Origin of the sequence: Roseibium aggregatum (genome assembly GCF_017309185.1) — a bacterium.
Classification (GTDB): Bacteria; Pseudomonadota; Alphaproteobacteria; order Rhizobiales; family Stappiaceae; genus Roseibium; species Roseibium aggregatum_B.
This window is the reverse complement of record NZ_JAEKJZ010000001.1, coordinates 227469-284918: the sequence shown is the minus strand read 5'-3', so window position 1 is coordinate 284918 and position 57450 is coordinate 227469. Positions and strand designations below refer to the sequence as shown.

The following is a 57450-nucleotide window of genomic DNA, read 5'->3' as shown; positions in this document are numbered from 1 at the left end:
GGGCGTCGTGGCCGAACAGGCGGCCAAAGAAATCGATGTTCTCGGAGACGGAGAGCGTGGGATAGAGGTTCTTGCCCAGCCCCTGCGGCATGAAGGCGATCCTGGGGCAGACCCGGCGGCGGTGCCCGGCGTCGGAAATATCCCCGCCAAGGACATCGATGCGGCCTGTCTGGAGCGCGCGCGCACCTGAAATCAACGACAGCAGACTTGATTTTCCAACCCCGTCCGGACCGATCAGGCCCGCCATGCAACCGGCGGGAACATCGAGGCTTACATCGGAGAGAACCTGCGTTTTACCGTAGCGCAGACCGACCCCGCTCAACCGGGCAACCGGTGCCCGGTCAACCGGGTTTCCGCTGTTTCCGTCGCCTCCGCCGATCATTCTGGCAAGTGGGGTTGAAGGTCTGCCGGCCAGGGAAGGGACGGGTTCAGCCGGACGTAAGCCATGCCGGGCAGACCTGTTTTGACATGCTCTATGTGATCTTTCAAAACGTCCTGATTGACCCGCGCCTTGATCCTGAACATCAGCTTCTGCCGCTCCACGGCGGTTTCGACTGTCTTCGGCGTGAATTGGGCAACGTCGGAAACAAGCGAAACCCGGGCCGGGATCACATATTGGGGCGCCGCATCGAGAACGATGCGGGCTTCGGACCCGATGGCGACCTGCCCGGCTTCCTCCGTCGGCAGGAAGAAGGTCATGTAGACGTCCTTGAGGTCCACCATATTCAGCACGACACCACCAGCCGTCAGCACCTCGCCGGGTTGCGCGACCCGGTACTGGACCCGCCCGTCGCGCGGCGATTTCAGGACACTGTCGTCGATATCCGCCTCGATGCGCTGGAGCGTTGCCCGGGCGGCCTCCACACTCGATTCCGCCGCCACCACCTGGGACTCGGCGTAACCGATGGCCGCTTCGGCACCGGCAACCTGTGCTTCGGCCGCGCTGACGGCTGCCTTGGCGCCCTCGTAGCGGGCGATATCCTCGTCAAGCGTTTGTTGCGACGTCGTGCCCTTGTCGACCAGTTCTCTCGTGCGTTCGGCCTGTTTTTGCGCGGCGTCAAGCTCGGCCTTTCGTTGAAGGACCACCGCCTTGGCGGCATCCAGTTCCGCCAAACGCTGCTTGACCTGCGCCTTGGCCGTATCCACTCCGATCACCGCCCGGTCGAGTTGCGCCGTCGCCTCCCTGAACTGGGCATCCAGCACCGCGGTATCCATGCGCGCGAGAATTTCTCCGGCGGTGATGAAATCGCCTTCATTGACCAGGATTTCGGAAATCCGTCCCGCCGTCTTGGCCGCGATGTTGATTTCGGAAGACTCCACCCGGCCATTCCCTCCGGCAAATCCCTGCGGAAGACCGTTCTGCTTGTAGGTCTGCCAAAAGAACCAGGCCGCGATTCCGGCGGCGGCGATCGCGGCCAGTTGAAACAGTCGATTTCGGACGGAAATTTTCATGGTTTCCCGGATACCTTCCAAAGGTCGATGCGTTCCCGGTGAACGGAAAAAGGCAAGAAGAAGCGGGGCATCCCCCGTGTCGGACGGCCCCGTCGCCGGACGGCTTGAGACGGCCGATGGTATTGCCCCTCGCAAGTGCGGACAAGTCTGGCGGACTACATACGCCCCTCCCCTGAACGACCTCGAAAGGAACGTCACCCGCACCGCCAGATTTGCGCAAAATCTGCACGAAGCCTGACTGAAGTCTGCAAGCCCGGCAGGCAGACTGTTTTTCGTTATCCCAACTTTCCTCCCAAGGCGGTTGCGTCGGGAGGCTCAAAGGAGAACTCGAAATGCTCTCAGGTCTTGCGGTCCGTCTGCGTCCCATCGTTCGCCCGCTTTTTCGGAAAAGCCGAAAAAGGCACACGTTTCTTTTCCCGCATCTCGTTACCCTGCAGCCTCCGGAAACCGACACCTCCCTGCCGCGCAGTCTGCGCCGGGACGGCTGGTGGCTGGAAGCGTAATTCCGCCCTGGCTGTCCTTCAGAGTCACGGCGTGCTTAAATTCACTTTTACCGGTTGCCGCACAATCTCGCGGGAAGGCATTCATCGGGACCAAGGTTATTGCAGAAGAAAACCATTCTTGTCGTCGACGACGACCCGCATATTCGCGACGTGATCTGTTTCGCGCTTCAGAAGGCCTCCTATACCTATGAACAGGCGGCCGACGGCAAGGAGGCGCTGGACAAGGCGTCCCTGTGCGATCCCGCCCTGATCGTGCTCGATATCGGATTGCCGGAAATGGATGGCCTCGATGTCTGCCGGGTTTTGCGGAAATCGTCGGAGGTGCCGATCCTGTTTCTGTCCGCTCGAGACGACGAGATCGACCGGATCGTCGGCCTTGAACTCGGCGCCGACGACTATGTTACCAAACCCTTCAGCCCACGCGAGCTGATCGCCCGGGTGGGGGCGATCCTGAAACGCTACGGTGCGCCGCGCGAGGTGCCGGACGACGAAACCGTGCTGAGCCATGGGTCTCTGCGGCTGGACAGGGCGCAAAGACAGGCATCCATAGGAGAGACACCGGTCTCCCTCACCGCCATTGAATTCGACATCCTCGCCGCTCTCCTGAACCGGCCGAAGATCGTCTTCACGCGGGACCGGATCCTGGACACGGCCTATCGCGACAACATCCACGTCTCCGACCGCACTATCGACAGCCACATCCGCAACATCCGGGCCAAACTCTCCGCCGCGGGCTGCAGCACCGCGGTTGAAACGGTCCACGGCGTCGGCTTCCGCCTCGGATCTTGCGAACCGGCGGGCGCGGAGCCATAGGCATTCATGGCGCTCTCCCGTTCCTTCCGCGACCGATACCGTCCGCCACTCAGCCTCGTTGTGGCCGTGGTGCTTTGCATCATGCTTCTGGTGCCGCTCGCCGGGGTCGCCTTCTTCCGGATCTATGAGAACCAGCTCATTCAGACAACGGAAGCCGAACTGATCGCCCAATCCGCCGCGATCGCCGCCGTCGCGGCGCAGAGACTTTCGGACATCGGCGGTCCGGATCTCCCCGTCGGCTCCCGCACCGCGGACCTCACGCAAGGGCTTTACGATCTGTCGGAAGGAGTTGTCATCGGGTATCTGGGCGGCTGGACGCCCCTGCAACCTCGGCTGGATCTGAACAAGACGCGGGTCCTGCCTGCCCGACCCGATCCCACGAGATCCCGCGCGACACCGAATGCCGCTTATGTCCGGGCCGGGAAAGACCTCGACCCAATTCTGAAAGACACCCAAAAGCTCACCCTCGCCGGATTTCGCATTCTCGATTTCAATGGTGTCGTTATCGCCGGAAGCGGCGACATCGGCCTGTCCTTCGCCCATGTGAAGGAGGTTCAAAAAGCCCTGAACGGACGTTACGCCAGCGTCCTGCGCGAGCGTATCGTCGCCAATCCGAGACCGATTTATTCGATCAGCCGGGGCACCAGCGTGCGTGTGTTTACCGCCCTGCCCATCGTCATCGGCAACAAGGTGGCGGGTGTCGTCTACGCTTCGCGCACGCCGAGCAACATCTTGAAGGAACTCTACCTGAAACGGGACAGCCTGCTCTGGATGGTCCTTTTCGTGCTCGGCGCAACCTTTGTCGTCGGTTTCATCTTCGCCCGCGCCATCTCCGGTCCGATCAAGGCACTGACCGCGCGCTCGCTGAAGATCGGCGCGGGCGACCGCAGCGCGCTAAAGCCGCTTGCAATCCACGGCAACCGGGAAATTCACGCCCTGTCGACTTCGATGCTCGACATGTCCCGCAAGCTTTTCGAACGCAACGACTACATCAACACCTTCGCCAATCATGTCACTCATGAGCTGAAGTCGCCGCTGACCGCGATCCAGGGAGCCGCGGAACTGCTGCTCGACGGCGGCAACGCGCTCAGCGAGCAGGAACGGGCACGGTTTCTGGACAACATCCTGAAAGACACGGGCCGGGCGTCCGCCTTGCTGAACCGGCTGCGCGATCTTGCCCGCGCGGACAGCGCCGCGACCGGCGGCGCCTGCCGGCTCTCCGACATCCTAAAAGATATCCAGTGCCGGTTCGACGGGATTTCGCTCAGAGCCCCGGAAGACTGCCTGCTCCCCCTGTCGGCGGAAAACGCCCGCATCGTTTTTGGCAACCTGATCGACAATTCCGCTCAACACGGTGCAACCAACGTCCTGATCGCGTGCGAAGAAACAGACGGATCCCTGCGTGTTCTGGTGAGCGACGACGGTCAGGGCATTTCGACAGGAAACGCCGATCAGGTGTTCGATCTGTTTTTCACAACCCGTCGCGAAACAGGCGGTACCGGCATGGGGCTCGGCATCACCCGGGCACTGTTGAATGCTCACAATGCAACGATCCGACATGTCCCGGGCGGCGATGGCGCCTGCTTTGAAATTCTGTTCGAGAACAAGGACTGGGGCACGACCGCAGGCTGAGGCCGACTGATTTTCTTTCGTGAGATTTCCCCAACCAGCGTCGCGCTTAACTCGTAAATACTACTTAGCTTTTACCGTCAACATCGCCTCGATGCGTTTGAGACACCAATTTTAAAATATTCCTTTGAATTTTATTGCAAGAACTACGCTATACTGTTTCGAGTTCCGGAATAAATCGGGAAAGCGTTTCATGTTCAGGCAGGCAATTCTTATCTCAGGTCTTTTGTGGGCGGCGACGGCGCCCGCTGTTGCTGCCGGCAGCCCGGACACGACGATCCAGATCACTCTCGGCGGCCAGGAAGACAGTCCCAGACAGATAACCGTGGCCGAAGTCGAATCCGCAGGGCTCCAGCAAGTCAACGCCTATAATCCGTATGACCGGAACACAGACGCCTATACCGGCGTCTGGATGAAGGATTTCGTGGCAAAATTCGGTTCCGCCGAAACGACCTCGATGACGATCCGGGCGATCGACGACTACGAAATCGACTTCGACAAGATGGAATGGCAGACCATGCGTATCCTGATCGCAACCCGGGTCGACGGCGCCTATATCGATTTCGACAAAAAAGGCCCGATGCGCATCATTTTTCCGGACTTTGACGAAACTCTGGAGGAGTACCAGACCAAGCTGCCCAAATGGATCTGGATGATCACGGAAATCTCCATGGACTGATACCAAGGGACATTGACTATGACTCATCTGACCGGCTTTTCAGGCCTTTCGCCCAGAAGCCCTTCGCAAGACGGCACACTTCGCCGACAAACGACCCGGATCCATCGTGAGGGTCGTCGTCAACGTCCCCAGGTATAGCTCTTGGTTACAAGAACCGCCGCACTTGTCTCCGGGCTGCTCGCACCGATAGCCGTATTAACCGGGGTCTATCTATACCGCGCTGCAGAGCGCCCTCCCGCGCATACCACCGAGGCGACCACCACGATGAGGATGGCGGATTCCATGCGCCTGACCATGAAGGTTCCCCTGCTGACAATGCGCGGTTATCAGGCCTATCTGCTTGCTATCAAGGATCAGGACGCGAGCAGATTTCAAACGGCCCTGAATTTCACCAAAGCGTCCCTCGGTTTCATCTTCAGCAACTACATCGACAAGGAACAACTGGTCGAACAGGTCGCTCCGCTGATCCGCCAAAACATCGCGGTCATGGAACGGGCGGGACTTGATCCCGCAGAAGGTGACCTGCGTCTCCTGACTGCCAACAACCGGGAGATCTATCGCTTCACGGAGCAGATCGAAAAGGACATCTGGATCACCTTCCAGTCCGGTTTCGTCGAATTTCAAACGAGCGAAACAAAGCTGCTGTTTCAGTATCAGATCATGATCCTAAGCGCCTTCGTTGCGTCCCTGGTCCTGCTCGCCGTTTTTGTCCGCCAGCGCACGCTAAACCGGGAACTGATCAAGACCGAAGCCGGGCTCAGGGAAAGCGAACAGCTCCTGCGAGAAGCCCAGTCCATGGCCGGGATCGGGAACTGGGATGTCGATCTGAAGACCCGCCAGGTGCGGTGGTCCGAGGAGTATTTCCGGCTTCTCGGCTATGAGACCGGCGAAGTGGAACCGAGCCGCGAAGCCTATTTGGCTGCGCTCCCCTCCGAAGACCGGCAGGCGACGCTGGAAGAGGTCGAGCGGCTGTTAACGCCGAGAGCGAGTGGGTTAAGCCATTTCGTTCACCGTGTGATGACACCCGATGGCGAGCGCTACCTGGAACAGCGGGGCCAGGTCGCGTTCGGCGAAGACAACACGCCGTTGCGCATGTTCGGCACGGCGACCGACATCACGGAGCGCAGACGCAACCAGCTGGAACTCGAGCGCTATCGGGACCACCTTGAGGAAATCGTGAAGGAGCGGACCCACGATCTGGAAAAGGAAATTCGCGACCGCAGGAAAATCCAGGAGGAACTTTACCGGAGCGAAACGCGGCTGAAACAGATCCTGGACAGTTCCACGGCCGGGATCTCGATCTTGCGGATGAACCCTGTCAAACGAATCTACGCAAACCAGTGCTTTCTGGAGTTTTTCCGTGCGGACTCTGTGGAGCAACTCGACGCTTACGGCTTCAAGAATACGTTCGCCTCCGAAGAGGACCACGACAAGGCAACACGAAGTGTCGATGGAGGCACTGGTTTCAGCCGTTTTGTCATGGAACGCCGCCGGATGGACGGCGGCACGTGGTGGGGTCTGCACGACGCTATTCCGATCGAGTACGAAGGCGCTCCAGCCGTCATTGTCTGGCACTATGACATTACCGATCAGAAGCTGGCGGAAAAGGAACTCGTGCAGACGGAAAAGCTGGCCTCGCTCGGTTCCCTTGTGGCTGGGCTTGCGCATGAGGTCAACACGCCGATCGGCGTCGGCCTGACCGCCGCAACCTTCCTTGAGGAAAAGATCGAAGAGGTTTCCAGACAGGTTACGGAAGAACGCCTGACGCGGAGCGGACTGGACGACTTCCTCAAACAGTCCAACCAGTCCTCAAGGATCATCGTATCCAACCTGCACAGAGCATCCGACCTGGTGCGCAGCTTCAAACAGGTCGCTGTCGATCAGTCCAGCGACGAGCGACGAACTTTCAAACTGGTCGACTATATCGAAGAGATCGTGCTCAGCCTTCAGCCCCAGACACGAAAAACCCCGCATGCAATTTCGGTAACCGGAGACCGGGACATCGTCATGGCCAGCTTTCCCGGAGCCCTGTCGCAAATCATCACCAACCTGGTGATGAACTCGCTCACGCACGCGTTCAACGACGGCGAGACCGGCGAGATCCGGATCACCGCAAGGCATTCAGGCCCAAACGCGCATATCCACTACAGTGACAACGGCAAAGGCGTTACACCCGAGGTCCTCAACCGGATTTTCGACCCGTTCTTTACAACCATGCGCGGCAGCGGAGGCAGTGGCCTCGGTATGCATATTGTGTACAATCTAGCCACCAGGAAGCTCGGCGGCACCGTGGTCTGCGACAGCGCGCCGGGACACGGAATATCGGTCCACCTTACGGTTCCGCTCACAGCGGCAACAGGCCAGGGTTCGCAATGACCAGTCAGAACGAAAGAATCAGGTTCTCGGAAGAGACGGAAATTGCGGGCGAAACCGGGCACCCCTGGAAAATCATGCTGGTTGACGACGAACCGGCCATCCACGACGTGACCCGCCTTGCCCTGTCCGGTTTTTCCTTCGAGGACCGGCCGCTCGAATTCGTGTCCGTTCATTCCGGACGGGAGGCCCGCCAAGCCATCCTGGAGCATCCCGACACGGCCCTGATCCTTCTGGACGTGGTGATGGAAAGTGAAACGGCGGGACTGGAAGTGGCGCAATTCATCCGCGAAGACGTCGGCAATTCCGCGGTCCGGATCGTGTTGCGGACCGGTCAGCCCGGCCAGGCGCCGGAGCGGGACGTGATCGCGCGGTACGACATCAACGACTACAAGGAAAAGACCGAGCTGACGTCCCGCAAGCTGTCGACGCTGATATATGCGTCGTTGCGTTCCTACCGCGATATCGTCGCCCTGGAGAGAAGCAAACGCGGGCTTGAGGCCGTGATCGAGGCATCCGCGAAGATCTTCGAAGTGAAGTCGCGGGAGCAGTTCAGCAAGAGTGTCCTGGAACAGTTGAGCTATCTGATCCAGGAGCAGTGCCGGGAACCGCAACGCAAAACCGACGGCCTCGCGATCGTGCAGACCGAAGACACCCGCGACGTTGCAGCGGCATTGGGACGTTTCACGCCTTTGTCTGGAGAAGCCCTTCCCCGTATCGGTTCACCCGAGGTGCCGAGCGAAGTCGCAAACGCCCTGCAGGACGGAGAGAGCCAGGTTTCGGAAGACAGCTACGCAAGCTGCATCACCTGCCGCGATGGCGAACGGTGGATGTTCTATCTCAAGGGACTTTGCGGCGAACAGAGCGAACTGGAAAAGTCGCTCCTCGGCCTCTTTGAGCGGAACGTGGCCATAGCCTGCGAAAACATCGATCTCCTGCAGGAGGTGGAGCAGACCCAGAGCGAGATGGTCTACATCCTTGGCGAGACCATTGAGACCCGCTCCAACGAGACCGGTCACCACGTCAAGCGCGTCGCGGAAATCAGCAGGCTTCTGGCCCTGGAATACGGCTTGAGCGAGGAAGAAGCGGATCTGATCCAACACGCCTCCCCCTTGCACGACATCGGCAAGATCGGCATCCCGGACGCCATCCTGAACAAGCCCGGCCCGTTGACCCCGGAAGAGTGGGACACAATGAAAAACCACACCCTGCTCGGGTACGACATGCTGAAGTCATCGAGCCGGAAGGTGCTCCAGGCCGGAGCGATCATCGCCCGCGATCACCATGAAAAGTGGGCCGGCGGAGGCTATCCGGCGAACAAGCACGGAACGGACATCCACCTCTATGGCCGGATCACCGCGGTCGCCGACGTTTTCGATGCGCTTGGAAGCGAACGCAGCTACAAACACGCTTGGGCACTTGAGGACATCTTGGCGCTGATGCGCGAGGAACGCGGCCGCCATTTCGAACCCCGGCTCGTCGACATACTGCTGGCGAACATCGACGAGGTGATCAGGATCCGCCGTCAGAACGAAGACTGACTGCCGGCGGGTCTCATTCCGCGGCGACCGCCGTCTCTCTTTGAGAACGCCTCGCCCAGGGGCGCGTTCCTTCCGGGATTTCCGCGACCGTGCCGACCGGTTGAAGATACTTGGTGACTTCCGGCCACTCACCCGCCTTCAAAGCCCTCAGGACTTCCGGTTTGGTAATCTCGAAGGAAGTCACGCCGCAACGGCGGGCGAGCGGCACCTGATCGAGAATATATTTGCCGAGCGCGCGGATATCGCCCTCGTAACCGAACTGTTCGCGCAGGATGCGTGCCGCGGAAAAGCCACGGCCGTCGGAAAATGCCGGAAAGTCCACCGCGACGAGTGCCAGCCGGCCGAGATAGGGCAAGATGTCCTCGACATCGTCACCGGCCTCGACCACGATCGCCGTCTTTCCCTGCCGGCTCAAATATCCTTCGGCGTCGGCCAGGAACAGGGTCTGCGCGACCAGCAGGTCACCCTGAACCGCCGCGCCGGTCTCCGCGTCGGCCCGTGCCCAGTTTTCCTCGGCGAACCCGCCATCCTTGTAAATCGTTGCCATTCTCAAGCGTCCTCAAAGTTCTTGTTCCGCAGGGTTCAAATCCCGCTGCCATCGATTTCCTTGCCATGGGTCGGCCAGTGAATTCCGCATTCCGTCTTGTCCTGGCCGCGCCAGCGTCCGGAGCGCGGATCTTCCCCCGGCGCGACCTTGCTCGTGCAAGGCAGGCAGCCGATGGAAGGATAGCCCTGCGCGACCAGCGGATGCGGCGGCAATTGGTGCGATTTGGCATAGTCGAGAACTTCCGCCGCGCTCCAGTCCGCGAGCGGATTGACCTTCACCCGGCCCGCATCGATCTCGAAGACATCGAGATGCGCGCGGGAGGCGCTCTGAAACCGCTTGCGGCCGGAAATCCAGGCGTCGAAACCTTTCAGCGCCCGTTCAAGCGGTAGCACCTTGCGGACATGGCAGCAAGCATCGGTGTCGCTCATCCAGAGCATGCCCGCCGGATCGTGTTCGGACAACTCTTCCCTGGCGGGATTTATCGAACGGACATCCGTCAGGCCCAGCTTCTCGATCAGCGTATCCCGGTACTGAATTGTCGCGGGAAAGAGTTTCATCGTGTCGACAAAGACGACGGGCGTCGACGGATCGATCTGCGCGATCATATGCAAGAGAACCGCGGAATCGGCACCGAAACTGGAGACCAGCGCGATTTCTCCGGCAAACTGGTGCCTGATGGAGGCAATCAGGATCTCCTGCGCCGTGGCATTCCCGAACTGCGCGTTCAGCGCGGCAACCTCCGCCTGTAGGCCCAGGTCGGGATCGTAGCCCAGGCTGAACGATTCATGCAGCGCCATACAAGGCCTCCTTGAAGGGAGCCTCCCCAAGCCTGCGATAGGCCTCAAGGAAGGTTTCCTCTTTGCCGGAACGCAGCCCGAGATAGGTGTCGACCAGTTTTTCGACCGCATCGACCACTTGCTCAGACGAAAAGCCCCGGCCGACGATCTCGCCGATGGACGCGTTTTCGTTGGCGGAACCGCCGAGCGTCACCTGATAGAATTCCTCGCCCTTCTTCTCGAGGCCGAGAATGCCGATATGGCCGACATGGTGATGGCCGCAGGCATTGATGCAGCCGGAAATCTTGATCTTCAGCTCGCCGATATCCGCCTGCCGGTCCGGCGCGCCGAAGCGTTCTGAGATCCGCTGGGCGACGGGAATCGACCGTGCCGTCGCGAGCGCGCAGTAGTCCATGCCCGGGCACGCGATGATGTCGGTGATCAGGCCGGCGTTTCCTTCCGCGATGCCCGCCGAGACAAGCCTGTCGAACAGCGCCGGCAGATCTTCCAGCCGGACATGCGGCAGGATCACATTCTGCTCGTGGCTGATGCGGATCTCGTCATGGCCGAATTCCTCCGCAAGATCCGCGATCGCATCCATCTGCGCATCCGAAGCATCGCCCGGAATACCGCCGATGGGCTTCATTGAGAAGGTCACCGAAGTGTACCCCGGAACGCGGTGCGGATTGAGGTTATGGGCAATGAACTGGGCGAAAGCGGCGTCCGTTTCCTTGCGGTTTTCGACGGCGCCCGAGACGGTCTCGCCGACTTCCAGCGGAGGCGGTGCGAAATAGGCCTCGATCCGGCGCACTTCCTCGTCCGGCAGCCGGAGCACGCCGAAGCGGATGCGCTCGAACTCGGCTTCGATGTCCGCTTTCAGCTCTTCCAGTCCGGTCTCATGCACCAGGATCTTGATGCGTGCCTTGTACTTGTTGTCCCGGCGGCCGTAGCGGTTGTAGACCCTGAGGATCGCCTCGGAATAGGCAAGGAGGTCTTCCTCGGGCAGGAAGTCGCGCACCTTGCGGCCAATCATCGGCGTGCGGCCCAGACCGCCGCCGACAAAGACGACGAAACCGATCTCCCCGGCTTCGTTGCGGGCCAGTTGCAGGCCGATATCGTGCACCTGAACGGCCGCACGATCGTTGGGCGCGCCGGTGATCGCGATCTTGAACTTGCGTGGGAGGAACGAGAATTCCGGATGGAGCGACGACCACTGGCGCAGGATCTCCGCGTAGGGACGCGGATCGGCGATCTCGTCGGCGGCAGCGCCCGCGAAATGGTCCGCGGTCACGTTGCGAATGCAGTTGCCCGAGGTCTGGATGGCGTGCATTTCCACGTCCGCAAGCTCTTCAAGGATCTTCGGCGTGTCTTCCAGCTTCGGCCAGTTGAACTGGATGTTCTGGCGCGTGGTGAAATGGCCGTACCCCTTGTCATAGGTGCGTGCGATATGGGCGAGCTTGCGCATCTGACGGCCGTTGAGCGTGCCATAGGGAATGGCGACCCGGAGCATGTAGGCATGAAGCTGCAGATAGAGACCGTTCATCAGCCTGAGCGGCTTGAACTCGTCTTCGGACAGTTCCCCGGCCAGGCGGCGGCGCACCTGGTCCTTGAACTGCTCGGTGCGCTGGCTGACGAAATTCGCGTCGAATTCATCGTAACGGTACATCTTTGACCTCTCCATTCAGGGCGCGGCCGTTTCCGGCGCTGCCCGCCATGTCCTGTTGTGCTCTCAGGCCGAGACGGCCTGAGCCTGTTTGCCGAATTGCGGGTGGGTGGTCGGCCCGGTTGCCCGGATCCTTTCGCGCAGACGCACCGGCGAGACGATGCCGTCCTCGACCGTGACGTCCATCTCATAGACGCTGACGACTTCCTGGTTCCTTTCCGCCTCGGCACCCTCAGCCAGGCCTTCCGCGACGGCTTCCTTGCCTTCGAATACCCTGGCGAGGGTAATCCGTTCGACCCAGGACCCGTTGTCTCCGAGCCACACGACATCGCCGTTCAACAGACGGTTGGCGGTGATCACTTTCATTGCGTCCACTTTCCTCAAAATCAGGCGGCCGCGATCCGCAGCGCCCTTTTCGGCGCCAGCGGCTCGGCCTTGTCCAGGGCGGCATGGCCGACGGCCTCACCGATCACGATCAGCACCGGTCCGTCGATTTCCTCGCGATCCGACAGGATGGCGAGATCGGAGAGCGACCCGGCAAATTGACGTTCGTCCGCATGCGCGGCGTTTTCGATAACCGCGACCGGCGTACCGGCACCAAGACCGGCCTGCATCAGCCGTTCGGCAACCGCCGCGGCAACGGTGCGACCCATATAGACGGCGACCGTCGCACCTTTCAGCGCAAGGTCTGCCCAGTCCGGCAGGGTCTCCGACCTGGCGTTGTGACCGGTCGCGAAAACCAGGTTCGAGGCGACCCCGCGCAGCGTGAGCGGGATTTGCGCGGATGCCGCCGCCGCGAAGGCCGCCGTCACGCCCGGAACAATCTCGAAGCCAACACCGGCTTTGCGGAGCGCTTCCATTTCCTCCGCCGCGCGTCCGAAAATCATCGGGTCGCCCGCCTTGAGCCGGACCACTTTCAGGCCCTTCCGGCCGAGATCGCTCAGCAGCTCGCAAATTTCCGATTGCGGGACGGAATGCGCGCCCTTGCGCTTGCCGACGGAAATGCGCTCCGCATCCCGGCGGCCCATGGCAACGACCGGCGCCGGCACGAGGGCGTCGTGAACGATCACATCCGCCTCCTGCAAAAGGCGCTGTGCCCTGAGTGTCAGAAGATCCTCCGCCCCCGGCCCGGCGCCGACCAGCCAGACGAAACCGGCTTCCTCCGCCATGCCGTTCAGGAGCCGCTGCGCCTCGGATCGGGCGGCATCGCGCCGGCCGGCGTAGAGGTTTGCCGCGACGGCGCCGGAGAAAAACCGTGCCCAGAAGGCCCGGCGCAGAGCCCCGTCCCCGATCATCCGCGTGGCGGCATCGCGGAAGCTTTCCCCGAGCCGCGCGAGTTCGCCGGTGGCACGCGGCAGCATGGCCTCGATGCGGGCACGGATGTGACGGGAGAGCACCGGCCCGACGCCGGTAGAGGTTATCGCGACCGCAATCGGCGCGCGATTGACGAGCGCTCCGGTGTAGAAATCGCACAGCTCCGGCTTGTCGACGGCATTGACGGGAACGCCCATGATCCGGGCAGCCCCGACCACAGCCGTGTCGAGGTCCCAGTCCTCACGCGCCGAAAACACCAGTGCGGCACCGTTCAGGTGGCCGGGCCGAAACTCCTCGGCGAGATGCTCGGCCTGAAAGAGATCGATCGCGTCTTTCAGATCCGGCTCGACGGATTTCGAGACGACGACGATCCGCGCATTGGTTTCGCCAAGCAGCCGGACCTTGGCGGCTGCCTCGGCACCGTGACCGACGACGATGACGCGCTTGCCGGCCACCTTCATGAAGGTGGGGAACACATCGAGCCGGTCTTCCGGCTTTTTCAAAGTTGTCGCGAGGTGTTCTCGGCCTCTTGCCATCTCGAAGGTTCTCCAATCCCGACACGATGGCTTAAATGTATGCTGCAGGCGCTCACAGCGCCGGGCACCGGATTTCAAAGCTTGGCGGCCAAGCGGAATAGTTTTTTCCGATTGCCGGATTTGACCGACACCCGTTCCTGAACCGGCCGTTTTCCCGGAAGCCAGGCGAAAAAGCGTCGAAAAGACGTTTGTTTAGAGGTGACGAAACCGACCTACCCGGTTATGACTGTCGCCGGACGCGCCCTACACAATTTGAAGAAAGACCATGCTTTCATTTTACCGCCTGCTCGTCCCGGCCGCCGCCTTCAGTCTCGCTCTCCTTTCGCCGCCCGCGTTGGCGCAGTCGCCCAATCCGGACGATCTCTGGCAGACCCGCTGCGCCGGTCCGTCCCGTGCGCCCGAAACGCTCACCTGCGAGGCTTCGCAAAGTGTCCGGGTGAAGGATAGCGGGCAGATCGTCTTCAAGGTCGACATCATCTATCCGTCGAAAAACGCCGATCCGATCCTGCAGATGCAGGCGCCACTCGGCTTTTTCCTGCCTGGCAAGATCAAGCTTGCCGTGGACGGCACGCCGATGAGCGAGCTGGAAGTCGGCACATGCGACGCGCGCGGCTGCTTTTTGTCCGCAAGGGCAACCACAGCGATGATCGATGCCATGAAGGCCGGTGCCCAGTTGCAGATCGATTTCGCGCCGGTGGCGGACAAGAGACAGATGATCGAGGTTCCGCTTACCGGGTTCAGCCGCGCAATGACCGCCATTCAATAGCGGCAACGTCCCGAAACGAAACGGACCGGCTGAACCGGCAGCCATTCTTGAAGCCTTAAACTTATTCGCATAGCTTTCCGGCCCATGCCGCAAGGCATGGGAAACGGGCGTCAGGGGGTCGCTGATGGGTTTTTATCGTTCGCTGGTTTTGGCCGGTCTGTTTTTTGTCTTGGCTGCGGGAAGCGGCCGCGCGGCAGTCGTCGAAACGTTTCGTCTCGGGGGCTGGAAAGGCAGCGCCTACACGGACGATACGACCGGACGGTTCAGCAACTGCGTCGCCTCGGCTCAATATCGCAGCGGCATCACGCTGCTTGTCCAGGTCGATACCACCTACAACTGGGCCATCGGCTTCTCGGCTCCAAACTGGAACATGAAGGTCGGCGACGATATCCGGCTGCAATACCGGATCGACGGGGGCGCCTGGCAGCAAGGCACGGCGAAGGCCGCGGCGGTAAATCTCGCCCGCATGCAGATGCCTCCCAACGGCTATATCATCAAGCGCTTTCGTCGCGGCCGCACGCTCTATGTCTATGACGGCACCAACAACTACCAGTTCCGGCTGACCGGCACCTCGAAACTGATGGCGCGCCTGGCGCGCTGCGTGGACAGGAACTCGGCGCGCTACGGCGCGGCACCGGGCATGGGCAGCGCCGCTTCTTCCGGTGCCTCCGGCGGTTTGGGACAGACCCAGCCGGTGCAGCCGACAACCCCTGCCGCACCCGATCCGCAGCTTGCGGTCGAAGCGACGCAGGCGCTCTTCAATCTGATGGGCAGCGCGGGGCTTTCGGGGCTGAAGCTCATCCCGGAGGGCCAGCGCGAGGAAAACTACAAGGGCCTTCACGCGGTCGCCGGTGACGATTCACGCAAGCTTGTCGCCCATATCTTTGCGCCCGGCAGCTACACGAACGAGAACGAACTGATGTCGCTGATCGTCGCCGACAGCCAGAAGACCTGCGGCAACGGCAGCTTCTCCTCAAGCACCGAGCGCGTTACCGTGGGCGGCAAGGCGGTTTTCACCAGCCGCTGCGCCTGTCAGGACGGCGACCATGAGCTGATCGAGCGTGTGGCTGTCGTCAATCGCAATGCCGGCGGGCTCTTCGTCTATGGCGTTTCCGATACCTACATCGGCGAAGGCGGCGGCGCGCCCGTATCGCCGCCGGAGCTGACGGATGCCGCTTTCAACGCGGCGGCGGCCACAGCAGCGGATTGACGGGACCCCTGATCAGATCCTCGGGCCGAGACACATCTGTCACCTTGCAGAAAAGCCGGCGGTAGCCGCCGGCTTTCAAACCAATCCAGTTCTGATCGACTGCGGTTATTTCATGGATTGCAGCACGGACACGTAATTGGCGACCGCCGCGCCGCCCATGTTGAAGATGCCGCCGAGTTCGGCGTTCTTCACCTGAATGTCGCCGGCCGCGCCGGTGAGCTGCATGGCGGTCAGGACGTGCATGGAGACGCCTGTCGCCCCGATCGGGTGCCCCTTGGCCTTCAGCCCACCCGACGGGTTGACCGGCAGCTTGCCGTCCATTTCCGTCCAGCCCTCAAGCGCGGCTCTGGCGCCTTCGCCCTCCGGCGTCAGGCCCATCGCCTCGTATTCGATCAGTTCGGCGATGGTGAAACAGTCGTGGGTTTCGACGAAGGAGAGATCGTCCAGCGCCAGATTGGCGTCGCCCAGCGCCTCTCCCCAGGCTTTCGAGCAGCCTTCGAATTTGAGGATGTCGCGCTTGGACATGGGCAGGAAGTCCTGGACATGGGCCATGGCGCGGAAGGCGACGGCCTTTTTCATGCCGAGCGCGGTTGCCGGATCGGTCAGCACCAGGGCGGCCGCGCCGTCGGAGACGAGCGAGCAATCGGTGCGTTTCAGCGGTCCGGCGACGAACGGATTCTTTTCACTTTCCGCCCGACAGAAGTCGAAACCGAGATCCTTGCGCATCTGGGCAAAGGGATTGCCGACGCCGTTCCTGTGGTTCTTGGCCGCGATTTTCGCCAGCGCGTCGGACTGGTCGCCGAACTTCTGGAAATAGGCATCCGCGATCTTGCCGAAGACCCCGGCGAAACCCGCAGGGATGTCGCCCTCTTCCTTCAGATAGGAGGCTTTGAGAAGGTTCTTGCCGATCTCCGGTCCAGGCGTCGTGGTCATCTGCTCGACGCCAACGACCAGAACGAAGCGGGCGTCGCCCGAGGCGATGGCACGCACGCCCTGGTGCACGGCGGCGGAGCCGGTCGCGCAGGCGTTTTCGACACGCGTGGCCGGTTTGAAACGCAAGGCCGGATCGGCCTGCAGCACGAGCGAGGCGGTGAAGTCCTGGGCGGAGAAGCCCGCGTTGAAATGCCCAAGGAGGATTTCGTCAACGTCTTCCGGCGCGATGCCGGCATCGTGGATGGCGTCGGTGGCCACCTTGACGATCATGCTTTCAACCGTTTCCTCAGAATGCTTGCCGAAGGGCAGATGCGCCCATCCCACCATCGCTGCCGTCATGACATCTCCTCCAGATTTCGCGCTCCGGCGAAGGGAAACTTCACGGGTATCCCCTTTCGCGGAAGCCGGCTCGGCAGGACAGTTCCAGCTTCCTTGCCGCATTGCAAGACAAAATTGACTTAATGGTCATTATGTCAATTTTTTTCTATATTTTTCATAATGTTATTCATTTTCACAAATCAGGGAAGTCGAGTGGCATCCGCGAAACGCAACGGTTCCTGCCGTTGTTAAGAAATTGTTCACAAGCCTGTCACGTTCCGCGGTTACCTAGGGGCCGTTCCGGACAAAATCGTGTTTCGAAACTTTTCAATCGATCCGCCGGCCCTGTCACGCAGGGTCGGCTTTTGCTTTTTACCGGCCAGTCTCCCACCAGGTTCTCTTTCTTCACACCGGTGAACGTCACAAGCCCTCTTGACCTTGCAATCCGCTGGCTATAGCCATTCAAAGCGCTTTGAACGAGCGTGAGACCTCGCCGCGACACCCCGATGTTTCGCGCCAGGCTCAATTCCTTTTCATACGTTCACAACAGATGACACGTTTTCGGCGGCAGATGCCGGAAACGATTCACCGGCCTGAACGAGACAAGACGGAGACCCGCATGCCGGACAATCGGATCGCGGACCTGGACTGGTGGCGCGGCGCGGTGATCTATCAGATCTATCCGCGCTCCTTCAACGACACCAACGGCGACGGCATCGGCGATCTCAACGGAGTGACCGAGCGCATGGATTATATCGCGTCGCTCGGTGTGGACGCGATCTGGCTCTCCCCCTTCTTCACTTCGCCGATGGAGGATTTCGGTTACGACGTCTCAGATTATGAAGACGTCGATCCGATGTTCGGTACCCTCGCCGATTTCGACAAGATGGTCGAGGCTGCTCACGACCGCGGGTTGAAGGTGATGATCGATCTGGTGATCTCGCACACCTCGGACCGGCACCCCTGGTTCAAGGAAAGCCGCGCGTCGAAGGACAATGCCAAGTCCGACTGGTACGTCTGGGCAGACGCGAAACCGGACGGAACGCCGCCCAACAACTGGCTGTCGCTGTTCGGCGGCCCGGCCTGGGAGTGGGACAGCCGCCGCTGCCAGTATTACATGCACAATTTCCTGACCAGCCAGCCGGATCTGAATTTCCATAATCCGGACGTGCAGGACGCGGTGCTCTCGGCAGCGGAGTTCTGGCTGAAGCGTGGCGTCGACGGCTTCCGTCTGGACACGGTCAACTTCTATTTCCACGACGCCCAGCTTCGGGACAATCCGCCGCTGGGAGCGGGCGAGATGCCGTCAACGGTGGATCCGACCAATCCTTACGGGTTTCAGGATCATCTTTACGACAAGACCCGGCCGGAAAACCTCATCTTCCTGGAAAAGCTGCGCGGGCTGCTTGACCGCTATCCGGGATCGACCTCGGTCGGGGAAATCGGCGCCGACGGACAGGCCGTGGAGCTGACCGCGTCCTACACGGAAGCCGGCAAGCGCATTCACATGGCCTACAGTTTCGACCTTCTGACGCCGCAACATTCGGCTTCCTATATCCGCAGGATCGTAGACGAAATGAATGTCGGCACCGAAAACGGCTGGGCAAGCTGGGCTTTATCCAATCACGACGTCAAACGGGTCGCGAGCCGCTGGGGAGAAGGTCTGGATCTGAAGAAATTCGCGCCGCTGGAAGCCGCGCTCTGCGCGTCGCTGCGCGGCACGCCATGCGTCTATCAGGGCGAGGAACTGGGTTTGACCCAGGCGGATGTCCCTTTTGAGAAGCTGCAGGATCCCTATGGCATCCGCTTCTGGCCGGAATACAAGGGACGCGACGGCTGCCGCACGCCCATGCCCTGGGTCAAGGACGCCGCCAATGCCGGATTTTCCGACGCCGATCCCTGGCTTCCGGTGGCCGAAGAGCACTACGACAAGGCGGCGTTCGAACAGGATGAGGACGAGACCTCCATCCTGAACCGCAATCGGGCCTTCTACGCCTGGCGGCGGACCCGGCTTTCCCTGCAGAAGGGCGACATGAGCTTTCTGGACGGTCCGGAGGATACCCTGGTCTTCACCCGCAGCCACGACAGGGAAACCGTGCTCTGCGCGTTCAACCTCGGCACCGCCCCGACAACGATCACCCTGTCAGGCCTCGACCTGGAAGACCTTCACGCCCCCGGCTTCTCCGGCAAGGTCGAGGGGACAACGATTGCTCTGGAAGGCCTGGATGCGGCTTTCGCCCGCGTCAGATCCTGATTTCCGCCCTTCAAAACACCTCCCGGCGCGGCTAATAAAGGCGTGCCGGGGCTTTTCCGGCCCAAGACAACGCCGGAACCAGAATGACAGACCGCCTGCCTCTTTCCGTATTCATCATCGCCAGGGACGAGGCCGACCGGATCGCGCGGCCCATCGAGAGTGTAAGCGGCTGGGTGGACGAGATCGTCGTCATCGATAGCGGCTCGACGGACAACACCGTTGCCGTCGCCGAAAGCCTTGGGGCCAGGGTCATTCACAACGACTGGCCGGGCTATGGTCCGCAGAAACGGTTCGGCGAAGACCAGTGCCGTAACGACTGGCTGCTCAACCTGGACGCGGACGAGGAAGTCACACCGGAGCTTGCAGCGGAAATCAAGGCGAGCTTCGCGGACGGCAGGTACCTCGAGGCCGACGGCTGGCGCATGATGATCCGCGACATGTACGCCCACGAGGACGCTCCCGCGCCCTGGGCCTACGGGTACCACCAGATCCGTCTCTACGACCGGCGCAAGGGCCGGTTTTCCGAATCCATCGTTCATGACACCGTGCGGCCCGAACCCGGGGCGAAGATCTCCGGTCTTCAGGGGATCATGGCGCACCGCTCGATCCGCTCGCTGGATTTCCAGGTCGGCAAATACAACCGCTATTCCGGCATGCAGGTCGAAGACATGCGCGCCCGCGGCCGCAGGCTCCCCAAAAGCCGGCTCCTGACCGAATTCCCGGTAAGTTTCCTCAAGGCGTATTTCGTCCGCAAATACCGCAAATACGGCTGGTGGGGTTTCATCCTGGCCATGAACTACGCCCACGCCCGTTTCCTGCGTGTGGCCAAGGCCTATGAGGCGGAACTACTGGACGGGAAGAAGCGTCGCGACGACTAACAGGGATGAGCGGACGTTGCCGCCGCCGCCCTTTGCGGGGCAGAGCAAGCGCATTCAGGCCGAGACGGTGACCACAAGTTCCAATCTACCTCTCCCCTTCGGAGGAGGAGCTTGTCCGTGCCATGTGTGATAGCTCTGCCGCAAGTGGGGAGAGTTAGAGCCCTTCCCGGTCATATTGAATCATTTGACTGAGACAAAATTGGTCTCTGGCGAGGCGGATTGCGCGCAGCGGTGTTGTCCACCTCAAGCGCTGTCCAACGAAGCCAGAGACCAATTTTGTCCAGCCCTAAGAAATTGATTTTTTCACTCGATTTTTTCTGAACCGGGTGGCTTTTGACGGCCCATCGGCAGCGTTGCGCCGCTTGCACGATGCACCGCATCGCACTTCGCGACGCGCCTTGCCGAACGAGCCGTCAAAAACCATCAAATGGTTCAAGATGATCGGGAAGGGCTCTAGAGGGTGTCACACCGCTCGACTAAAAACTCCCGCTTTCAAACTCGCTACTCCTCACACCGTGCCAACGAGATCCTCTTCCTTGACCTCATGGCGTTCGACACGGATCGGCTGGCGCACGCCGGCGGTCTGATGGAACTGGATGAGACGGCGGATCGTTGTCGGGGTCAGCAGATGGCCGCGCGAAAGCACCAGTTCATGGCTGCTTTCCGACAAGGCATCGTCGACCAGGACATCGCCCGGCCGCAGCGAGCGGATATAGCACTCCGCAATCTTGCTCTGGCGCTCCTGGGGCACATCATCCATCAAGACGCTCCGTGCAACCTGCAAGAGCTCCGGATCGTATTTGCGATGATTGATGGTCAGAGCCTCGAATGCCGCGGCATCGGGCCCGCTTTCGGGACTTGCATACCAGAGATCGGTCAGCAGCCGAACGATGCGTGAGACAAGAGGAATCTCCTTTCCCGCCGGGCCGTCCTTGGGAAAACCCGACCCGTCGAAACCGCGCGCCGACAGGTAAAGATGCTCGGCCACCTTTTCCAGTTGCGGAATGTTCTTCAGGAGATCGCGTGTCTGGGCCGGGGATCTCTCCAGAACGGTGCGCTCCTGCTCGCTCAAACTGCGTGCCGCCCGGTAGCGGGCGAGGATCTGCTGCGGAAGCAGGGCTTCGCCGAGCGGCGACAGCATCACCGCCATTTCCAGTTCCCAGGTCTTTTTCATGCCAAGGGCGCCGGCCAGTTTCAGGGCCTGCTTGCGCACCGTCCCCGTCCGGCGGAAGGCGTCGGGATGAAACAGGGCGAGCATGTCGATCAGGAGTTTCACCGACCCGGCAAGTGTGCGCTCCAGAAGGGCGCGGTCCTTGGACAGTTGCGTGTGATGTGCCATGGCCGTTTCCACGGCGCTGACCAGATCGGCCGGCTTGCACGGCTTTTCCAGAAACATGAAGGCTCGGCCCTCGTTAAGGGCCCTCTTGACGGCTTCGGCGGAGGTTTCGCGCGTAAGCATAACCCGGGCCGCCTGGGGGGCGACGCTTTCACAGGCGCGCAGAAAGGCGATGCCGCCGCGACCCGGCAAGTTGTAGCAGGAAAAGACGATTGCCGTTGCCGTATTCTGTTTCAGGAATTTCAGTGCCTCGTCCGACTCCGAAAAACAGACAACCTTGAAGTGACCGCCGAACAAGCGAAGAAATCCCGACTGAACATTCTCGTCCGGGTCCGCAACGACAATCAGCTCTCTCGCTTTTTCCATACACGACCTCTTCCCGCCGTATAGTCTTCCTCAATGAAGATCATATCGAACAGTCCTACTATTAATGTTATCTCATGATTTTCATAACAAATACTTGCCACTATCATCCACTTACGAAGCAAGATTGCGCTCTTTTTGACAGTGTAAAATAATGCAATTGCTCTTTCGACTGTGGCCTTCCCCACCGCGGTTAAACTATAAGGCGCCATGCTTGACGTCTTGATCATTGGCGCCGGCCCTTGCGGCCTCTACGCCGCGGACCGGTTGTCCCAGGAAGGGTTTCACGTCACGGTCGTCGACCGGATGCCTTCCCCTGCCCGCAAGTTCCTGATGGCCGGACGAGGCGGCCTCAATCTCACCCATGGCGAGGATCTCGACCGCTTCCTGGGCCGTTACCGGCAAGCCGAGGTTTTTCTCGCCCCCATGATCCGGGACTTCCCGCCTGCTGCCTTGAGAACCTGGTGTCACGGGCTTGGCGAGGACACTTTTGTCGGCTCCAGCGGACGGGTGTTTCCGAAATCCATGAAGGCGTCGCCTTTGCTACGCTCCTGGCTGCGGCAGCTCGGCGAAAACGGTGTGACCCTGCTGCTCCGCCACCGGCTGGCCGGCTTCGATACCGACGGCACACCGCTTCTTCAGGCGGAGAACCGGGCCCCGCGCCGGGTCGAAGCCCGGGCTGTCCTGCTGGCACTGGGAGGCGCGAGCTGGCCCAAACTCGGGTCCGACGCGGCCTGGGTGCCCCTTCTTGAGAGCAAGGGAATTGCGGTCAATCGCTTCCAGCCCGCAAACTGCGGATTTCTGATCGACTGGAGCCCCTATCTCAGGGACCGTTTCGCAGGTTCGCCACTCAAGCGCATTGCCTTGAGCTTCGCGGGAAGAACCGTTCCCGGAGAGGCCGTGATTTCCGAAAAGGGTCTTGAAGGCGGGGCGGTCTATGCGCTTTCCGCGGAGATCCGTGACGCCATAGATCAGCAGGGTTCCGCCGATCTACGGCTGGATCTTCGCCCCGGCCTGAGCGCCGGCGAAATCGAAGACAGGCTCGCCCGGCCGCGCGGCAAGCAGTCCAATGCGACCTTCCTGAAAAAGGCGCTGAAACTCGCTCCGGTGGAACAGGCGCTGCTGCGCGAGGCTGGACCCTTGCCCTCCGGCCCGGCCGACCTTGCCAAAAGGATCAAGGCGCTGCCGCTTACATGCAGCGCTCCCTACGGCATCGAACGGGCGATCTCGTCGGCAGGGGGCATCCGGCTTGAAGAAGTGGAGACCTCTCTGATGCTGAAAAAACTGCCGGGCGTCTTCGCCGCCGGGGAAATGCTCGCTTGGGAAGCGCCGACCGGCGGCTATCTGCTGCAGGCCTGCTTCGCGACGGCGCATCGGGCGGCCGCAGGCATCGCCGACTATCTGAAAACCGGGACCGGGAGACAAAGCCAATGACGGTGCTTTTTGTGGATGCGGACGCCTGTCCGGTCAAGGACGAGGCCGTCAGGGTGGGCGAACGGCACAAGGTCCCGATCAAGATCGTGTCCAACAGCTGGATGCGCCTGCCTGAAAGCGACCTGATCGAACGCGTGGTCGTTCCGGAAGGGCCGGACGAGGCCGACAACTGGATCGCGGAGCGCGCGCAAAAGGGTGACGTCGTCATCACCGCCGACGTGCCGCTTGCCGCGCGCTGCGTCAAGGCGGGCGCGCTGGTCCTCTCTCCGACCGGCAAACCGTTTCGCGAGGACGCCATCGGCATGCGGCTTGCCATGCGCGACCTGAACACGCACCTGCGGGAGATCGGAGAGATCCGCGAAAGCGGCCCCGCCTTCACCAAGGCCGACCGGTCACGGTTCCTCAATCAGCTCGAGACGACGATGCGCGCCGCAAAGCGGTTGGCGGAAGAGAGATGAGACGGAAATCCCGGGTTGGCACACAAAAACTCCCCGCAAGGTGTGGGAGGACCACCTTGCGAGGAGTTTTGTGCCGGAACGGTCTTTTAACCGTTTGCGCCCCGGCATTGCTGCATTGTCTTTCGCGCCTTAACGGCAGAAGCGGTACTGACCGGAATAGGCCAGGAAATACCCGGTGTTCGGATTAAAGGACCGGTATTTGCGGCTGCAATAGTTGTACCAGGCCGGGGTCCAGGGGGCCGGACGGTAGGTCACGACCGGAGCCGGGACCGGGTAGTAAGCCGGCGGGGGCGGCGGAGCGTAGTAGCGCGGCTTGGCAAGCGCGGAGCCGATGATCGCGCCGGCTGCGAGGCCGCCGGCGATGCCGGCGCCGACCCGCCAGCCGTTCCCGGCCTGTGCGGACTGGGTTCCTGTGGCCAGGGTTGCTCCGGCGATCAGGGCCAGGGCTACGGTGGTGTTTGCTGCTTTCTTCAACATGACTTGCTTCCCTTTCTTTCCTCCGAGGCCCCTACATCGCCTCAGCTCATGAAGGGACACTAGCCCGATGACCGAAAGCGCTCTGTGACAGGTGTCACAAGGACGCGGTTTCGCCATTTTTTGCCGCGCAACGGGAACGAAGAGGTGTTTTTTCGGAGAAAGTTCACGCTCGACCGCAACGCCGCAACGGGCCAAAAGTGGCTCAAAACATGGCGTTTTGGCTCACCCCCTTTCAATCTCCCGCACGGCTTCACAACTTATTAGGCACATCACGTTTCTTTCACTTGCCGTAAAACCCGGCTGCAAGTAGGATGCGCGCCATCGGTGCACGTTGCGCCGTACGGGACACGACAAAGACCCGGTGAGACTGACTTCGGCAGCTGCTCCATTAAGCGCTGCTCTGAAATACCAAGCTTTCCGTTTCTTATTGACTTCTCGTTTATCCGCGCCTGCCGGATACGGGCAGGTGCACCAAACCAACGGAAGGTTTCTCCATGCGCGAGAACGGCACCATCAAATTCTTCAACCATGACCGTGGCTTCGGCTTCATCACTCCGGATAATGGCGGCAAGGACGTTTTCGTCCACGTGACCGCGTTCGAACAGGCCGGTATCGGAACGCCGGTCGAAGGCGCAAAGATCTCCTTCGTCGCCGAAGACGATCGCCGCGGTCGCGGCAAGCAGGCCGCTCAGCTCGAGCTGGTCTAAGCCTCAGTCTGCCGCCGTCGTTCGATAACGGCCGGCGCAGCGACGCTTTCAGAAAACGGGGCCTTCTGGTCCCGTTTTTTATTATCTACGGGACATCCCGTTACACCATGCATTCCAGCAGCTCGTTCTCGCCGATGACGCCGACGATGGCGCCGTCCTTTTGCACGACGACCGGCTCCGAACTCGATTGCTTGAGCTTCGCAACGTCGCGGATCGGCGTGTTGTGGCTGCAGGTGAGCCCGCTGGCCAGCGAACCCGGCAGACTGCCGGGTGGCACCATGATGTCGCGGGCCCTGAGAACATTGAGCGGATTCATGTGGCTGACGAAGTCGGCAACATAGTCGTTGGCCGGCTTCTTGACGATCTCCGACGCCGTTCCGAGCTGAATCACCCGGCCGCCTTCCATGATGGCGATGCGCGAGCCGATCTTGGCAGCCTCGTCCAGATCGTGGCTGACGAAGATGATCGTCCGGTTGAGTTCCTTCTGGAGTTCCAGAAGCTCATCCTGCAATTTGTCCCGGATCAGCGGATCGAGCGCGGAAAACGGCTCGTCCATCAGGAGGATCGGCGCGTCGGTGGCGAAGGCGCGGGCAAGACCGACGCGCTGCTGCATGCCGCCGGACAGTTCGTGAACGTATTTCGCGCCCCAGCCGGTCAGGCCTACCAGCTTGAGCTGCTCCTCGACCTTGGCGGCCCGTTCCTTCGGCGACATGCCGGAAAGCTCAAGGCCAAAACCGACGTTCTCGGCGACCGTGCGCCAGGGCAGCAGGCCGAACTGCTGGAACACCATGGCGATGCGCCGCCGGCGCAGGTCCCGCAGGGCCTTCTCGCCACAGGTTTCCGGATTGACGTAGCCCGCCCCGTCATGGACCTGGACTTCGCCGCGGATGACCGGGTTCAGTCCGTTCACGGCGCGTAGAAGCGTCGACTTTCCGGAACCGGACAGTCCCATGAGAACGATGACTTCACCCTCGAAGATATCGAAGGTTGCCCCGGCGACCCCGAGGATCTGGCCGGTCTCGGCCTGGATCTCCTGACGGGTCCTGCCCGCGTCGATCAGTGGCAGCGCCGTTTGCGGTTTTTCGCCAAAGACGATGTCAACGTCCTTGAAGGAGACCACGGGCGTCTGTTCGGTGTCGCTCATGAGGTGCCTCCTTCCCGCGCGCGGAAGAAACGGTCCAGGACGATGGCGATCAGAACGATACAGACACCGACTTCAAACCCTTGTGCGATGTTCACCGTGTTGAGCGCGCGCAGAGTCGGCACGCCGAGCCCGTCCGCGCCGACAAGCGCCGCGATCACCACCATGGACAGGGACAGCATGATGGTCTGGGTCAGACCGGCCATGATCTGCGGCAGAGCATAAGGCAACTCGATTTTCCAGAGCAGTTGCGAACGTGTGGCGCCAAAGGCCTCCCCGGCCTCGAGCAATGCGACCGGGGTGGAGGAAACGCCCAGCTGCGTGAGGCGGATCGGCGCCGGGATCGCGAAGATCACGGTGGCAATCAGACCTGGCACCATGCCGAGGCCAAAGAGGATCAGGGCGGGGATCAGGTAAACGAAGGTCGGGATGGTCTGCATCAGATCGAGCACGGGACGCAGGGAGGCATACAGCCTCGGGTTATGCGCGCCGAGCACACCGACCGGAACACCGACGGCCATGCAGACGACGGAGGCGCCAATGACCAGCGCCAGGGTCTCGGTGGTCTCTTCCCAGTAGCCCTGATTGATAATCAACAGCAGCGCGATGCCGACAAAGACCGCGAAAGTTACGGTCCGGTGCACCGCGTAGCCGATGGCGACCGCGATGGCGACGACGATCAGCGGATGGGGCGTCTGCAGGAGCCACAATATGCCGTCGATCAGGGTTTCCAGAAAAATCGAGATGCCGTCAAAGACCCAATAGGCGTTGTCTGTCAGCCAGTCGACGACGTTGCGCGCCCAGGGTCCGATCGGCAGTTTGTGTTCCGTCAGCCAATCCAAGCCGCCGCCCCCTGCTTTTCGTTGAGTTTAAATAAAGACGCCGGCTCAGGAGAGCCGGCGCCGGTCTGCCGGTAAGCTTTAAAGGCCGAGAGCGCCCTTCACGGCCGCGAAACTATCGCCGCCGTCGAAGGTCTTCACGCCTTCCAGCCACGTCTCGAACGTCGCCGGATGAACCTTCAGCCAGGCAGCGGCCGCCTTGTTCGGGTCTTCGCCGTCATTCAGGATCGCGCCCATGATCTCGTTTTCCATCGGCAGCGAGAATTCGAGATTCTCCAGGAACTTGCCGACGTTCGGGCATTCCTTGACATAGCCGGCGCGCACGTTGGTGTAGACCGTCGCACCGCCGAAATTCGGTCCGAAGATGTCATCGCCGCCGTCGAGATATTCCAGCTCGAAATTGGCGTTCATCGGGTGCGGCGCCCAGCCGAGGAAGACGATGTCGTTGTCGCGCTTTTCCGCACGAGCCACCTGGGCCAGCATGCCCTGCTCGGAGGATTCGACCACTTCGAAGCCTTCCAGGCCGAACAGGTTTTCATCGATCATGCCGATGATCAGGCGGTTGCCGTCGTTGCCCGGTTCGATGCCGTAGATCTTGCCGTCCAGGTCGTCCTTGAACTTGGCAATGTCGGCAAAGGTCTTCAGGCCCTTGTCGAAGGTGTATTTCGGCACGGCGAGCGTGTATTTCGCGCCTTCCAGGTTGGCGCGCACGGTTTCCACCGAACCATCCTCACGATAGGCCTTGATGTCACCTTCCATGGTCGGCATCCAGTTGCCGAGGAAAATATCGATGTCCTTGTTCTTCAGGGACGCGTAAGTGACCGGAACGGACAGGATCTTGACGTCCGTCTCGTAGCCGAGCGCTTCCAGAACCACCGATGTCGCCGCCGTCGTCGCGGTAATGTCGGTCCAGCCGACATCGGAGAAGCGGACCGTCTTGCAGCTTTCCGGTTCGCTGGCGAGCGCCGTTCCGCAAAGCATGGCAGTCAGGGCAACGCCCCCGACGAGTTTTGCTGCGATAGTCATTCAAGTACCTCCTATGGAAAGTCTGTTATTGTTTGCGGCAAGAGGCCGGATCGCTCAACCCCTTGTTCGCCGATGGCCAGGACCTTTGCCCTGTCCGGCGCCGCAGTTCGCCTTTCGGACCGTGCGACAAAATGGCGATTTGACCTAATCCAAACATCGCTGCGGGAGATTTGCAAGTTTTTATTGATTGACTGATCAATCAATAATATGACTGATGTTCGAGGCGAATTGAGCCCGGAGAACGGGAGGCCGCAGTGCCCAAAGTCGGAATGGAAGCGGAGCGGCGGCGCAGTCTCATTTCTGCGACGGTCGATGCGATTCACGAAAGCGGATACAGCGATGTCACCATGGCGCAGATCGCCAAGCGCGCCGGCGTGTCCGGCGGTCTGGTGCATCACTATTTCGGTTCCAAGGACCAGCTCCTGGCCGCAACGATGCGCCATCTGCTGAACGAATTGGGCCGTGCGATCCGCGAAGGGCTCGCCCGGGCCGAAACGCCAAGGGAGCGCATTACGGCCATCATCGAGGGCAACTTCGCGGTCGATCAGTTCCGGCCGGCGGTCATTGCTGCCTGGCTTGCCTTCTACGTCCAGTCAAGGACCACGGAGAGCAACAAGCGCCTGCTCAGCATCTATGCCGCGCGCCTGGCCTCCAACCTGACCCATAACCTGAAGGCCTTCATGCCGCGGGACAAGGCCCGCCATGTGGCGGAAGGCACCGCCTCAATGATCGACGGCGTCTGGATCCGGCAGGCCCTGAGCGACACCCACACCGACCGCCAGGCCGCGATCGCCATGGTCGAGGACTATGTCGAAACCCAGATTGCCGCGCACAAGGCGCAATAACCCGGGGCACTGTCATCAGATGAGCGATCAGTTCGATTTCATTATCGTCGGAGCCGGGTCCGCCGGCTGCGCCATGGCCTCCCGGCTGTCGGAAGATCCCCGCAACCGGGTGCTGGTTCTGGAATTCGGCGGCACCGACGCCGGACCGTTCATCCAGATGCCCGCCGCCCTCTCCTACCCGATGAACATGCCGCTTTACGACTGGGGCTTCGAGTCGGAGCCCGAGCCGCATCTGGGCGGCCGGCGGCTGGCGACGCCGCGCGGCAAGGTGATCGGCGGCTCCTCGTCCATCAACGGGATGGTCTATGTGCGCGGCCATGCCTGCGATTTCGACACCTGGGAAGACATGGGCGCGGCCGGCTGGGGCTACCGGCATGTGCTGCCCTATTACAAGCGACTGGAAACGAGCCATGGCGGCCAGTCCGGCTGGCGCGGCACCGACGGCCCCTTGCACGTACAGCGCGGCACCAAGTGGAACCCGCTCTACGAGGCTTTCAAGGAGGCGGGGCAACAGGCCGGTTATGGCGTCACCGTCGACTATAACGGCGAGCGCCAGGAAGGCTTCGCCGACATGGAAATGACGGTCCACCGGGGCCGCCGGTGGTCGGCCGCGAACGCCTACCTGAAACCCGCCCTGAAACGCAAGAACCTGACCCTGGTCAAGGGCGCGATGGTCCGCAAGGTCCTGATGGAGGACAAGCGCGCCGTCGGTGTCGAATACGAGACCGGCGGCACAGTGAGGCAGGCCAGGGCGGATCGCGAGGTGATCCTGGCTGCCTCATCGATCAATTCGCCCAAGATCCTCCTGCTTTCCGGAATCGGTCCGTCCGAGCATCTGAAAGAAAAAGGGATCGACGTGGTCGCGGACCGCCCCGGTGTCGGCGCCAACCTGCAGGACCATCTGGAACTTTATCTGCAACAGGCCTCCACCCAGCCGATCACGCTCTACAAGCACTGGAACCTCCTTTCCAAGGCGGTGATCGGCGCGCAGTGGCTGTTCCTGAAAACGGGTCTCGGTGCTTCGAACCACTTCGAAAGCTGCGCCTTCATCCGGTCCAAGGCGGGCGTCAAGTATCCCGATATCCAATACCATTTCATGCCCTTCGCCGTGCGCTACGATGGCAAGGCAGCGGCCGAGGGGCACGGATTCCAGGCCCATGTCGGCCCGATGCGCTCCAGGTCGCGGGGACGGGTTTCCCTGAGGTCCGGCGACCCGAGAGAGAAGCCGTCGATCCTCTTCAACTACATGTCCCACGAGGACGACTGGGAGGATTTCCGCATCTCGATCCGGCTGACGCGCGAGATTTTCGGCCAGGATGCCTTCACGCCCTACCGGGGCAAGGAAATCCAGCCGGGCGCGCATGCGATCAGCGACGACGCCCTGAACGACTTCATCCGCGAACACGTGGAGAGCGCCTACCACCCGTGCGGCACCTGCCGGATGGGCGCGGCGGACGATCCGATGGCCGTCGTCGATCCCGAGTGCCGCGTGATCGGCGTCGACGGTCTCAGGGTGGCGGACAGCTCGATTTTCCCGCAAATTACCAACGGCAACCTGAATGGGCCGTCGATCATGGTCGGCGAAAAGGCCTCCGACCATATTCTCGGCAAGGCCCCGCTGCCCGCCTCCAACCAGGAGCCCTGGATTCATCCGGACTGGGAAACCAGCCAGCGCTAGGCGCTTATTGAAAACTCGGACAGACACTCGACTGGAGCGAAACCCATGCGCGCCCAACCCGAAGCCTCGCATTATATCGGCGGCTCTTACAGGGAGAGCCAGAGCGGCACGCCGTTCGACTCGCTTTACCCCGCGACCGGGGAAGTTATCGCCCAAATTCAGGCGGCCGACGACGGCGTGATCGAAGCGGCCATCGAAAGCGCGAAAACGGGACAAAAGATCTGGGCTGCAACGCCCCCTGCGGAGCGGGGGCGGGTGCTGTGCAGAACAGCGGAGATCCTGCGCGCCAGAAACCGCGAGCTGTCCGTGCTGGAAACGCTCGACACCGGCAAGCCCCTGCAGGAAACGCTGGTCGCCGACGCGGCATCCGGTGCCGACTGCCTGGAGTATTTCGGCAATCTTGCGGCAACGCTGACCGGCGAGCACATCGATCTCGGCGGCTCCTTTGCCTACACGAAGCGCGAACCGCTCGGCATCTGCTTCGGCATCGGCGCCTGGAACTACCCGATCCAGATCGCGTGCTGGAAGTCGGCACCCGCCCTTGCCTGCGGCAACGCCATGATCTTCAAGCCGTCCGAAATCACGCCGTTAAGTGCGCTGAAACTGGCGGAAGCCTTCACTGAGGCGGGGCTGCCGGACGGAGTCTTCAACGTTCTCCAGGGCTTCGGCGACGTCGGCGCCAGACTGGTGGCGCATCCCGATGTCGCGAAGGTCTCCCTGACCGGATCCGTGCCGACGGGCGCGAAGGTGGCCGCGCTTGCCGGCGAACACCTGAAGAAGACGACGCTCGAACTCGGCGGCAAATCACCGCTGATCGTTTTCGACGACGCCGACATCGAAAATGCGGTTTCCGCCGCGATCAACGCCAATTTCTATTCTACCGGCCAGATCTGTTCCAACGGCACGCGCGTTTTCGTCCATACGGACATTAAGGAAGCGTTCCTGTCCCGTCTCGCCGAACGCACCAGGACCGCCGTACTCGGCGACCCTCTGGACGAGGCGACGAATATCGGCCCGCTCGTTTCCAGGCAGCAGCTCGACAAGGTCCTGCACTACATGGAGATCGGCCAGCAGGAAGGCGCGCGTCTCGTCTGCGGCGGCGGCGCGGCCTCCGTCGACAGTTTTCCAGACGGCTATTTCGTACAGCCGACCGTCTTTGCCGACGTCACCGACGGCATGACCATCGCCCGGGAGGAGATTTTCGGCCCCGTCCTGAGTGTCCTCGATTTTACCGATGAGGATCACGTGATCGGCCGGGCGAACGATACGGACTTCGGTCTGGCGGCCGGCGTCTTCACAAAGGACATCCAGCGCGCCTATCGGGTGATCGGCCAGCTTCAGGCCGGCACCTGCTGGATCAACACCTACAATCTGACTCCCATCGAAATGCCTTTCGGCGGCTACAAGAAGTCCGGTATCGGCCGCGAGAACGGCCATGCGGCGATCGAGTATTACAGTCAAATCAAGAGCGTTTACGTGGAAATGGGCGGCGTCGAGGCGGCGTTCTAGGCGCCTCTCCAGCCCCTCCCCCGGAATTCGCCCTTCAAAGGCGTTGAACTGCTAAAGTGCGGCACCAAGATACCGGTTGACCCAATCCGCTCGGAGACCGCATGACCAGACATGTGCTTGACCCCGCCCCGCGTATTTATGCGCCTCATGTCTATCTGATCAACCGGTCGCGCAGGGGACCGGTCTGCGCGCCCCAAGAGCAGAGCCTTGCGGACCTCCACGACTGGCTTTTGCACCAGGCGACAAGGATCGACGATGTTCTTTTGATGTTTGAGGAGTTCTGCTGGCGCTGCAAGGCGGCGGGCCTCGACATAGACCGCGCGACCCTCCACTTCGGTACGCTCCACCCGCGCGTCATCGGGTTTTCCTGGTTCTGGAGCGCCAGGGATGAAATCTGCGATGAGATCGCGGCCGACGCCGGAGCAATCGATCAGGAGGCCTTCAGGCGCAACCCGCTCTTCAACGTGATGACGGAAGGGCAGACCATCAAGGTGAACCTGGAAACTGAGGACGGCGCCAATTCAGCGCCGCTGATGCGTGAGCTCGCCGACGAAGGCTTTACCAGCTATGTCGCCTGGCCGCTCAGCGCAGCCGGGACCAACTATAACGCCATGACGCTCGCCACCACCCAGGCCGGCGGGTTTTCTCCCGACACGAAAGAACGCATCCGGGGCGTGATCGATCTGCTGGCGCTTCATGTCGAGCGGCACATCGTGAAACGGATCGCCAGAAATGTCGCCGACACCTATCTCGGCCCGATCGCGGGCCGGAGGGTCCTGGACGGGGACATCAGACGCGGCGACGGGGAAGCGATCGAGGCAGTCGTCTTCATGAGCGACATGCGCGGCTACACGCAACTGGCCGACCGGCTCAGCGGCCCGGAGGTCACCGCGATCCTGAATGCCTATTTCGACCGGGTCTCAACCGCCGTTCTCGACCACGGCGGGGACATTCTGAAATTCATGGGCGATGGCATCCTCGCCGTCTTCGATCAGCACAACCTTGGCGAAGGCGCTGCCGCCGCCGCGGCGGTCAAGGCGGCCAGAGCGGCACTCGCCGCCATTGCCGGCCTGAACGAAACTCCGCCTGCGGACCTGCCGGAGCCGTCCTACTGGCGGCCGCTCAAGATCGGCATCGGGCTTCATCGGGGAGAGGTCTTTTTCGGCAATGTCGGCGGGGAGGAACGGCTCGACTTCACCGTGATCGGGCGCGCCGTCAACGAAACGAGCCGGGTGGAATCCTTGTGCAAATCGCTCGGCCGGGAACTTCTCCTGACCGAACCGGTGCGCGACGTCCTGTCCAGCGACCTGCAAACCGGCCTGAACGCCATGGGCGAACACGCCCTGCGCGGCGTCGGCAAGCCCGTCGCGATATTTTCCGCCTGATGCCAGGCGACGCCGACGGCAGTCCATCCGCCGAAGGGGCATGCGGTCAGCAGAACCTGTTCATGCCCCTTCTGCCCGCGGGGACGGAACTCACTTCGTCAGAATCAGCTTGCCCTGTTTGGTGATGGACAGGCGGTAGGTTTCCTCGTTGTGGAGGATATTGATCTGCTTCAGGCCACTGAACAATTCCCGGGAATCGAATTCGGTCTTTTGCTCCGCTGCCGACCTGTCGGCACAACTGTTCCGGCTGCGAACGGCGGGGGCGAGAGTGAGACGACGCTTCTGGCGGTTGGCTAACGGTGTCATGCGCGCAATCGGTCCTTGGCCTGAGTGACTGTCCCGGAGGCGTGTTCCGGGACGGCTAGTTTTGAACGATTAAAAAGTGGAGTAATTTACTCAACTTTATACTTGACACTCATACTCAAGTTTTCCTATCAAGGCAATGCCTGATCGAAACGGAATTGGAAATCGCGTCCTCTGATTCCGGTGCGTCAGGACCCCTGATCCGTCAGGGTGCCAAATGCCAGGCAAGCCAACCGCCCTCTCCTCTCCCTCAGCGGCTAGCCAGCCCGGCCTTTCCTGACGCGAAAGACAAAATAAAAAGCGCCAACCTTGCGGCGGCGCTTCGGATTGTCGGCTATCCCTTGAATCTTCATTCCGGACAAGTGAGGCGCCTCCCGAGCGCAGATCCGGAAGCCAGATATCATCAGCGCCGAAGGCACTCATTCCTCAAATCATAACAAATAGATAAAAGAACCAGGGATCGCTGTCGCCCGCGCTGACGTCTGAATTCCGACTCACGCAACGCCGCTTGTCGGCATCCTGTCCGGAATTACGGCGAGAGCTTTCAGTAGATCGTCATGCACCGAGATTGCGGTGACGCCTTGGCCGTTTACAGCGGTTTTTTTTTCAGAAAATCAGGCGCTGGCGGCCATCGGGGCTTCGACAGGGCCCTCGATCTTGAGCAGGTCGCGCATTCCGAAGCGGTCCTCGGACAGATCCGCGATGGACTTGGCGTCCAGAACTTCCATGAACGCTTCAAGCGCTTCGTGCAAAAGACCGTTGAAGCCGCAGGACATGATCAAGGGGCAGTCCTTGCGGCCGGAATCGAAACACTCCGCCAGAAGGAAGCTTTCCTCAGCGGCCCGAACAACCTCTCCCACCGAGATCTCTTCCGCTGGCCGGGCCAGCAGGACGCCTCCATTGCGACCGCGAATGGTCTTGATCAGATTGGCATCGACCAGAACCTTCATGATCTTGAAGAGGTGGGTTTCGGACATGTCGAAGCTCGCCGCGATATCCGCGACCTTGCTCGGCTTGTCCGGGTTGACGGCGCAGTACATGAGCGCACGCACCGCATAGTTGGTCTGTTGTGTCAAACGCATGCGATAAGATATGAGGTGCCGGTCGCGAAAGGTCAATGCAATTCTTGACCATTTTGCGTAACTTTTTGACGTTTCGTGCCGATTAGCTGCCGAAAGGGAACGTCAGGTAAAATTTCGGTAGCCAAAATAATCGAAGTCGGCTGGTTGCCCCGCTCCCGACCCGTCCATGGCGTGCATCCCGACGAACGCGCCGGTAAAATTCGAGTGCGGCCCACGGCCCGATTCGTCGGCGAGAATCGTTGCGTCGAAGACCGGGCCGATACGCTGCCAGTCTTCCAGCCCCTCCACGCGGTAGAAGAACCGCAGGGCCATGTCCTCGACGGTCACCTTCATGGCCACGGCTCCCCTATCGGGCAGACTGACCGGCCGGTCGAGCGGCGCCTCCAGGAAACCACCGGGATAATCGCCCGGACAGGACAGGATTGTCAGCACGCGCCCCAATTGCTCGTGAAGGGTGACTGCAAGGAAGAAGAACTGGTAGCGTCCGTAATAGGCGATCAGCCCCGCCGCCTGCTGAATGCTCACGGGTTGAAATTCGACTCGCGTTTCCGCCTCGAAGTCGTAATCCGTCTGGCGGCGCGCAACCAAAGCCTGCTCGAAGAAACTTCCGACGTATTCGCGCCCGAAGAGACGCAGGTGACCGGGCCGCTCCGACAGGGAATACAAACGCTCGGGATAAGGCGTGCGCAGCCACTGGAACGGCAGCGGCAGATCCGGTCCGTCAAAATCGTACCGGTCGGGCTCCTGCGCAAATGGATGGGACGGCAGGTCCGGACCCGATACCTCCGATTGCGGCTCCATGCCACCCGTTGCCAGGCGCAGCCAGCCGTCTTCTCCCCAGACGCATTTCTGGATCGCGGTTTCCCGGCCCATCTGGCAGCGGTTCTGCCCCGGACGCGGGCGGCCCATCAGGTGGACCAGATAGGTTTCTCCGTTCTGGGTTTCAACGAGATCTCCATGGCCGGCGCGCTGGATCGGATTGTCGGGAAAAAAGCGCGAGGTGACGACATGTTTGTCCGGGTGCAGCTCGTAGGGGCCACCGATCCGCCTTGCCCGCGCGAGCGTCGCCGCGTGGCCATAGGCGGTGCCGCCCTCTGCGGTGAGCAGATAGTACCAGCCGTCGCGCTTGTAGAGATGGGGTGCTTCCGTAAGTCCCAGTTCCGTTCCCTTGAAGATGTTCCGGGCCGGGCCCGTCAGGCTTTTTGCAACCGGATCATATTCCTGAAGCTGAATGCCCTGGAACGAGTGGTAGCCGACCCGGTAGTCCCAGATCATGTTGAGAAACCATTTGCGGCCGTCGTCGTCATGGAAAAGAGATGGATCGAAGCCGGTCGAATTGACATAGACCGGATCGGACCACGGACCTTCGATCTCCGGCGCCGTGACGAGGTAATTGTGCGCATCCTTGAACGAGCCGTCATGGCGTTTGACGTCGGTGTAGACAAGCCAGAAAACCCCGTCGGCATGGGTCAGGCACGGCGCCCAGATGCCACAGCTGTCCGGATTGCCGCGCATGTCGAGCTGTTCCGGACGGGTCAGCGGACGGGTCAACAGCCGCCAGTTCCCGAGGTCTTTCGAATGATGGATCTGCACGCCCGGAAACCATTCGAAGGTCGAGGTGGCGATGTAATAGTCCTCGCCGACACGGCAGATGGACGGATCCGGATTGAAGCCCGGCAGGATCGGATTGACGATATTTTGAGGTACGTTAGTCATTTTCCCTCCCGAAGATCCCCGCGAGAGGTTCGCCCCTCGTTGTTCGTTGTCGTTGCCGGGAATTACTCTGTGCTGTCTGGCCGGTCGGTCACGGCAGGCAGATTGTCCTTCAAAAAGACGTCGATGCCAATACGCTCCTGCCCGTCGATGATCGGAACGCCGTCGCACAGGGCTTTCAGCACTCTGATGGCACTGCGGATCTCATGGCCTGGATCCTGGGCGATCACGGCGTCGAACACATCGGCCTGAAGCGCTTCCCTTGTATAGGGCGTAAGCTCATGGCCGACGACGACGACGCTCTCCGCCTGCCCGGAAGCGCTCAGCGCCGAGATGGTTCCTCGGTTGCCGGCACCTATATTGTAGAGCCCGGCAAGCTCCGGATTCTCCTTGAGAAGCCGGGCGACCAGATCCGCGTTGCGGGCGTTGTCGTCTCGCCCTTCGCGCACCTTGAGAAGGTCCAGGTGCGGATAGTCCTGCTCGATCACCTCCCGGCAGCCCTGATAACGCTCGGCATGGTCCCGGAGCCCCAGCGACCCGGCGACAATGGCGATCTTGCCCGGTTGCCTTGGAAGAAAGCGGCCGAGCAGCCGGCCCGCCGTGCGCCCCGCCGCCACATTGTCGATACCGACAAAATGCCGCCGATTGGAGGCCGGATGATCGGAGACGAGGGTGACAACCGGCACGCCCCTGTCCTGCAGCCGGTCGATGGCGGCGCGCACTTCCGGAAAGGCGGGTGCGACCACGGCAACGCCGTCGCAGACGGTGTGGTCGAGCAGAGCGAGCGTTCCGGCGACCCGGTGGCCGTCAAAGGCATCGATCGGCTCCACGTGAACATGCATGCGGTCGCCGCTCATGGTTTCCGCGTGCGACGTGGCCTCCCTGGTCAGGTCTTCCATGAAGGCGTTCGGGCCGTTCGGCAGGAGAAAGTGAAAACGATAGGTGCGCTTCTTGGCCAGACCGGCGGCAAAGACGTCCGGCTTGTAGTTCAGCGTGTCGACGGCCTGTTTCACTTTCGCGATGGTCGTCTTGCGCACGCCGGGCCGGCCGTTCAGCACCCGGTCGACAGTGGCAAGGCTGACGCCTGCCGCCTCGGCCACGTCGTGGATCGTCACACGCTTCATTCATTCCCCCGTTTGCCATTTTATATACCGGCACATGAGGAACGGTCATCAAAAAATGCTGCGGCGCGAAAATTCGGCGCGTTTATGCAGTCAGATAGTTAGCTGATGAATTGAGCAGCGCATGCTTTCCGATGGTCGTCCAGACAGCCCACACCTTCCTCCGCGGTCACCCCGGACGTAGCGAAGCGAAGATACGGGCCTACTCATTACCAGAGCAGAACAGTCTGAAATAATGCGTTGGCAATAGGTTAGGCGAGTGGGTCCCGGCTCTCGCTCCGCTCGGCCGGGATGACACTGAACAGAACCACAGGCACCAGGAACTCTCACCCTTGTCCCGGTCGCTCGCACGAACGTCCTGTATTTTGGTTTTTTACGGTCTCAGAAGCAATCCCGCTAAACAACCTGCCCCGCCGCATGGCCGGACGACCAGGCCCACTGGAAATTGAACCCGCCGAGATGGCCGGTGACATCGACCACTTCTCCGATGAAAAAGAGCCCCGGCACCCTGGCGCTTTCCATGGTCTTCGAGGACAGCTCCTTCGTGTCGACCCCGCCGAGCGTCACCTCCGCCGTACGGTAGCCCTCGGTGCCGACGGGCGTCAGCTGCCAGCGGTTGAGCTGCTCCGCCGCCCGGCGCAACACCTTGTCGGACTGGTCCGCCAGCCGTCCCTTGAGCTGAAAGGCATTCGCAAGCTCTTCCACCAGACGGTTGGGCAACAGCGCCCCGAGCGCGGTCTTCAGATCCTGCTTCGGCGTCTCCTTGCGGGCCGCGCGCAGAAAATCGAAAAGGTCCCGATCCGGCAGAAGGTTCACAGAGATCGGCTGGCCTTCCCGCCAGTAGGAGGAAATCTGCAATATGGAGGGGCCGGAGAGACCGCGATGGGTGAAGAGCAGCCCTTCCCGGAAGGTCGTCTTCCGAAACGAGACTTCCGCATCGACGGAGACGCCGGCGAGGCGCCCGCAGAGGTCCCTGTTGGTATCCGAGAAGGTCAGCGGCACGAGCCCGGCGCGTGGCGGGACCACGTTCAGGCCGAATTGTTTCGCGAGCTCATAGCCGAAGCCGGTCGCTCCCATTTTCGGGATCGACGGCCCGCCGGTCGCCACAACCAGCGACTTTGCCCTGAGAGGACCTTTTGAAGTCGCCACGGAAAACCACTCGTCCGGCTTCTGAACCGCCTTGATCTCCGTTTCGAGCTGCAGGGCTCCCCCGGCGGCTTCCAGCTCGGAGAGCAGCATTCGAATGATCTCTTTGGCACTGTCGTCGCAAAAGAGCTGGCCGAGGGTTTTCTCGTGAAAAGCGATGCGATGCTTCTCGACGAGCTTCAGGAAATCGTGCTGGGTGTACCGCTTCAACGCGGACACGCAGAACCGAGAGTTCTCCGACAGAAAATTAGCCGGCGAACAATTGAGATTGGTGAAGTTGCAGCGCCCGCCGCCTGAAATGCGGATCTTCTCCGCGGGCCGCTTCGCATGGTCGACCACCAGCACCTTGCGCCCGCGTTTCGCCGCCTCAATCGCACACATCAGCCCGGCCGCACCGCCGCCAAGCACAAGAACATCCAGATCACGCATGGCGGGGTGTATAGCGGTTTTTGGGGGCAGGAGTAAGTAATGAAAAGCGCAGCAGGGCGTCATGCCGGATCAGCGTCCGGTGCGCATCCCACCTGCCCGGAAAGACCGCCGAGATGGCGTCATCTCAAACAAAACCGGCGGTCCTCTCGAACCGCCGGTGTCGCGCAATGCCATTCTGAAGAGAAGGGCCTTATTTCATTTCCGTCACGAGTTCGAAGCCGTCGGAGCCGACTTCCCAGAGGGCGTAGGTGCCCGGGACGTCGCCGTTGGCGTCGAAATTGTGATCGCCGGCGGCGCCCTTGTAGTCGATGGCCGAGCCGGCCGCGATCAGTTCCTTGGCCTTTTTCCATTCGCCGGGAAGGATCGGTTCGCCCTCGCCATTGGAGACTTCCAGCATCGCCGCCGCGACGCCCTCCTTCTTGCCGCCGGCTTTTTCCAGGGCCAGCGCCATCAGGAAAGCCGCATCGTAAGAGGTGGTCGCGAAGATCGCGTCCGGATCGCCGCCAATGCCCTTGAACGCCTCGTTGAAGACGTCGAGCGACTTGGACTTTGCGCCGACCGGAGAGGACGAGACGAACGAGCCGAGGTTTTCCGCGCCGAGTTCGCTGATGATGGCTTCCGACTTCATGCCGTCGCCGCCGACGAATTTCTCGAAGAAGCCGTTTTCCAGAGCCTGGCGCAACATGGTCAGGCCGGAGCCGTCACCATAGTCGAAAATGACCAGCGTGTCGGCGCCGCCCTTGGCGAGTTCCGCAAGGTTGGAGCGGTAAGAGGCCTTGGCGTCTTCATGGGCCGCGAACTGGGTGATTTCACCCTTCAGCTCATCCACGAATTCCGCCTTGAAGGCATTGGCCAGGCCGGTGCCGTAGTCGTTGTTCAGATAGGCGACGGCGACCTTTTCGTAGCCCATGTCCTTCATGGTACGCGCCAGCGCGCGGCCCTGGTAGTCATCGGAGGGAACCGTGCGGAAGACGGTGCCCTTGTCTTCCAGGGAGGTGATTTCCGGAGACGTGCCGGACGGCGTGATCATGACGATGCCCGCCGGAATGGTCACGGACCCCGCGGCGGCCAGAACCGCTCCGGAGCAGTGCGGACCGACAATGCCGGCGACGCCTTCGATGTTGACCGCCTTGGTGGCCGCGTCCGTGCCGTTCTGCGGGTTGCAGGCGCTATCGCCGACGACCGCGACCAGTTTTTCGCCATCGCCGATGCCGCCCTGCTCGTTGACCTGCTGAACGGCAAGCTGCGACGCGTCGATCATGGCCGGCGCCATGGCGGCGATCGGGCCGGAGACGCCCCCGATAAGGCCGATCTTCACGTCCGCTTTCGCAGGCACGCTTGCGAGCGCCGTCGCAGCCATCAGACCGCCAGCAAGGGCCAGAAACCTGGTTTTCATAAAAAGTACCTCCTCAATTATCCGGTCTTCGCCGGGACTTAGAGACTTCAAGGACACGCTCTCGATGGCTCGCGCGCGCTTTGACCGGTCAACTCCGGTCTCTTTCGGTTGGTGCCGCCCGCCTGTCCCCTCGCAAGGGTTCCGGCAGCAGCCCTTCGGGCCTGAACCGCAGGACGAGCTGCAGCATGAGTCCGATCAGGAACAGGCGGATGTATTTCGCCTGGACCGCATATTCATGCGGAAGACGGTCCGTTGCAATCTCCGAAACCGACCAGATGATCCAGACCACCGCCGCGCCCAGGATGGCGCCCCGGTTGTTGCCTGACCCGCCGAGGATCAGCATGATCCAGACCAGGAAGGTCGCCACCATCGGGTCGATGGCTTCCGGAGTGATCGACCGGTTGAAATGGGCGAAGAGCGCCCCGCCGAGCCCCATCAGGGCGGAGCCGAAGATGAAGGCCTCCAGACGGCGGTATTCGACATTCTTGCCCATTGCCCGCGCGGCCGGCTCATTGTCGCGGATGGCGCGCATCATGCGCCCCCACGGCGCGTTGAACTGCCGTTCCACCAGGAAATAGACTGCGACCAGCACGGCCAGCACGATGACAAGGTAGGCGGCCTGCGATTCCATGTAGCCGAGATCCCCCGCCGGGCGCGGAATACTGGAGATTCCCCGCGCGCCATTGGTCAGCACCGGCTCCGACTTGATGACAAGGCGGATGATTTCCGCGATCCCGATCGACGCGATCGCCAGGTAATCGGAGCGGAAGCGCAGACAGATCTTGCCGATCGGCCAGGCGACCAGTGCGGCCGCGCACATGGCTCCGATCCAGCCGGCCACGAAGGGCAGTTCGAAACCGCCGATGCGGTCCGCCGCCGCCGGGCTCGTGAGAATGGCGGAGGTATAGGCGCCAACCGCGAAAAAGCCGGCGATCCCAGCATTGAAGAGGCCGGCGAAGCCCCACTGAATATTGAGACCCAGCGCCAGCAGAGCGTAGATGGCGATGAAGATCGCCATGAAGAGGGCATAGTTGACCAGACCCAGAATTTCCATTTCCGTCTCCCTCTCCCTATAGCACCTTGCCCCTGAGCAGCCCGGTCGGGCGCACGAGCAGCATGAACAGCAGGATGACGAAGGCCATGCCGGCCTTGTATTCGCTCGGGATCCAGAGCACCGAAAGCTCTTCGGCGACGCCGACAATCAGACCGCCGAGAACCGCGCCCTCCACCCGGCCGACGCCCCCCAGAATGGCGGCTGCGAACACGGGCAGAAGCATGCTCCAGCCCATCAGGGACTTCAGCTCGGTGTTGAGCCCGAGAAAGAACCCGGCCGCCGCGCAAAGGCCGCCGGCGATGACCCAGGTCAGCACGACCACCTTCTTGTTGTCGATCCCCGACAGCAGCGCCAGATTGGGATTGTCGGACATGGCGCGCATGGCCTTGCCCCATTTCGAGCGGGTCAGAAAGACCTGCAGGGCGCCCACCAGAAGCAGCATGGCGAGAACCGTGTAGATCTCCCGGTCGCGGATACGCAGGCCGAAATAATCCTCGGGCCGGACAATGCCGCGCACATAGGTCTGGGTGTCAACGCCCCAGAACACCTGAACGACGGAGCGGATCATCAGGGCAATCCCGAGCGAAGCCATCACGGTCACGATTTTCGGCCTCTCCCGCAGGTGCTCGTAAAAGACCTTGTCGATACCGACCGCGACGGCCGCGGTTGCCACGATCGCCACAGGCAAGGCGGCGAGCGGAGACACTCCGAGGCCCGAAACCACCGCCAGCGCGACGAAGGCCCCCAGGGTCGCCAGATCGCCGTGAGCCAGATGAGCGTAGCGCAGGATCGCGAAGATCAACGTGATCCCGACCGCGCCCAGCGCATAAATGGAGCCGATCACGATGCCCGGGATGACGTAGAAATTCAGCAGTTCAAGAAAGTCCATACCGGTCAGCCCCCCAGGAACATTTCGGCGACTTCCCTGTCCGCCAGAAGGTCCGCGCCCGTGCCCTCATGGCGGTTCTTGCCGGCGGCCAGCACATAGCCCCGGTCGGCGAAGGCAAGAGCCTGTTTGGCGTGCTGCTCGACCAGAAGAATGGCGACGCCCGTGTCGCGCACGTCGCGGCAGATCTGGAAAATCTGCTCCATGTATTTCGGCGACAGACCGGCGGTCGGTTCATCCAGCAAGAGCAGCTTCGGATCCAGCATCAGGGCCCGCCCGATCGCAACCATCTGTCTCTGCCCTCCCGACAGGCTTCCCGCCAGGGTCTTGTGCCGTTCCTTCAGATCCGGGAACAGGGTGTAGACCCGGTCGAACGCGGCCGACAGATCGCCCTTTTTCAGAAAACCGCCCATTTCCAGGTTCTCGTGGATCGACATTTCGCGGAAGATGTTGTCGACCTGAGGCACGTAGCAGATACCGCGTTGGACGATGCGGTTCGGTGCCCAGCCGGTGATGTTGTCGCCGTCGAACATCATCCTCCCGCCCCGGATTGTCAGAAGGCCGAAGACCGATTTCATGGCGGTCGACTTGCCCGCGCCGTTGGGGCCGACAATGACGACGATCTCGTCTTTTCCAACCTTTAGCGAGACATCGAGAAGAATGTCGGCATCGCCATAGCCGCCCGTGATCTCCTCCATAGCCAGAAGCGCTGTCATGCGGCGCCTCCCGCCGTTTCCCCGAGATAGGCTTCCAGAACCTGCGGATTGGAGCGGACGGCGTGGAAATCGCCTTCGATCAGCACCTTGCCTTCCGCCATGCAAATCACCGGATCGCAGAGTTTTTCGATCATTTCCATGTCGTGCTCGATCAGAATGAAGGTATATCCGCGTTCCCTGTTCAGGATCTCGATCTTGGTTTCCAGCTTGCGCAACAGGGTCCGGTTCACACCCGCGGCAGGTTCGTCCAGCAGCACAAGACGGGCATCGGTCATCATGGTGCGCCCGAGTTCGAGGAGCTTCTTCTGGCCGCCGGAAAGATTTCCCGCCCGCTCGTGCGCCACGTGCGTCAACTCGAGAAACCCCAGGGTTTCGTAGGCCTTCCGCTCGACTTCGGTTTCGACGGAGCTAACCCGGCGCCAGGAAAACCAGTTGGCCAGCAGATTTTCACCGGGCTGGGAAGGCGGCACCATCATCAGGTTTTCCAGCACGGTCAGCTTGTGAAACTCATGTGGGATCTGAAAGGTGCGGACGAGACCTTTGTGAAACAGCTGATGGCTGGCGAGAGCGGTCACATCCTCGCCAAGGAAGCGGATCGTTCCGCTGGTCGGCTGCAAGGCGCCGGCGATCAGGTTGAACAGCGTTGTCTTGCCGGCTCCGTTGGGCCCGATCAATCCGGTGATGCTGCCTTCGCCGACGCGAAACGAGCAACCGTCAACCGCTCTGAAGCCGTCGAAGTTCATGACGAGCCCGTCAAGCTCAAGCATTCACGCTCCTTTTACTCAATCCAGAGCAATCTTATGTATCCGATCCGCTGCGAAACGGTCAAAAATAGCAACCGTAAAGCCGCTGGAGCCTGCGCAGCTTGCAGCTCTTCTAACTTTATTGGCCGCGCGATCAACTCATAATCTTCGGCTTCCACCGCGCAAAGCGCATGATTGTCCCGATTTCCGATAGTCTGTATGAGGACCACAGGCAGCTGCTCGCTCCGTCCTTGCCTTTCCTGACGCAAGAGCCGGCCCCCGTGTGATCCGGCAGACCTACGACCGGCCCCCGGAATTAAGTATTTCTACCAAGCCGATGAAGCGTTTCAGACAAACACCAGAAGTTATAAAGACCTATCCAAGTTTCCGCACTGTTTTCCCTTGGGAATCGCTTTTGGATTTGCGATAGTCAAATCGAAGAAATCCTTCACCAAATCGCGATAAGGATTAGCGGTTCGCGAGAATGAAGGTATCCGGCCCATCCATGTCGATCCGGGAAACGAAGCTGACCAAAGTTCGGAAAATGACCGAAGCAGCCAAAAAAAACAGATATCTGACGCCTGTCGACATTGCCGAAGGCCTGCTTGACCTGGATCTTGTCATGTCGGTCTACGACCGGCTCGACACCGGGGTCTGGATATTCGATTTCGATCACAAACGGTATTTGTGGGCCAACCAGAAGGCCCTGGACTTCATGGACGCCGAGGGCCTGGAAGACCTCATGTCACGGGATCTGTCCGCCGACATGTCGCCGGCCGTCGAGGAACGGCTGAACCAGTACAAGCAGGATTTTTGCCGTCAGGATGTCAGTTTCGAAGAGATCTGGACCCTTTACCCGAAAGGAAAGGCCCAGATTCTTCAGATCAACATGAAGGGGGTCCGCCTCTTCGACGGACGGATGGCGATGCTTTGCGAGGCCCGCCCCCATCAGGAACAACAGCCGGAAACGGTGCGCAGCGCCGAAGCCCTGTTGCACACGACCGTGATGATCACGCTGTTCACTGTCGAGGGTGTTCCACTCTACCGGAACACGGCCTCCCGCGCGGCCTGCTGCTCACTGGACACCACGCTCAAGGGGCAATTCGTCGACCCTCGAAAAGGCGATGTGCTGATGCGGCGCGTCGAGCGCGAGCGCAACTCACGGCTGGTCGCCAATATCAGGACCACGACGGGGCCCCGCTGGCACGAAATGACGATCCGGGCCTGCCACGATGCCGTCACCGGTCAGCCGGCGTATCTTGTCAGTGAAATCGACGTGACGGAACTGCACGAGACCAAGGAGCGGGCGCAGTATCTCGCCAGTCACGACGCACTCACCGGTCTCTCCAACCGCACCTATCTCAAGGAACGGCTTACAGAGGTTTTTCAGACCGCCTTCGCAAAAGGCCAGCGGGCGACATTCTATCTGGTGGATCTCGACGATTTCAAACTGGTCAACGACACCCTGGGCCACGCGGCCGGAGATGCGCTTCTCCAGCTGGTGTCCGAAAAACTCAAGGAACTTTCCGGTCCGGACGACATCGTGGCCCGGCTGGGCGGCGACGAATTCCTGATCTGCCATCTGGAGGAGGACGACCGGCAAAGCCCCGACTGGTTCGGCCAGGCGCTTCTTGGGGCGTTCTCCTCTCCCCAGATGATCGACGGCAAGCCGAGGCATGTCGGGCTCAGTATCGGATATGCCCATTATCCGGAAGACGGCCGCGACATCGAGCAGCTCATGCGCCACACGGACCTTGCGCTTTATCAGGCCAAAACGGATCCGCAGTACAAATGCGTCCGTTTCCACGAACGGATGCGGCGCCTGCGCGACGAGCACAACGCCATCCGGAAAGATCTGGAACGGGCCATCGAGGAAAATGAATTCATCCTTCACTATCAGCCGATTGCCAGAACCAGCAACGACAGGGTGGTGGGTGCCGAAGCGCTGATCCGCTGGCAGCATCCTGAAAGAGGTCTCATCCGGCCGGACGAGTTCATCCCGATCGCTGAAGAAAGCGGACTGATCAACGACATCGGCCTGTGGGTGGCCTGGGAAGTCGCGGCGATGCAGGCGCGGCAGAAAGCGCTCTCGTTCGACGTTCCGTTGTCCATGAACGTGTCGCCCCGCCAGCTTTCCGATCCGGCGTTTGTCGATCGGATGCAGCGCATGCCGGTGGAAACGGGCTGTGACCCCAGCCTGATTTCCCTGGAGATCACCGAAAACGTTCTCCTCGGCGACATCCCGCAGGCGCAGGACATCCTGACAACCCTGAAAGAGACCGGTTACCGGATCGTCATCGACGATTTCGGCACCGGCTATTCCAACCTCGCCTATCTGCGCAACTACCCCATCGACGGCATCAAGATCGACCGGATGTTCATGGACGACATCGAGACCGGCGGCGAAATCGTCAAGCTGGTCCTGTCGCTGGCCTCGGCCTTGGGCGCGAGCATTGTCGCCGAAGGGGTCGAGACCATCAGCCAGCGGCGCTGGTTGTCGGACAACGGCTGCAACCTGTTTCAGGGCTATCTCTATTCGAAGCCGGTTCCGGAAACGCGCTTCCTGTCCATGCTGGAAACCCAGTCGCGTATCGCCGCAATGTAATCGCAGGAGTCTTTCACCCTGCCCCCGCGGCGGTGGACGCGTGTCGCAAACAGCACAGAAATGCGCGTTTGAAGGGCGAAGTGCGCAACGCTATCTGATAGGGTGATTTTTCCGAGTGGCACGGGGCGCCACCTGAGAGACACGATCCGGATCAGATGTTCATCAGCGTATTCGACATTTTCAAAATCGGCATTGGCCCTTCCAGCTCTCACACCGTCGGGCCGATGGTCGCCGTGCACCGCTATCTGGACAGGCTGCGCGGCCTTTCCGGCGCCGAGGCGAAAGCCGCGCGCCTCACCGTCACCCTGCATGGTTCGCTGGCCTTCACCGGCAAGGGTCACGCAACCGACAAGGCTGTCTGCCTCGGCCTGCTAGGCGAAAAGCCCGACACGCTGGACCCGGACGCGGTCGAGCCGATGCTGGACGCGCTCGAGCGCGACAAAAGGCTGGCGATCGCCGGACTGCCGGAACTCACCTTCGATCCCGGCCGGGACGTGATCTTCGACTACGGACCGGCGTTGCCGCTCCATGCCAACGGCATGACCTTCCATCTTCTGGATGCGTCCGGCGCCGTCATCGACAGCTTCGTCTATTATTCCATCGGCGGCGGGTTTGTCGTCAGCGAGGCGGAGCTGCGCAAGACCACGAACGAACCGGTGAACGAACTCAAGACCCAGGACGTGCCGTTCCCCTTCGCCAGTGCGAAACAGATGCTTCAGATGGGCAAGGAAGCCGAGCTTTCCATTGCCGAGATGAAATTTCAGAACGAGTGCAGCGACAAGACAGCGGAAGAGGTCGAGGCGGGCATCGACCGGGTCTGGTCGGCGATGGATTCCTGCATCAACCGGGGCATCAGCCAGTCCGGCATCCTGCCAGGCGGGCTGAATGTAAAACGACGCGCCGCCGACATCTATCAGCAGCTGATCCGCGAAGGCCGCAGCAACCCGCCCTTCGAACACAGCGTGGTCGACTGGCTCGGCGTCTACGCCATGGCGGTCAACGAGGAAAACGCCGCCGGCGGACGTGTGGTCACGGCGCCCACCAACGGCGCCGCCGGGGTCATTCCCGCCGTGACCCGCTACTACCTCGATCATTGTCCGGGCGCCGACAAGGCCGGCATCCGCACCTTTCTGCTGACGGCGGCCGCCATCGGCGGCATCATCAAGGCGAACGCCTCGATCTCCGGCGCCGAAGTCGGCTGCCAGGGAGAAGTCGGCTCCGCGTCGGCGATGGCCGCGGCGGGTCTGTGCGCCGCGCTCGGCGGCAGCAACGAGCAGATCGAAAACGCCGCCGAAATCGCCCTGGAACATCATCTCGGCATGACCTGCGACCCGATCGCCGGCCTGGTTCAGGTTCCCTGCATCGAGCGCAACGCCCTCGGCGCCGTCAAGGCGGTGACAGCGGCCTCGCTCGCGCTGAGGGGCGACGGCTCCCATTTCGTTCCACTGGACGGCTGCATCGAAACCATGCGCCAGACCGGCATGGACATGATGGAACAGTACAAGGAAACGTCGAAGGGCGGGCTCGCGGTGAATATCGTGGAGTGTTGAGGCGCTGCACCACTCCTAACGGGACTGTCCGGAGGAGGCCAGTACGCTGTTCACGATGCATTGATCTGCTTGCCGATCGATTTTCGCCCCGTAAAACTTTAGTGCCCTCGCGCCCCAGCTTTCGTTAACAGTCATGAAGGCCTTCCGCTTGATGTCCGACTTGTAGCGCTCGCTACCAAGGTAGACCTCGCTCGGAATGAGGCGCTCCAGCGGTGTCTGGAGAGCAAGAAGGCCCATGAAACCTCCAACGCCGTAGTACAACGTTCGAACACAGGTTATGCCGCTCTGCGGACACTCGTCGGCGCAAAGCCCGGCCAGAGGTTTCAATGCTTCGTCTTCCAGCAACACGCGATCTGCCTGATCCGCACCCGGAAGCGATGAAACCGGTTCCAGGTCTCCTCTTTCGTAAGCGAGAGCCCGAAGGACTTTTGCGACGGCGAACTGAGAAGCCAGCGCGGAGGCTTCTTCCGGCGTCATGAGTGACTGGCTTCCCGGCAGGACGATGAGAGCACCAACGTCGTACTCCGCGAGTTTGCCGTCCCATTCGGTCAATAACGCCGTTCTCTGGGCAGAGTATTCGCTCTCGTCGACAAGCAAAGCGGCCAGCCATGCGACGAAGCGAACGTCTGCCGGGAAATTCTCGTGTCCGGATAGCCTGATCGTTTTGGCATAGTTTCCATCGTTCAGTTGCTTGATGATCGGTAAAATCGTCGGGGCGCCTTCTTCAAGATCCAGCAGAGCCTCTATGCCTTTCAACCGGAATTTCGGATCGCTCGCGTTTCTGAGCGCTACTGCCGTTTGATTGTCGGTTTCAATGACGCTGAGCCAGGGAACACCGGAAAGTCCTCCCGGCGCTTTCATCAGGGCGTTTTGTTCCTTGCGGCTGAAACCGCCAAGGTAATTCGACGGCGCGCCCGGCCGCCTGTTGATCTGCCCGAGTAGAATTTGCGCGTCCACGTTTCCCGATTTGGCCAACTCGGCGAGCGCTGGAATGGCACGTTCATCATCGTCCGCAAGCCACGCGTCGATTGCGTCGGAAAGATTTTCATCCGCTAGAACAATTTCGGAACCAATAGTCACGGAGACAAACAGCAACCAGAAGACAAACGAAAAAAAACCGGACTGGAAATACGGGGAAACCATGGCCTCGGGCTCCTCGGGAAGATCTGCGCCAACAAACAAGGGCCCCTTGCGTTCACAAGGGCGGCGGGTACCGTCCTGTGGAAAATTCAGGACCTTCGCTTCAGCTTATCAGATCTGCTGCAACCGTGTCTTGTGGGCGTGAGCGATGTGCCGCCTGGCCGCCGCTTCGGCGGCCTCGCCATCGCCCGCCGCAATCGCGTTCACGATCGCGGCATGCTCCTCCACCGCCGTCTCGCGCCGTTCCGGCGTATCGAGCGTGGTACCGGCCATCAGGATCAGCGACAGGCGCAGGTGCTCAATCTGGTCGACCAGATACCGGTTGTGGGAGGCGAGGCAGAGGCGGCGGTGGAACTCGCGGTTGGAGCGCACCAGGCTGTCCTTGTCGGCGATGCGCTGGCGGTCCGCCTCCACCAGATCCTGAAGGATTTCGATCTCGGGCTCCGAGGCGTGTTTGGCGGCGAGCCCGGCCGCTGTACCCTCCAGCACCTCACGCATGAAATAGACTTCGTTGATCTGGCCGTGGTCGAGGGTCGGCACCACCATGCCCCGGTTGGGTTCGTGCACGGCAAGGCCCTGTGCCTCCAGACGCTTCAACCCCTCGCGGATCGGCGTGCGGGAGACACCGAACTCCTCCGCAAGGTCCGCCTCGCGCAACCGGTCGCCGGGCTTCAACACCCTGTCCTCGATCAGCCCGATCAGCCGATGGTAGATTTCAGAACCGTTCATGAAATCTGGTTAGCCGGTGGAAGACCTTTAGGCAAGAGAGGCCGGTTCGCATTGCCGGAAGGGAACGTTTGTCTGGCATCGGAAATCGTGCGGGACATTGGCTCGTCGACTTCGTTGCAGGTGCAGGAAATCCTTCTAGGAGCCGGCTCTGTAGATGAGATCGGCATGGCCTCCGAAGGTCTTGAAATAGGGAACAGAGTATTTGCGCCGTAGCGTCTCTCCATAAGCTGCGAGAGCTGAATTGCCTTTCGATCTTAGGAGCCCGCGTTCGGCCACCAGGCTGCCCGGCGTATCGACCAGAACGGCGACATCCAGCTCCGTTCTTATGGCCGGATGCAACAGGTAGATACAGTCGCAGAATAGCATCGACGGACCGGCTTCGGCCAAGGTTACTTGGTACGTGTCGTCAAGTTCGCCTGTCTTTTTGTTCCAGGCCCGGTGACTTGTGTGAACGCGGCAGGACCGCAGATCGCGGATTGCCGCGATAATATCCGTGAATGAGTACCAGTTCCTGGGATTTTCCGTCAGCTCAATCCGATCCCGGTTTCCCTCCGCCTTGGCTTCCCTGATCCGGGCTTGGCGTTCGGCGTGACTCAGAGACGAAAACCGGTCGCAGTCCAGGCGGACCGCATCGAAGGAACACGCTTCGACCAATTGATGGCACAGGGTCGTTTTTCCGGCTCCCGCGACACCGCACACGCCGACAACAAGCACCTCTGTGCCGCAAACCTTCGCTTCCAGGTGGCGCACCAGCTCTTCGGCCGAGCGAACGGCAGCGGTATTTGCTTGCATCTTCCCTCCGGCGAGAGCAGCCACGGACCTCACCGACGGACCGATCACGGACAGCATCCTGTTTCCGCTGACCATTCACGTTGGCATGGGCGCACAATCATTCGGCAAATAAAGCTTCCCCCCGACAACCGGGCGGCTTGCCCCGGTCGTTTCGGGAAAGGTCGTCGGCAGTCCTTCCATGAGCCGCGCGCCCAGAAACGCCATGGCCTGGGCTTCCAGGGCATCGCCGTCGATCCGATACGCGTCCGCGGAGACCACTTGTCCGGAGAGGCAAGCGTCGAGGGCTTCCATCAGGACCGGATTGAGACGTCCGCCGCCGCAGACCAGCCAAAGCTTCGGCACCTTCGGCAGAAGTGCTTCCGACGTGGCAATCGCGCGTGCCGTGAAGGCCAGAAGGGTCGCCGCGCCGTCTTCCAGACCGAGACCTTCGGCGAAACCTGCCGAGAAGCTGTAACGGTCGAGGGACTTCGGGCCGGGTTGCGTCAGGAACGGATGTCTCAAGGCTTCCCCGAGCCAGACCTCGTCCACCTTGCCCCGTGCGGCAATCGCGCCTCCCGCATCGAAATCGCCCGCGCCGTGGCGGCGGACCCAATCGTCCAGGAAGGCATTGCCGGGTCCAATGTCGAAGGCCATCAGATTGTCGCCGTCGATATAGGTCAGGTTGGAAACGCCGCCGATGTTCAGGAAACACAAGGGCTCGCGGTCCTCCCCGACGAGCGTTTTCGCCAGGGCCCGGTGATAGACCGGAACGAGCGGTGCGCCCTCGCCGCCGGCAGCCATATCCGCCAGGCGGACATCGCCAACCACCGGCAGAACCAACGCGTCGGCCAGACCCTGGGGATCGCCGAGCTGAACCGTCTCGCCGGCCTTCGGATCGTGCCAGACGGTCTGTCCGTGAAAGACGACCGCTTCGGGCTTCAGGCCGTGCTTTTCAAGAAACGCTGCGATGGCGTCTGCATGGTCTTGCGTCACCGCTTCGGCGATGGCCGGCCAGTCCTCCCGGCCCGTGCCCTTGTTCGCGGCGGCCGCCAGGACCCGGCGCTTCGTCTCGGGTCTGTAGGCCGCCGTTTCCGACGGGCCGAACCGGGACACGGTCCGGCCGTCGGTCAGAAGGCCCGCCAGGTCGATGCCGTCGGCGGAGGTTCCGCTGATCGTGCCGACAATCGACCGGGCTGTCATCACAGACTGTCCGCGACCGCTTTCAGGCTTTCCTCGGCGATGTCGAACATGTCGTTCACCTGGGCCTCGGCGATGATCAGCGGCGGGCAGAAAGCCATGGCATCGCCCATGTTGCGGGAGATGAGGCCTTTCTCGAGGAAGACCGCATTGGCCTTGCCGCCGATTGCTCCGGGCGTATCGCCAAAGCCTTCCCACGCAAGTTCCGCCGCCCCTATCAGACCGATGCCCCGGGTTTCGACGACAAGCGGATTTGCCGCAAGGCCGGCGAGACGCTTCTGGAAGGTCGGTGCGATTTCCTTCACGTGGCCGACCAGGTCGCGCTCCTCGATGATCTTCAGGTTTTCCAGCGCGACGGCGGCCGCGACGGGATGGCCGCTGCCGGTGTAGCCGTGGCCAAGCACGCCAATCTTGTGGGATTCATCGGCGATCGGCTGGTAGACCGTATCGTTGATCAGGAGTGCGGAAATCGGCTGGTAGGAAGAGGACAGCGCCTTGGAGAGCGTCATGATGTCCGGCTGCAGGTTATAGGTCTCGGTGCCGAACATGTTGCCGGTCCGTCCGAAGCCGCAGATGACCTCGTCGGCGACAAACAGGATGCCGTATTTCTTCAAGACCGGCTGCACAGCCTCCCAGTAGCCTTCCGGCGGCACGACGACCCCGCCCGCGCCCATGACCGGCTCGGCGAAGAACGCCGCGATGGTCTCGGGCCCTTCGGCCAGGATCAGGTCTTCCAGATCCTGGGCGCAGCGCCTGGCGAAGTCCGTCTCGCTCTCACCGTCCTTCTTCATGGTGCGGTAATGGGGCGAGGTGGTGTGCAGGACCTGCGGCAGGGGCAGGTCGAAGGAGCGGTGGTTGTTCGGCAGGCCGGTGAGGCTGGCCGAGGCGATCGTCACACCATGATAGCCACGCACGCGCGAGATGATCTTCTTGCGCTCCGGCTGGCCAAGCGCGTTGGACCGGTACCAGATCAGCTTGACCGCGGTGTCATTGGCCTCGGACCCCGAATTGGTGAAATAGGCCTTCGACATGGGCACCGGCGCCATCTCGATCAGTTTTTCGGCAAGCTCAACGGAAGGGCCGTGGGTCTTGTAAGTGAAGGTATGGTAATAGGGCAGTTTTTCCATCTGCCGCGTGGCGGCATCCACCAGACGCTTTTCGCCGAAGCCGACGGCAACGCTCCACAGACCGGCCATGCCCTCGATGTAGCGCTTGCCGCTGATGTCCTCGACATAGATCCCCTCGCCCTTTTCGATCACGAGCGAGCCGGCCTCCTCCTGACGGCGGGCATCGGCATAGGAATGAAGCTGAAAGGCAATATCGCGGGCTTCGAGAGAATTCGGCAGTTGCGCCATGAAGGGCCTCTTTTACGGAAACAGGAGCGTGGGACAACCGGCGGAAACCTCTCGGAGAAGGCGCCGGCGCGCTCCAAGCTAAACCCGCAACGCAGCAAGCACAATCGGGATTTTCAAGGAAACCGTTCGCGCCGGACTCCCCATGCGTCAACAAAGAAAAAACGCGCCTGGCCGGGCCCGTCGAAAACAATGACAGACCTTGGACGGTTCTCACCTCCCCAAAACACACCTGGCGGCGAACACTCGTCTTCGCGCTTGTTAAGGATGACCTAGATGTTTGGAAGATTCCTGTTTTTCGACGAACGTCATCATGTTAATATTTCGTTACGTAATGGGCGGATTTTGATGTTTCGAGATCTTTTTCAACCAAAATGTCCTTACGTTTGCGTGTTTAGAGTGTGAGGGGAGTGTGTCATGAGACTCCGTAATGTCGTACTCGCAGGTGCCGCTGCCGCCTTTGCGAGCTTTTCCGTGGAAGAGGCAGCCGCAGTTTCAGTGTCCGGTGTCATTTACGAAGGTGGCGGGCCGGGCATAATCGGGACCGCCCCCGCCCCTAACGATGTCCTCGGCGACTTCAGCACAGCGACCGGCAATCCGATCCTGACGCTCACGGGCGACACACAGCTGTACGGCGGCGTTCTGCATTCGAGCTCCACCACCTACATCGACGGCTGGTCGATGGATTTCGGCAGCGGGTACAACGTGGTGTTCAACTGGCAGGCGGCGGAAGGAACCCCGGTCGACGGCAACATCATAATCGGCGGTGTCGCAAACTTCTTCTCCGGTCTCGTCGGATCTCTCGATCTGGGTGTCCTGACGGGCCTTGTGACCTTCCAGATCAATCCGATCGACGGCCAGTACAGCCCGAAAGAAAATGTCTATTGGGACGTTCAGGCGACAGCCGTGCCGCTGCCGGCCGGAGGCGTGCTCCTGCTCGGCGCGCTTGGCGGTCTGGCCCTTTTCAGAAACCGGAAAGACGCCTGACTCTGATCGGCGCACGCCCGTTTCAGGGGGCGTAACAATCCGCCGGATCGGCTGAAACCCAAGAAAAACGCCGCCCGACCCGGGCGGCGTCAGGCCGTTGACAAACTTCACCGAGCCGATGCTTGAACGGTCCGGCGCCAAACTGACGTCTTCCGCGTCCCGCGTGCGCTTTTCAAACCCGCGTTTCGCGCAACTCGATGCCATGGAGTCTCAACAGCGACGGGGTGCGGCCACGGTGTTTTGTCCGCAATAACGCGCTGCCAATTCGCTTCCTAAACGCCTGATCTGCGGACGGCACGGGCTTTCGCTGCAACCGCAGCAATGCTCGCTGTCGCGATTGCTGCAAAGACTAGTTGCCGAAGGCCCGCAGGAAGTAAACCAGCGTCAGAACGAGACCAAAAACGATCACGGCGCCGCGCAGGTATCGCGCGTTTACGCGCTTCGCCAAACGGCCGCCGGCATAACCTCCGATTACGCTACCCACCATCATGGCAATGGCCTGAGGCCACGCGATCAGCCCACCAACCCCGAAGACCGCAACGCTCAAGAGCGTGAAGCTCGATGCCAGGAGGTTCTTGACGCTGTTGGCGACGTGAAAATCGGAGAACCCCATCAGCTGGGCGATTGCGAGCAGAATGATACCGAGACCGGCACCGAAATAACCGCCATAAATCGAGGAGACAAAAAGAGCCGAGTAAACGGCCAAATGACCGCCATTGTCTCCCGCGCTCCTGAGAAGCCAGGATCGCAAAGCGTCTCCAAATGCAAAGAGACCCGTTGCAAAAAGGATCAGAAAGGGAATGAGGGTGACAAAAACTGCCGGATCGGAGACGAGCAGCAGAACCGAGCCGGTGATCGCGCCAAGGCCCGAAACGAGCAAAAGGGGCAGCAGCTGTTTCCCGAGATCTTGCAGTTCTTCCCGATAGGCCGGCAATGCAGCCGCATTGGACGGCAGCAGGGCAAGGTAGTTCGTCGCATTCGCCACGACCGGCGGTAATCCCGCAGCCATCAGAGCCGGGAAGGTGAAAAGCGTAGCACCGCCGGCCACAGCATTCCACAAGCCCCCCAGAAGGCCAATGACGATCAGTACCCCTGCTTGCGTGGTGTCCATTCCTATTCCTCGGCAACTTGATTTACCGACGAGCGTAGGTCTGGAGTTGCTTCAGAAAAAACGAATTAATACGATGACTTCCATGAATAAAATCGAACGCCTTCCGATTGATCCCTCCCTGCTTCATACCTTCTCGACCATCGCGGAATGCGGGAACCTGACCGTAGCCGCGCAGCGTTTGGGGCGAACCCAATCCGCAATCAGCGTTCAACTGCGAAAGCTGGAAGAGAGCTTGGAGACATCCCTGTTCGTCCGAAGTGCTCGAGGCATGGCACTCACGTCAGCTGGAGAAGCTCTGTTATCGCGCGCCGTACCGATCCTTTCTGCCATCAGGGATGCCGCAGATCTTTTTCTTGAACCTCTGACGGGGACTATCCGCGTGGGGTTGCCGGATGATTTCGATGAGGGTGTGCTGGAGCGTATCTTGTCAGAGTTCTCACAAAGCCGTCCGGGCGTGCAGGTGTTGGCCCGCTCAGGCTGCACGTCAGGATATTCCAGGGCCATTCAAGCTGGAGATCTGGATGTTGCCGTGTGCTCAGGTCTGGATGATCCGGGGGGTGAGCCCCTGGGCAGCGAACCGATTGTCTGGGTTGCACGTGAGGGGTCAGTCTGGTCGCAAAACGCGCCAGTGCCTTTGGCTGTCCTCGACCGGTCCTGCTATTGGCAAGATTTGCCCGCCGACGTTCTCCGAAAGGCGGGACGAGACCATTGCATCGCCTTTCGAAGCGGCAGCTTCTCGAGTTTGAAAGCTGCTCTTCGATCCGGTCTCGCGGTCGGGCTGTTGCCTCAGTCATGCGTGAGTGAAGGTTTAACCATACTGACCAACGTGGATGGCTTCCCTGATCTTCCCGTATCCCATCGTTCCATACAGTTTTCCGCCCAAGCTCCGAAGACGTTGGCGAAAGCTATGGTTGAAGCGATAAAGTCGGCACGTGCCGCTTGAGTTCCAGCCACCAAATGGCCTTCGGCAAACCAGGTGCAATTCAAAGCTACGGGCCTGCAGACACATGCTCTCCTGACGACGCCTCAGGAGCGGAGCTTAGCGGAAGACAATTGCAGACCCCGGACTTGCCAAGAAGGCGCTGGGGATTGTGGCTCACTTCGACCAGTGCGAACGGATCTTTTTCGCGGTAGCGCCGGACAAGCTCCCGGGCATTGCGCCAATTGTCGTCATCAAGGCCGCTGGCCGCTTCGTCGAGCAAAAGCAAGTCGGGCACGATGACAAGCGCCCTGAGGAGCGCGGCCCGCTGCTGCTGTCCCTTGGACAAATCCCGGGCGGGAAGATGCCGGACCGCGTCCAGGCCCAGGAACAGCAGATCTTCCTCGAGACGTTGCTGCAAAGCCGGGTTCCGCCGCAGATCCGGCCTAACAAGCGCAAGGTTTGCAACAAGATCAAGATGCGGCACCAGGCGTATGTCCGAAAAGGCCACGCCGACACGCCGGGCGTGACGTTCGACCCGCCCGCCGGTCGGTGCGAGAAGACCAGCGATCAGCCGCAGCAAAGTCGTCTTGCCGCAGCCGCTCGCCCCGCTCACCCACCAGCTTTCGCCCTTCCCGAGGCTCCACGAAAAATCGTGCAGGACCGGTTGTGCCGCCCCGTCGAACCGCAAGGTGACATGAGCGGCCTCAAACAGCATCATGAGGACCTCCCTATCCGCAAGAGGAGATTAAATAGCCTCTCGATCCCTACGATGAGAGCGAGGATCAGAAGCACGAGCGCGAAGAGACGCTCGGTCTCCAGATAGGTCTGCGCGAGCAGGACCGTCTGTCCCAGGCCGTCGCTGCCGGCCAGTACCTCGGTCAACAGCGTGACCCGCAGGCTGGTGGCAATCGCAAGCCGCAAAGCCGGACGAAGGGCATGCCACAGGGCGGGAGAGTAGATCCGGGTCAGCCGGCGCCACAGCGGGATGCGGAAAACCTGCGCCATCTCGCCAAGCGAACGATCCAACCCTCGGACTCCGTCGAGCAGCGCCAGATAAAACAGCGGCACCAGCATGACGGTGACGGCGCAGATGACGAGCCGGTTGCCACCGTTG

The 57450-nt window shown here is 61.2% G+C and carries 52 protein-coding genes (2 of these 52 running past the window's edge); 21 read left to right on the top strand and 31 right to left on the bottom strand.

Features of this window, described 5'->3' with window-relative positions:
* Positions 1-382, bottom strand: the beginning of a protein-coding gene (gene rbbA, locus JF539_RS01340; RefSeq protein WP_207138417.1) for a ribosome-associated ATPase/putative transporter RbbA. The gene continues 2414 nt to the left of window position 1, outside the view; the window shows 382 of its 2796 coding nt (coding positions 1-382); it begins with the start codon at positions 380-382; its stop codon lies off the left edge, out of view.
* The gene (locus JF539_RS01335; protein WP_207138415.1) at positions 379-1452 is read right to left on the bottom strand and encodes an HlyD family secretion protein; all 1074 of its coding nucleotides are present in this window, start codon (positions 1450-1452) and stop codon (positions 379-381) included. Before JF539_RS01335 ends, rbbA begins: the two co-directional genes overlap by 4 nt.
* A gap of 332 nt (positions 1453-1784) precedes the next feature.
* On the opposite strand from JF539_RS01335, the gene JF539_RS01330 reads away from it, so the two are divergent.
* The 6 genes from JF539_RS01330 to JF539_RS01305 all read left to right on the top strand — a co-directional run bounded on the left by JF539_RS01330 (position 1785) and on the right by JF539_RS01305 (position 8990).
* A complete protein-coding gene (locus JF539_RS01330; RefSeq protein WP_207138413.1) occupies positions 1785-1955 on the top strand; it encodes a hypothetical protein in 171 nt (56 codons plus the stop codon).
* 99 nt (positions 1956-2054) lie between these two features.
* Entirely contained in the window at positions 2055-2768 is a 714-nt protein-coding gene (locus JF539_RS01325; RefSeq protein ID WP_207138411.1) for a response regulator transcription factor, read from the top strand.
* A 6-nt stretch (positions 2769-2774) separates the two neighbouring features.
* Entirely contained in the window at positions 2775-4400 is a 1626-nt protein-coding gene (locus tag JF539_RS01320) for a sensor histidine kinase (RefSeq protein WP_207138409.1), read from the top strand.
* Between the two features lie 190 nt (positions 4401-4590).
* On the top strand, positions 4591-5076 hold the full coding sequence (locus JF539_RS01315; RefSeq protein WP_207138407.1) for a hypothetical protein: 486 nt from the start codon (positions 4591-4593) through the stop codon (positions 5074-5076).
* 141 nt (positions 5077-5217) lie between these two features.
* Positions 5218-7452 carry an ATP-binding protein gene (locus JF539_RS01310; protein WP_207138405.1) on the top strand — a complete coding sequence of 745 codons (2235 nt, stop codon included), beginning with the start codon at positions 5218-5220 and terminating at the stop codon, positions 7450-7452.
* Positions 7449-8990: a DUF3369 domain-containing protein gene (locus tag JF539_RS01305; protein ID WP_207138403.1), complete on the top strand. Its 1542-nt coding sequence runs from the start codon at positions 7449-7451 to the stop codon at positions 8988-8990. Before JF539_RS01310 ends, JF539_RS01305 begins: the two co-directional genes overlap by 4 nt.
* 13 nt (positions 8991-9003) lie before the next feature.
* On the opposite strand, the gene JF539_RS01300 is transcribed toward JF539_RS01305, so the two are convergent.
* The 5 genes from JF539_RS01300 to cysG form a co-directional block, all read right to left on the bottom strand.
* Positions 9004-9537: a DUF934 domain-containing protein gene (locus tag JF539_RS01300; protein ID WP_207138401.1), complete on the bottom strand. Its 534-nt coding sequence runs from the start codon at positions 9535-9537 to the stop codon at positions 9004-9006.
* A gap of 35 nt (positions 9538-9572) precedes the next feature.
* The gene (locus JF539_RS01295) at positions 9573-10334 is read right to left on the bottom strand and encodes a phosphoadenylyl-sulfate reductase (RefSeq protein ID WP_207138399.1); all 762 of its coding nucleotides are present in this window, start codon (positions 10332-10334) and stop codon (positions 9573-9575) included.
* A complete protein-coding gene (locus tag JF539_RS01290) occupies positions 10321-11979 on the bottom strand; it encodes a nitrite/sulfite reductase (RefSeq protein ID WP_207138397.1) in 1659 nt (552 codons plus the stop codon). The genes JF539_RS01295 and JF539_RS01290 overlap by 14 nt, the downstream gene beginning before the upstream one ends.
* Positions 11980-12042: 63 nt before the next feature.
* Complete coding sequence (locus JF539_RS01285) at positions 12043-12342, bottom strand: DUF2849 domain-containing protein (RefSeq protein WP_207138394.1); 300 nt, start codon at positions 12340-12342, stop codon at positions 12043-12045.
* A gap of 20 nt (positions 12343-12362) precedes the next feature.
* Positions 12363-13826 (bottom strand): siroheme synthase CysG, encoded by a 1464-nt coding sequence (gene cysG / locus JF539_RS01280; protein WP_207138392.1) that lies wholly within the window; start codon positions 13824-13826, stop codon positions 12363-12365.
* Between the two features lie 265 nt (positions 13827-14091).
* Here cysG and JF539_RS01275 point away from each other — a divergent pair, with 265 nt between their 5' ends.
* The gene (locus JF539_RS01275) at positions 14092-14592 is read left to right on the top strand and encodes an invasion associated locus B family protein (RefSeq protein WP_207138390.1); all 501 of its coding nucleotides are present in this window, start codon (positions 14092-14094) and stop codon (positions 14590-14592) included.
* 124 nt (positions 14593-14716) lie between these two features.
* A complete protein-coding gene (locus tag JF539_RS01270; RefSeq protein WP_207138388.1) occupies positions 14717-15802 on the top strand; it encodes a hypothetical protein in 1086 nt (361 codons plus the stop codon).
* Positions 15803-15907: 105 nt separating this feature from the next.
* On the opposite strand, the gene JF539_RS01265 is transcribed toward JF539_RS01270, so the two are convergent.
* Positions 15908-17074 (bottom strand): acetyl-CoA acetyltransferase, encoded by a 1167-nt coding sequence (locus JF539_RS01265; RefSeq protein WP_207138386.1) that lies wholly within the window; start codon positions 17072-17074, stop codon positions 15908-15910.
* 598 nt (positions 17075-17672) lie between these two features.
* Between JF539_RS01265 and JF539_RS01260 the strand changes: the two genes are divergently transcribed.
* Both JF539_RS01260 and JF539_RS01255 read left to right on the top strand, forming a co-directional pair.
* Entirely contained in the window at positions 17673-19307 is a 1635-nt protein-coding gene (locus JF539_RS01260; protein WP_207138384.1) for an alpha-glucosidase, read from the top strand.
* Between the two features lie 83 nt (positions 19308-19390).
* Entirely contained in the window at positions 19391-20185 is a 795-nt protein-coding gene (locus tag JF539_RS01255) for a glycosyltransferase family 2 protein (RefSeq protein WP_207138381.1), read from the top strand.
* Positions 20186-20693: 508 nt separating this feature from the next.
* Here JF539_RS01255 and JF539_RS01250 read toward each other — a convergent pair.
* A complete protein-coding gene (locus tag JF539_RS01250) occupies positions 20694-21887 on the bottom strand; it encodes an HD domain-containing phosphohydrolase (RefSeq protein WP_207138379.1) in 1194 nt (397 codons plus the stop codon).
* Between the two features lie 207 nt (positions 21888-22094).
* On the opposite strand from JF539_RS01250, the gene JF539_RS01245 reads away from it, so the two are divergent.
* Together JF539_RS01245 and JF539_RS01240 are read left to right on the top strand one after the other, a co-directional pair.
* The gene (locus JF539_RS01245) at positions 22095-23318 is read left to right on the top strand and encodes a TIGR03862 family flavoprotein (RefSeq protein WP_207138377.1); all 1224 of its coding nucleotides are present in this window, start codon (positions 22095-22097) and stop codon (positions 23316-23318) included.
* Positions 23315-23776: a YaiI/YqxD family protein gene (locus tag JF539_RS01240; RefSeq protein ID WP_207138375.1), complete on the top strand. Its 462-nt coding sequence runs from the start codon at positions 23315-23317 to the stop codon at positions 23774-23776. The genes JF539_RS01245 and JF539_RS01240 overlap by 4 nt, the downstream gene beginning before the upstream one ends.
* 129 nt (positions 23777-23905) lie before the next feature.
* Here the strand turns inward: JF539_RS01240 and JF539_RS01235 are convergent, their stop codons facing one another.
* Positions 23906-24253, bottom strand: coding sequence for a BA14K family protein (locus JF539_RS01235; RefSeq protein WP_207138373.1), 348 nt, complete (start codon positions 24251-24253; stop codon positions 23906-23908).
* Between the two features lie 494 nt (positions 24254-24747).
* Between JF539_RS01235 and JF539_RS01230 the strand changes: the two genes are divergently transcribed.
* The gene (locus JF539_RS01230) at positions 24748-24960 is read left to right on the top strand and encodes a cold-shock protein (RefSeq protein ID WP_207138371.1); all 213 of its coding nucleotides are present in this window, start codon (positions 24748-24750) and stop codon (positions 24958-24960) included.
* A gap of 100 nt (positions 24961-25060) precedes the next feature.
* On the opposite strand, the gene choV is transcribed toward JF539_RS01230, so the two are convergent.
* From choV to JF539_RS01215, 3 genes are all read right to left on the bottom strand, one after another.
* A complete protein-coding gene (gene choV, locus JF539_RS01225; protein ID WP_207138370.1) occupies positions 25061-26104 on the bottom strand; it encodes a choline ABC transporter ATP-binding protein in 1044 nt (347 codons plus the stop codon).
* Positions 26101-26943 carry a choline ABC transporter permease subunit gene (gene choW / locus JF539_RS01220; RefSeq protein WP_207138368.1) on the bottom strand — a complete coding sequence of 281 codons (843 nt, stop codon included), beginning with the start codon at positions 26941-26943 and terminating at the stop codon, positions 26101-26103. Before choW ends, choV begins: the two co-directional genes overlap by 4 nt.
* Before the next feature lie 78 nt (positions 26944-27021).
* Complete coding sequence (locus tag JF539_RS01215; RefSeq protein WP_207138366.1) at positions 27022-27966, bottom strand: choline ABC transporter substrate-binding protein; 945 nt, start codon at positions 27964-27966, stop codon at positions 27022-27024.
* A 254-nt stretch (positions 27967-28220) separates the two neighbouring features.
* Here JF539_RS01215 and betI point away from each other — a divergent pair, with 254 nt between their 5' ends.
* From betI to JF539_RS01195, 4 genes are all read left to right on the top strand, one after another.
* A complete protein-coding gene (gene betI, locus JF539_RS01210) occupies positions 28221-28811 on the top strand; it encodes a transcriptional regulator BetI (RefSeq protein ID WP_207138364.1) in 591 nt (196 codons plus the stop codon).
* Positions 28812-28830: 19 nt separating this feature from the next.
* Complete coding sequence (betA, locus tag JF539_RS01205) at positions 28831-30489, top strand: choline dehydrogenase (protein ID WP_207138362.1); 1659 nt, start codon at positions 28831-28833, stop codon at positions 30487-30489.
* 45 nt (positions 30490-30534) lie between these two features.
* On the top strand, positions 30535-31998 hold the full coding sequence (betB, locus tag JF539_RS01200) for a betaine-aldehyde dehydrogenase (RefSeq protein ID WP_207138354.1): 1464 nt from the start codon (positions 30535-30537) through the stop codon (positions 31996-31998).
* A gap of 101 nt (positions 31999-32099) precedes the next feature.
* On the top strand, positions 32100-33383 hold the full coding sequence (locus JF539_RS01195) for an adenylate/guanylate cyclase domain-containing protein (protein ID WP_207138352.1): 1284 nt from the start codon (positions 32100-32102) through the stop codon (positions 33381-33383).
* Positions 33384-33473: 90 nt separating this feature from the next.
* Here the strand turns inward: JF539_RS01195 and hemP are convergent, their stop codons facing one another.
* The 10 genes from hemP to JF539_RS01145 all read right to left on the bottom strand — a co-directional run bounded on the left by hemP (position 33474) and on the right by JF539_RS01145 (position 43996).
* Positions 33474-33689 (bottom strand): hemin uptake protein HemP, encoded by a 216-nt coding sequence (gene hemP / locus JF539_RS01190; protein WP_207138351.1) that lies wholly within the window; start codon positions 33687-33689, stop codon positions 33474-33476.
* 611 nt (positions 33690-34300) lie between these two features.
* Entirely contained in the window at positions 34301-34768 is a 468-nt protein-coding gene (locus JF539_RS01185; protein ID WP_207138349.1) for an Rrf2 family transcriptional regulator, read from the bottom strand.
* A gap of 102 nt (positions 34769-34870) precedes the next feature.
* Positions 34871-36484 carry a glycoside hydrolase family 43 protein gene (locus tag JF539_RS01180; protein ID WP_207138348.1) on the bottom strand — a complete coding sequence of 538 codons (1614 nt, stop codon included), beginning with the start codon at positions 36482-36484 and terminating at the stop codon, positions 34871-34873.
* Positions 36485-36546: 62 nt separating this feature from the next.
* On the bottom strand, positions 36547-37605 hold the full coding sequence (locus tag JF539_RS01175; RefSeq protein ID WP_207138346.1) for a LacI family DNA-binding transcriptional regulator: 1059 nt from the start codon (positions 37603-37605) through the stop codon (positions 36547-36549).
* Positions 37606-37998: 393 nt separating this feature from the next.
* Positions 37999-39177 carry an NAD(P)/FAD-dependent oxidoreductase gene (locus JF539_RS01170; RefSeq protein WP_207138344.1) on the bottom strand — a complete coding sequence of 393 codons (1179 nt, stop codon included), beginning with the start codon at positions 39175-39177 and terminating at the stop codon, positions 37999-38001.
* Positions 39178-39367: 190 nt separating this feature from the next.
* Positions 39368-40573 carry an ABC transporter substrate-binding protein gene (locus JF539_RS01165; protein ID WP_207138340.1) on the bottom strand — a complete coding sequence of 402 codons (1206 nt, stop codon included), beginning with the start codon at positions 40571-40573 and terminating at the stop codon, positions 39368-39370.
* Between the two features lie 88 nt (positions 40574-40661).
* Positions 40662-41627, bottom strand: a complete 966-nt coding sequence (locus JF539_RS01160; protein ID WP_207138338.1) for a branched-chain amino acid ABC transporter permease — start codon at positions 41625-41627, stop codon at positions 40662-40664.
* Between the two features lie 16 nt (positions 41628-41643).
* Positions 41644-42516, bottom strand: coding sequence for a branched-chain amino acid ABC transporter permease (locus JF539_RS01155; RefSeq protein ID WP_207138336.1), 873 nt, complete (start codon positions 42514-42516; stop codon positions 41644-41646).
* Between the two features lie 5 nt (positions 42517-42521).
* Complete coding sequence (locus JF539_RS01150; RefSeq protein WP_207138334.1) at positions 42522-43229, bottom strand: ABC transporter ATP-binding protein; 708 nt, start codon at positions 43227-43229, stop codon at positions 42522-42524.
* Complete coding sequence (locus tag JF539_RS01145) at positions 43226-43996, bottom strand: ABC transporter ATP-binding protein (protein ID WP_207138332.1); 771 nt, start codon at positions 43994-43996, stop codon at positions 43226-43228. Before JF539_RS01145 ends, JF539_RS01150 begins: the two co-directional genes overlap by 4 nt.
* 520 nt (positions 43997-44516) lie before the next feature.
* On the opposite strand from JF539_RS01145, the gene JF539_RS01140 reads away from it, so the two are divergent.
* Both JF539_RS01140 and JF539_RS01135 read left to right on the top strand, forming a co-directional pair.
* Positions 44517-46577 (top strand): putative bifunctional diguanylate cyclase/phosphodiesterase, encoded by a 2061-nt coding sequence (locus tag JF539_RS01140; protein ID WP_207138330.1) that lies wholly within the window; start codon positions 44517-44519, stop codon positions 46575-46577.
* Positions 46578-46732: 155 nt separating this feature from the next.
* Positions 46733-48127, top strand: coding sequence for an L-serine ammonia-lyase (locus JF539_RS01135; protein ID WP_207138328.1), 1395 nt, complete (start codon positions 46733-46735; stop codon positions 48125-48127).
* 15 nt (positions 48128-48142) lie between these two features.
* Here the strand turns inward: JF539_RS01135 and JF539_RS01130 are convergent, their stop codons facing one another.
* The 5 genes from JF539_RS01130 to JF539_RS01110 form a co-directional block, all read right to left on the bottom strand.
* Positions 48143-49222, bottom strand: a complete 1080-nt coding sequence (locus JF539_RS01130; protein WP_207138321.1) for a hypothetical protein — start codon at positions 49220-49222, stop codon at positions 48143-48145.
* Between the two features lie 156 nt (positions 49223-49378).
* Entirely contained in the window at positions 49379-49996 is a 618-nt protein-coding gene (locus JF539_RS01125) for a GntR family transcriptional regulator (protein WP_207138320.1), read from the bottom strand.
* 135 nt (positions 49997-50131) lie between these two features.
* A complete protein-coding gene (locus JF539_RS01120; RefSeq protein WP_207138318.1) occupies positions 50132-50788 on the bottom strand; it encodes a hypothetical protein in 657 nt (218 codons plus the stop codon).
* Between the two features lie 75 nt (positions 50789-50863).
* Positions 50864-51967 carry an anhydro-N-acetylmuramic acid kinase gene (locus JF539_RS01115; RefSeq protein ID WP_207138316.1) on the bottom strand — a complete coding sequence of 368 codons (1104 nt, stop codon included), beginning with the start codon at positions 51965-51967 and terminating at the stop codon, positions 50864-50866.
* Entirely contained in the window at positions 51967-53319 is a 1353-nt protein-coding gene (locus tag JF539_RS01110) for an aspartate aminotransferase family protein (protein ID WP_207138314.1), read from the bottom strand. The genes JF539_RS01115 and JF539_RS01110 overlap by 1 nt, the downstream gene beginning before the upstream one ends.
* A 414-nt stretch (positions 53320-53733) precedes the next feature.
* On the opposite strand from JF539_RS01110, the gene JF539_RS01105 reads away from it, so the two are divergent.
* Positions 53734-54303, top strand: coding sequence for a VPLPA-CTERM sorting domain-containing protein (locus tag JF539_RS01105; protein ID WP_207138312.1), 570 nt, complete (start codon positions 53734-53736; stop codon positions 54301-54303).
* A 349-nt stretch (positions 54304-54652) separates the two neighbouring features.
* On the opposite strand, the gene JF539_RS01100 is transcribed toward JF539_RS01105, so the two are convergent.
* Positions 54653-55414 carry a sulfite exporter TauE/SafE family protein gene (locus JF539_RS01100; protein WP_207138309.1) on the bottom strand — a complete coding sequence of 254 codons (762 nt, stop codon included), beginning with the start codon at positions 55412-55414 and terminating at the stop codon, positions 54653-54655.
* Here JF539_RS01100 and JF539_RS01095 point away from each other — a divergent pair.
* Positions 55380-56357 carry a LysR family transcriptional regulator gene (locus JF539_RS01095; RefSeq protein ID WP_207138307.1) on the top strand — a complete coding sequence of 326 codons (978 nt, stop codon included), beginning with the start codon at positions 55380-55382 and terminating at the stop codon, positions 56355-56357. The two genes, JF539_RS01100 and JF539_RS01095, sit on opposite strands and share 35 nt — an antisense overlap.
* Before the next feature lie 46 nt (positions 56358-56403).
* Here JF539_RS01095 and JF539_RS01090 read toward each other — a convergent pair whose 3' ends face one another.
* Positions 56404-57054 (bottom strand): ATP-binding cassette domain-containing protein, encoded by a 651-nt coding sequence (locus tag JF539_RS01090; protein ID WP_207138305.1) that lies wholly within the window; start codon positions 57052-57054, stop codon positions 56404-56406.
* Positions 57051-57450: the 3' portion of an ABC transporter permease gene (locus JF539_RS01085; RefSeq protein ID WP_207138298.1), read on the bottom strand. 353 nt of this gene lie beyond the right edge of the window; 400 of the gene's 753 nt are visible here — the last part of the coding sequence; its start codon lies off the right edge, out of view; the stop codon is at positions 57051-57053. Before JF539_RS01085 ends, JF539_RS01090 begins: the two co-directional genes overlap by 4 nt.

Coding starts and splice junctions, on each gene's coding strand:
- JF539_RS01335 (WP_207138415.1), bottom strand. CDS start 1,452: ATGAAAATTTCCGTCCGAAATCGACTGTTTCAACTGGCCGCGATCGCC.
- JF539_RS01330 (WP_207138413.1), top strand. CDS start 1,785: ATGCTCTCAGGTCTTGCGGTCCGTCTGCGTCCCATCGTTCGCCCGCTT.
- JF539_RS01320 (WP_207138409.1), top strand. CDS start 2,775: ATGGCGCTCTCCCGTTCCTTCCGCGACCGATACCGTCCGCCACTCAGC.
- JF539_RS01315 (WP_207138407.1), top strand. CDS start 4,591: ATGTTCAGGCAGGCAATTCTTATCTCAGGTCTTTTGTGGGCGGCGACG.
- JF539_RS01305 (WP_207138403.1), top strand. CDS start 7,449: ATGACCAGTCAGAACGAAAGAATCAGGTTCTCGGAAGAGACGGAAATT.
- JF539_RS01300 (WP_207138401.1), bottom strand. CDS start 9,537: ATGGCAACGATTTACAAGGATGGCGGGTTCGCCGAGGAAAACTGGGCA.
- JF539_RS01295 (WP_207138399.1), bottom strand. CDS start 10,334: ATGGCGCTGCATGAATCGTTCAGCCTGGGCTACGATCCCGACCTGGGC.
- JF539_RS01290 (WP_207138397.1), bottom strand. CDS start 11,979: ATGTACCGTTACGATGAATTCGACGCGAATTTCGTCAGCCAGCGCACC.
- JF539_RS01285 (WP_207138394.1), bottom strand. CDS start 12,342: ATGAAAGTGATCACCGCCAACCGTCTGTTGAACGGCGATGTCGTGTGG.
- cysG (WP_207138392.1), bottom strand. CDS start 13,826: ATGGCAAGAGGCCGAGAACACCTCGCGACAACTTTGAAAAAGCCGGAA.
- JF539_RS01275 (WP_207138390.1), top strand. CDS start 14,092: ATGCTTTCATTTTACCGCCTGCTCGTCCCGGCCGCCGCCTTCAGTCTC.
- JF539_RS01270 (WP_207138388.1), top strand. CDS start 14,717: ATGGGTTTTTATCGTTCGCTGGTTTTGGCCGGTCTGTTTTTTGTCTTG.
- JF539_RS01265 (WP_207138386.1), bottom strand. CDS start 17,074: ATGACGGCAGCGATGGTGGGATGGGCGCATCTGCCCTTCGGCAAGCAT.
- JF539_RS01260 (WP_207138384.1), top strand. CDS start 17,673: ATGCCGGACAATCGGATCGCGGACCTGGACTGGTGGCGCGGCGCGGTG.
- JF539_RS01255 (WP_207138381.1), top strand. CDS start 19,391: ATGACAGACCGCCTGCCTCTTTCCGTATTCATCATCGCCAGGGACGAG.
- JF539_RS01250 (WP_207138379.1), bottom strand. CDS start 21,887: ATGGAAAAAGCGAGAGAGCTGATTGTCGTTGCGGACCCGGACGAGAAT.
- JF539_RS01245 (WP_207138377.1), top strand. CDS start 22,095: ATGCTTGACGTCTTGATCATTGGCGCCGGCCCTTGCGGCCTCTACGCC.
- JF539_RS01240 (WP_207138375.1), top strand. CDS start 23,315: ATGACGGTGCTTTTTGTGGATGCGGACGCCTGTCCGGTCAAGGACGAG.
- JF539_RS01235 (WP_207138373.1), bottom strand. CDS start 24,253: ATGTTGAAGAAAGCAGCAAACACCACCGTAGCCCTGGCCCTGATCGCC.
- JF539_RS01230 (WP_207138371.1), top strand. CDS start 24,748: ATGCGCGAGAACGGCACCATCAAATTCTTCAACCATGACCGTGGCTTC.
- choV (WP_207138370.1), bottom strand. CDS start 26,104: ATGAGCGACACCGAACAGACGCCCGTGGTCTCCTTCAAGGACGTTGAC.
- JF539_RS01215 (WP_207138366.1), bottom strand. CDS start 27,966: ATGACTATCGCAGCAAAACTCGTCGGGGGCGTTGCCCTGACTGCCATG.
- betA (WP_207138362.1), top strand. CDS start 28,831: ATGAGCGATCAGTTCGATTTCATTATCGTCGGAGCCGGGTCCGCCGGC.
- betB (WP_207138354.1), top strand. CDS start 30,535: ATGCGCGCCCAACCCGAAGCCTCGCATTATATCGGCGGCTCTTACAGG.
- JF539_RS01195 (WP_207138352.1), top strand. CDS start 32,100: ATGACCAGACATGTGCTTGACCCCGCCCCGCGTATTTATGCGCCTCAT.
- hemP (WP_207138351.1), bottom strand. CDS start 33,689: ATGACACCGTTAGCCAACCGCCAGAAGCGTCGTCTCACTCTCGCCCCC.
- JF539_RS01185 (WP_207138349.1), bottom strand. CDS start 34,768: ATGCGTTTGACACAACAGACCAACTATGCGGTGCGTGCGCTCATGTAC.
- JF539_RS01180 (WP_207138348.1), bottom strand. CDS start 36,484: ATGACTAACGTACCTCAAAATATCGTCAATCCGATCCTGCCGGGCTTC.
- JF539_RS01175 (WP_207138346.1), bottom strand. CDS start 37,605: ATGAAGCGTGTGACGATCCACGACGTGGCCGAGGCGGCAGGCGTCAGC.
- JF539_RS01170 (WP_207138344.1), bottom strand. CDS start 39,177: ATGCGTGATCTGGATGTTCTTGTGCTTGGCGGCGGTGCGGCCGGGCTG.
- JF539_RS01165 (WP_207138340.1), bottom strand. CDS start 40,573: ATGAAAACCAGGTTTCTGGCCCTTGCTGGCGGTCTGATGGCTGCGACG.
- JF539_RS01160 (WP_207138338.1), bottom strand. CDS start 41,627: ATGGAAATTCTGGGTCTGGTCAACTATGCCCTCTTCATGGCGATCTTC.
- JF539_RS01155 (WP_207138336.1), bottom strand. CDS start 42,516: ATGGACTTTCTTGAACTGCTGAATTTCTACGTCATCCCGGGCATCGTG.
- JF539_RS01150 (WP_207138334.1), bottom strand. CDS start 43,229: ATGACAGCGCTTCTGGCTATGGAGGAGATCACGGGCGGCTATGGCGAT.
- JF539_RS01145 (WP_207138332.1), bottom strand. CDS start 43,996: ATGCTTGAGCTTGACGGGCTCGTCATGAACTTCGACGGCTTCAGAGCG.
- JF539_RS01140 (WP_207138330.1), top strand. CDS start 44,517: ATGACCGAAGCAGCCAAAAAAAACAGATATCTGACGCCTGTCGACATT.
- JF539_RS01135 (WP_207138328.1), top strand. CDS start 46,733: ATGTTCATCAGCGTATTCGACATTTTCAAAATCGGCATTGGCCCTTCC.
- JF539_RS01125 (WP_207138320.1), bottom strand. CDS start 49,996: ATGAACGGTTCTGAAATCTACCATCGGCTGATCGGGCTGATCGAGGAC.
- JF539_RS01120 (WP_207138318.1), bottom strand. CDS start 50,788: ATGCAAGCAAATACCGCTGCCGTTCGCTCGGCCGAAGAGCTGGTGCGC.
- JF539_RS01115 (WP_207138316.1), bottom strand. CDS start 51,967: ATGACAGCCCGGTCGATTGTCGGCACGATCAGCGGAACCTCCGCCGAC.
- JF539_RS01110 (WP_207138314.1), bottom strand. CDS start 53,319: ATGGCGCAACTGCCGAATTCTCTCGAAGCCCGCGATATTGCCTTTCAG.
- JF539_RS01105 (WP_207138312.1), top strand. CDS start 53,734: ATGAGACTCCGTAATGTCGTACTCGCAGGTGCCGCTGCCGCCTTTGCG.
- JF539_RS01095 (WP_207138307.1), top strand. CDS start 55,380: ATGACGATCAGTACCCCTGCTTGCGTGGTGTCCATTCCTATTCCTCGG.
- JF539_RS01100 (WP_207138309.1), bottom strand. CDS start 55,414: ATGGACACCACGCAAGCAGGGGTACTGATCGTCATTGGCCTTCTGGGG.
- JF539_RS01090 (WP_207138305.1), bottom strand. CDS start 57,054: ATGATGCTGTTTGAGGCCGCTCATGTCACCTTGCGGTTCGACGGGGCG.